General features: G+C 45.2%; 54 protein-coding genes and 2 riboswitches (2 of these 56 cut by a window edge). Of the genes, 42 read left to right on the forward strand and 12 right to left on the reverse strand.

Features of this window, described 5'->3' with window-relative positions:
- The 8 genes from MH144_RS00570 to MH144_RS00605 all read left to right on the forward strand — a co-directional run.
- Positions 1–213: the 3' end of a hypothetical protein gene (locus tag MH144_RS00570; protein WP_239296364.1), read on the forward strand. The gene continues 783 nt to the left of window position 1, outside the view; 213 of the gene's 996 nt are visible here — the last part of the coding sequence; its start codon lies beyond the left edge, outside the window; the stop codon is at positions 211–213.
- 137 nt (positions 214–350) lie between these two features.
- A complete protein-coding gene (locus MH144_RS00575; RefSeq protein WP_095286466.1) occupies positions 351–1,901 on the forward strand; it encodes an ABC-F family ATP-binding cassette domain-containing protein in 1,551 nt (516 codons plus the stop codon).
- A 109-nt stretch (positions 1,902–2,010) separates the two neighbouring features.
- A riboswitch (TPP riboswitch) is annotated at positions 2,011–2,120 on the forward strand.
- A 253-nt stretch (positions 2,121–2,373) separates the two neighbouring features.
- A complete protein-coding gene (locus MH144_RS00580) occupies positions 2,374–3,000 on the forward strand; it encodes a thiamine phosphate synthase (protein WP_239296375.1) in 627 nt (208 codons plus the stop codon).
- Positions 3,001–3,030: 30 nt separating this feature from the next.
- Positions 3,031–4,260, forward strand: coding sequence for a glycine oxidase ThiO (gene thiO / locus MH144_RS00585; protein ID WP_239296394.1), 1,230 nt, complete (start codon positions 3,031–3,033; stop codon positions 4,258–4,260).
- A complete protein-coding gene (thiS, locus tag MH144_RS00590) occupies positions 4,257–4,460 on the forward strand; it encodes a sulfur carrier protein ThiS (protein WP_239296403.1) in 204 nt (67 codons plus the stop codon). Before thiO ends, thiS begins: the two co-directional genes overlap by 4 nt.
- Positions 4,461–4,463: 3 nt before the next feature.
- Positions 4,464–5,231, forward strand: a complete 768-nt coding sequence (locus MH144_RS00595) for a thiazole synthase (RefSeq protein WP_239296405.1) — start codon at positions 4,464–4,466, stop codon at positions 5,229–5,231.
- Positions 5,228–6,277 carry a ThiF family adenylyltransferase gene (locus tag MH144_RS00600; protein ID WP_239296416.1) on the forward strand — a complete coding sequence of 350 codons (1,050 nt, stop codon included), beginning with the start codon at positions 5,228–5,230 and terminating at the stop codon, positions 6,275–6,277. The genes MH144_RS00595 and MH144_RS00600 overlap by 4 nt, the downstream gene beginning before the upstream one ends.
- A 160-nt stretch (positions 6,278–6,437) precedes the next feature.
- Complete coding sequence (locus MH144_RS00605; RefSeq protein WP_239296418.1) at positions 6,438–7,130, forward strand: response regulator transcription factor; 693 nt, start codon at positions 6,438–6,440, stop codon at positions 7,128–7,130.
- Positions 7,131–7,272: 142 nt separating this feature from the next.
- Here the strand turns inward: MH144_RS00605 and MH144_RS00610 are convergent, their stop codons facing one another.
- Complete coding sequence (locus tag MH144_RS00610; RefSeq protein ID WP_095286473.1) at positions 7,273–7,773, reverse strand: C40 family peptidase; 501 nt, start codon at positions 7,771–7,773, stop codon at positions 7,273–7,275.
- Between the two features lie 287 nt (positions 7,774–8,060).
- Positions 8,061–8,702 carry a thiamine diphosphokinase gene (locus tag MH144_RS00615; RefSeq protein ID WP_239296428.1) on the reverse strand — a complete coding sequence of 214 codons (642 nt, stop codon included), beginning with the start codon at positions 8,700–8,702 and terminating at the stop codon, positions 8,061–8,063.
- Positions 8,703–8,870: 168 nt separating this feature from the next.
- Here MH144_RS00615 and MH144_RS00620 point away from each other — a divergent pair, with 168 nt between their 5' ends.
- Together MH144_RS00620 and MH144_RS00625 are read left to right on the forward strand one after the other, a co-directional pair.
- Positions 8,871–9,539, forward strand: a complete 669-nt coding sequence (locus MH144_RS00620) for a trimeric intracellular cation channel family protein (RefSeq protein ID WP_239299199.1) — start codon at positions 8,871–8,873, stop codon at positions 9,537–9,539.
- Between the two features lie 2 nt (positions 9,540–9,541).
- Positions 9,542–10,012: a low molecular weight protein-tyrosine-phosphatase gene (locus MH144_RS00625; protein ID WP_239296431.1), complete on the forward strand. Its 471-nt coding sequence runs from the start codon at positions 9,542–9,544 to the stop codon at positions 10,010–10,012.
- Between the two features lie 145 nt (positions 10,013–10,157).
- Here the strand turns inward: MH144_RS00625 and MH144_RS00630 are convergent, their stop codons facing one another.
- Positions 10,158–10,892 (reverse strand): alpha/beta hydrolase, encoded by a 735-nt coding sequence (locus MH144_RS00630; protein WP_239296433.1) that lies wholly within the window; start codon positions 10,890–10,892, stop codon positions 10,158–10,160.
- Positions 10,893–11,147: 255 nt separating this feature from the next.
- Here MH144_RS00630 and pdhA point away from each other — a divergent pair, with 255 nt between their 5' ends.
- From pdhA to MH144_RS00675, 9 genes are all read left to right on the forward strand, one after another.
- Entirely contained in the window at positions 11,148–12,215 is a 1,068-nt protein-coding gene (pdhA, locus tag MH144_RS00635) for a pyruvate dehydrogenase (acetyl-transferring) E1 component subunit alpha (protein ID WP_239296435.1), read from the forward strand.
- Positions 12,216–12,320: 105 nt separating this feature from the next.
- Complete coding sequence (locus MH144_RS00640) at positions 12,321–13,298, forward strand: alpha-ketoacid dehydrogenase subunit beta (protein WP_095286478.1); 978 nt, start codon at positions 12,321–12,323, stop codon at positions 13,296–13,298.
- A gap of 176 nt (positions 13,299–13,474) precedes the next feature.
- The gene (locus MH144_RS00645) at positions 13,475–14,791 is read left to right on the forward strand and encodes a dihydrolipoamide acetyltransferase family protein (RefSeq protein WP_239296437.1); all 1,317 of its coding nucleotides are present in this window, start codon (positions 13,475–13,477) and stop codon (positions 14,789–14,791) included.
- 3 nt (positions 14,792–14,794) lie between these two features.
- The gene (gene lpdA / locus MH144_RS00650; RefSeq protein WP_153979013.1) at positions 14,795–16,210 is read left to right on the forward strand and encodes a dihydrolipoyl dehydrogenase; all 1,416 of its coding nucleotides are present in this window, start codon (positions 14,795–14,797) and stop codon (positions 16,208–16,210) included.
- 275 nt (positions 16,211–16,485) lie between these two features.
- Positions 16,486–17,280, forward strand: a complete 795-nt coding sequence (gene thyA / locus MH144_RS00655; RefSeq protein WP_239296439.1) for a thymidylate synthase — start codon at positions 16,486–16,488, stop codon at positions 17,278–17,280.
- Between the two features lie 27 nt (positions 17,281–17,307).
- Positions 17,308–17,802, forward strand: coding sequence for a dihydrofolate reductase (locus tag MH144_RS00660; protein WP_239296441.1), 495 nt, complete (start codon positions 17,308–17,310; stop codon positions 17,800–17,802).
- Positions 17,803–18,434: 632 nt separating this feature from the next.
- A complete protein-coding gene (locus tag MH144_RS00665) occupies positions 18,435–19,922 on the forward strand; it encodes a glutamate synthase subunit beta (protein WP_239296443.1) in 1,488 nt (495 codons plus the stop codon).
- A 249-nt stretch (positions 19,923–20,171) separates the two neighbouring features.
- Entirely contained in the window at positions 20,172–20,663 is a 492-nt protein-coding gene (gene fur / locus MH144_RS00670; protein WP_275439924.1) for a ferric iron uptake transcriptional regulator, read from the forward strand.
- A gap of 125 nt (positions 20,664–20,788) precedes the next feature.
- Complete coding sequence (locus tag MH144_RS00675) at positions 20,789–23,122, forward strand: type IA DNA topoisomerase (RefSeq protein ID WP_239296445.1); 2,334 nt, start codon at positions 20,789–20,791, stop codon at positions 23,120–23,122.
- A 53-nt stretch (positions 23,123–23,175) separates the two neighbouring features.
- Here the strand turns inward: MH144_RS00675 and MH144_RS00680 are convergent, their stop codons facing one another.
- The 3 genes from MH144_RS00680 to MH144_RS00690 are packed head-to-tail and all read right to left on the reverse strand — an operon-like array spanning position 23,176 to position 25,125.
- A complete protein-coding gene (locus MH144_RS00680) occupies positions 23,176–23,940 on the reverse strand; it encodes an HAD family hydrolase (protein WP_095286485.1) in 765 nt (254 codons plus the stop codon).
- Between the two features lie 45 nt (positions 23,941–23,985).
- The gene (locus MH144_RS00685) at positions 23,986–24,906 is read right to left on the reverse strand and encodes an ArsR/SmtB family transcription factor (RefSeq protein ID WP_239296447.1); all 921 of its coding nucleotides are present in this window, start codon (positions 24,904–24,906) and stop codon (positions 23,986–23,988) included.
- A 54-nt stretch (positions 24,907–24,960) separates the two neighbouring features.
- Entirely contained in the window at positions 24,961–25,125 is a 165-nt protein-coding gene (locus MH144_RS00690) for a hypothetical protein (protein ID WP_239299318.1), read from the reverse strand.
- On the opposite strand from MH144_RS00690, the gene MH144_RS00695 reads away from it, so the two are divergent.
- The 5 genes from MH144_RS00695 to MH144_RS00715 all read left to right on the forward strand — a co-directional run bounded on the left by MH144_RS00695 (position 25,110) and on the right by MH144_RS00715 (position 30,651).
- Positions 25,110–26,309 carry an MFS transporter gene (locus MH144_RS00695; protein ID WP_239296449.1) on the forward strand — a complete coding sequence of 400 codons (1,200 nt, stop codon included), beginning with the start codon at positions 25,110–25,112 and terminating at the stop codon, positions 26,307–26,309. The genes MH144_RS00690 and MH144_RS00695 overlap by 16 nt on opposite strands.
- 84 nt (positions 26,310–26,393) lie before the next feature.
- A complete protein-coding gene (locus tag MH144_RS00700; RefSeq protein WP_095286488.1) occupies positions 26,394–27,119 on the forward strand; it encodes a phosphonate ABC transporter ATP-binding protein in 726 nt (241 codons plus the stop codon).
- Positions 27,120–27,141: 22 nt separating this feature from the next.
- Positions 27,142–28,458: a hypothetical protein gene (locus tag MH144_RS00705; protein WP_239296451.1), complete on the forward strand. Its 1,317-nt coding sequence runs from the start codon at positions 27,142–27,144 to the stop codon at positions 28,456–28,458.
- Complete coding sequence (locus MH144_RS00710) at positions 28,451–29,149, forward strand: response regulator transcription factor (RefSeq protein WP_095286490.1); 699 nt, start codon at positions 28,451–28,453, stop codon at positions 29,147–29,149. The genes MH144_RS00705 and MH144_RS00710 overlap by 8 nt, the downstream gene beginning before the upstream one ends.
- Positions 29,146–30,651, forward strand: a complete 1,506-nt coding sequence (locus MH144_RS00715) for a sensor histidine kinase (RefSeq protein ID WP_239296461.1) — start codon at positions 29,146–29,148, stop codon at positions 30,649–30,651. Before MH144_RS00710 ends, MH144_RS00715 begins: the two co-directional genes overlap by 4 nt.
- Positions 30,652–30,725: 74 nt before the next feature.
- Here the strand turns inward: MH144_RS00715 and MH144_RS00720 are convergent, their stop codons facing one another.
- The gene (locus MH144_RS00720; protein WP_275439925.1) at positions 30,726–31,952 is read right to left on the reverse strand and encodes a glucose-1-phosphate adenylyltransferase; all 1,227 of its coding nucleotides are present in this window, start codon (positions 31,950–31,952) and stop codon (positions 30,726–30,728) included.
- A gap of 196 nt (positions 31,953–32,148) precedes the next feature.
- Between MH144_RS00720 and glgB the strand changes: the two genes are divergently transcribed.
- The 3 genes from glgB (at position 32,149) to MH144_RS00735 (ending at position 37,431) form a co-directional block, all read left to right on the forward strand.
- Entirely contained in the window at positions 32,149–34,155 is a 2,007-nt protein-coding gene (gene glgB, locus MH144_RS00725) for a 1,4-alpha-glucan branching protein GlgB (protein ID WP_239296463.1), read from the forward strand.
- A complete protein-coding gene (gene glgA / locus MH144_RS00730) occupies positions 34,152–35,594 on the forward strand; it encodes a glycogen synthase GlgA (RefSeq protein ID WP_239296465.1) in 1,443 nt (480 codons plus the stop codon). Before glgB ends, glgA begins: the two co-directional genes overlap by 4 nt.
- 130 nt (positions 35,595–35,724) lie before the next feature.
- Entirely contained in the window at positions 35,725–37,431 is a 1,707-nt protein-coding gene (locus MH144_RS00735) for a right-handed parallel beta-helix repeat-containing protein (RefSeq protein WP_239296467.1), read from the forward strand.
- Between the two features lie 76 nt (positions 37,432–37,507).
- Here MH144_RS00735 and MH144_RS00740 read toward each other — a convergent pair whose 3' ends face one another.
- Positions 37,508–39,259 (reverse strand): alpha-glycosidase, encoded by a 1,752-nt coding sequence (locus tag MH144_RS00740; protein WP_239296469.1) that lies wholly within the window; start codon positions 39,257–39,259, stop codon positions 37,508–37,510.
- Positions 39,260–39,513: 254 nt separating this feature from the next.
- The gene (locus MH144_RS00745) at positions 39,514–40,689 is read right to left on the reverse strand and encodes a M20 family metallopeptidase (protein ID WP_239296471.1); all 1,176 of its coding nucleotides are present in this window, start codon (positions 40,687–40,689) and stop codon (positions 39,514–39,516) included.
- 205 nt (positions 40,690–40,894) lie between these two features.
- Between MH144_RS00745 and MH144_RS00750 the strand changes: the two genes are divergently transcribed.
- From MH144_RS00750 to MH144_RS00760, 3 genes are all read left to right on the forward strand, one after another.
- Positions 40,895–42,334, forward strand: coding sequence for an ABC transporter substrate-binding protein/permease (locus MH144_RS00750; protein WP_481857329.1), 1,440 nt, complete (start codon positions 40,895–40,897; stop codon positions 42,332–42,334).
- Positions 42,321–43,046, forward strand: a complete 726-nt coding sequence (locus MH144_RS00755; protein ID WP_239296475.1) for an amino acid ABC transporter ATP-binding protein — start codon at positions 42,321–42,323, stop codon at positions 43,044–43,046. Before MH144_RS00750 ends, MH144_RS00755 begins: the two co-directional genes overlap by 14 nt.
- A gap of 263 nt (positions 43,047–43,309) precedes the next feature.
- A riboswitch (cyclic di-AMP (ydaO/yuaA leader) is annotated at positions 43,310–43,509 on the forward strand.
- A gap of 2 nt (positions 43,510–43,511) precedes the next feature.
- Positions 43,512–44,186: a 3D domain-containing protein gene (locus MH144_RS00760; RefSeq protein WP_239296486.1), complete on the forward strand. Its 675-nt coding sequence runs from the start codon at positions 43,512–43,514 to the stop codon at positions 44,184–44,186.
- Positions 44,187–44,313: 127 nt separating this feature from the next.
- On the opposite strand, the gene MH144_RS00765 is transcribed toward MH144_RS00760, so the two are convergent.
- Positions 44,314–45,105 (reverse strand): polysaccharide deacetylase family protein, encoded by a 792-nt coding sequence (locus MH144_RS00765; protein ID WP_239296496.1) that lies wholly within the window; start codon positions 45,103–45,105, stop codon positions 44,314–44,316.
- 151 nt (positions 45,106–45,256) lie between these two features.
- Between MH144_RS00765 and lpdD the strand changes: the two genes are divergently transcribed.
- The 5 genes from lpdD (at position 45,257) to MH144_RS00790 (ending at position 48,165) form a co-directional block, all read left to right on the forward strand.
- Positions 45,257–45,598, forward strand: coding sequence for a prenylated flavin chaperone LpdD (gene lpdD, locus MH144_RS00770; protein WP_239296498.1), 342 nt, complete (start codon positions 45,257–45,259; stop codon positions 45,596–45,598).
- 122 nt (positions 45,599–45,720) lie between these two features.
- Positions 45,721–46,392 (forward strand): PspA/IM30 family protein, encoded by a 672-nt coding sequence (locus tag MH144_RS00775; protein WP_095286502.1) that lies wholly within the window; start codon positions 45,721–45,723, stop codon positions 46,390–46,392.
- Between the two features lie 95 nt (positions 46,393–46,487).
- A complete protein-coding gene (locus MH144_RS00780) occupies positions 46,488–46,889 on the forward strand; it encodes a DUF350 domain-containing protein (protein WP_095286503.1) in 402 nt (133 codons plus the stop codon).
- A gap of 23 nt (positions 46,890–46,912) precedes the next feature.
- On the forward strand, positions 46,913–47,419 hold the full coding sequence (locus MH144_RS00785) for a DUF4178 domain-containing protein (RefSeq protein ID WP_239296500.1): 507 nt from the start codon (positions 46,913–46,915) through the stop codon (positions 47,417–47,419).
- An 11-nt stretch (positions 47,420–47,430) separates the two neighbouring features.
- Positions 47,431–48,165 carry a DUF4247 domain-containing protein gene (locus MH144_RS00790; protein WP_095357419.1) on the forward strand — a complete coding sequence of 245 codons (735 nt, stop codon included), beginning with the start codon at positions 47,431–47,433 and terminating at the stop codon, positions 48,163–48,165.
- 127 nt (positions 48,166–48,292) lie between these two features.
- On the opposite strand, the gene MH144_RS00795 is transcribed toward MH144_RS00790, so the two are convergent.
- The gene (locus MH144_RS00795) at positions 48,293–48,583 is read right to left on the reverse strand and encodes an HNH endonuclease (RefSeq protein WP_095357420.1); all 291 of its coding nucleotides are present in this window, start codon (positions 48,581–48,583) and stop codon (positions 48,293–48,295) included.
- 166 nt (positions 48,584–48,749) lie between these two features.
- Between MH144_RS00795 and MH144_RS00800 the strand changes: the two genes are divergently transcribed.
- Together MH144_RS00800 and mobB are read left to right on the forward strand one after the other, a co-directional pair.
- The gene (locus MH144_RS00800; protein ID WP_239299201.1) at positions 48,750–50,018 is read left to right on the forward strand and encodes a molybdopterin molybdotransferase MoeA; all 1,269 of its coding nucleotides are present in this window, start codon (positions 48,750–48,752) and stop codon (positions 50,016–50,018) included.
- Positions 50,019–50,023: 5 nt separating this feature from the next.
- Entirely contained in the window at positions 50,024–50,569 is a 546-nt protein-coding gene (gene mobB / locus MH144_RS00805) for a molybdopterin-guanine dinucleotide biosynthesis protein B (protein ID WP_239296502.1), read from the forward strand.
- 161 nt (positions 50,570–50,730) lie between these two features.
- Here the strand turns inward: mobB and xerS are convergent, their stop codons facing one another.
- Positions 50,731–51,825: a tyrosine recombinase XerS gene (gene xerS, locus MH144_RS00810; protein ID WP_275439926.1), complete on the reverse strand. Its 1,095-nt coding sequence runs from the start codon at positions 51,823–51,825 to the stop codon at positions 50,731–50,733.
- A 171-nt stretch (positions 51,826–51,996) separates the two neighbouring features.
- On the opposite strand from xerS, the gene MH144_RS00815 reads away from it, so the two are divergent.
- From MH144_RS00815 to MH144_RS00835, 5 genes are all read left to right on the forward strand, one after another.
- Complete coding sequence (locus MH144_RS00815; protein ID WP_239296515.1) at positions 51,997–52,485, forward strand: GNAT family N-acetyltransferase; 489 nt, start codon at positions 51,997–51,999, stop codon at positions 52,483–52,485.
- A gap of 239 nt (positions 52,486–52,724) precedes the next feature.
- The gene (locus tag MH144_RS00820; protein WP_239296516.1) at positions 52,725–53,621 is read left to right on the forward strand and encodes an aldo/keto reductase; all 897 of its coding nucleotides are present in this window, start codon (positions 52,725–52,727) and stop codon (positions 53,619–53,621) included.
- Positions 53,621–53,872, forward strand: coding sequence for a hypothetical protein (locus MH144_RS00825; RefSeq protein WP_239296518.1), 252 nt, complete (start codon positions 53,621–53,623; stop codon positions 53,870–53,872). The genes MH144_RS00820 and MH144_RS00825 overlap by 1 nt, the downstream gene beginning before the upstream one ends.
- 119 nt (positions 53,873–53,991) lie before the next feature.
- The gene (locus MH144_RS00830) at positions 53,992–55,215 is read left to right on the forward strand and encodes an MDR family MFS transporter (protein WP_239296520.1); all 1,224 of its coding nucleotides are present in this window, start codon (positions 53,992–53,994) and stop codon (positions 55,213–55,215) included.
- A 461-nt stretch (positions 55,216–55,676) separates the two neighbouring features.
- Positions 55,677–57,671 carry the 5' portion of a serine hydrolase domain-containing protein gene (locus MH144_RS00835; protein WP_239296522.1) on the forward strand. The gene runs 111 nt beyond the window's last position, so the window shows 1,995 of its 2,106 coding nt (coding positions 1–1,995); it begins with the start codon at positions 55,677–55,679; the stop codon falls past the right edge of the window.

Below are 57,671 nucleotides of genomic sequence, written 5' to 3' on the forward strand. Positions count from 1 at the left end.
CATAAGGTGAATACCTATGCCATCGGTGGCGGAAGGTTGGTTAAAAGAACAGCAGTAATCGGAGGGATAGAACCTTCTACAGGCATCAAGTATTATTATCCAGCAACTTGTAAGAATAATTTTCGAGCTGAAGAAGTCTTTACGGATGGGAGGCAGGCCGCGGCGGCGGGGTATTTTGAGTATAATTGTTACATTAACAAAGTTATTTACTGAGTAAGACGGCTGCGCTATTACATTACTTTCAGAAAAGGCAGGTCCTGTGCTAAAATAGGGTTTCAGTTCAGAACTTGACCGGTATCAATAATACCGAATTAAAAGTAATGTTAAATAGATAGGAGCAACCTCATCTTATGAGTTTATTGTCAGTAGAGAACGTCAGTCACAATTTTGGTGACCGCACGTTATTTAAAAATGTATCTTTTCGTTTACTTGCAGGAGAGCGCGTAGGCCTGGTCGGAGCAAATGGTGTAGGAAAGTCCACGTTAATGAATATTTTGACCGGAAAATTGCTGAAAGATAGCGGGAAAGTGGAGTGGACACCAAAAGTCCGGTACGGATATTTGGATCAGCATACCAAGCTGACTCCTGGCAAAACAATCCGTGACGTATTAAAGGATGCCTTCCTGCCACTACTTGAGCTGGAGAAAGAAATGATGGCCATTACAGACCAGATGGCTGATGCAGACCCGGACCAGCTCGAAAAACTGCTGGAAGAAATGGGTGAAATCCAGGAGCAGCTTGAGCAGGGCGATTTTTATTTGATTGATGTGAAAGTGGAAGAAATGGCGAACGGTCTCGGATTATCCGCTATTGGGCTTGATCGTGACGTTGCTGCTCTAAGCGGAGGGCAACGGACCAAAGTATTGCTTGCGAAGTTGTTGCTCGAGAAACCGACGGCCCTTTTGCTGGACGAGCCAACAAACTACCTGGACGTGGAGCACATTGAATGGTTAACGCGATATTTAAAAGATTACCCTTATGCATTTATCCTGATTTCGCATGATACGGAGTTCATGAATGAAGTCGTTAACGTCATTTATCATCTGGAATTTGCTAAATTGACGCGTTATGCTGCCAACTACAATAAGTTTCTTGAAATGGCCGATATGCAAAAAGCGCAACATATTGATGCCTATGAGAAGCAGCAGGAATATATTAAGAAACAGGAAGATTTTATTCAGCGTAACAAGGCAAGAGCCTCCACTTCCGGACGTGCCAAAAGCCGCGAGAAGCAGCTGGGCAAGATTGAACGAATCGATCGCCCGGATGAAGCAGCAAAACCGACATTTAAATTCAAAGACGCCCGTGCCAGCAGCAAAACAGTATTCGAGGGAATTGATTTTGAGATTGGTTATTCCTATCCTTTGCTGCCTAAAATGACCATGACAATCGAACGTGGTGAGAAAATAGCCATTGTTGGATGTAACGGTGTAGGTAAGTCAACACTTCTTAAAACCATATTGGGCAAGATACCTCCGATTAGCGGTAAAACGTTCCTGGGAGATTATCTGGAGACGGCTTATTTTGAACAGGAAGTCCGTGCCGGCAATATTACGCCTATTGAAGATGTGTGGAACGAGTTCTCCCACCTGACGCAGAACGAAGTACGAGGACATCTGGCCCGCTGTGGTTTGAAAAACGAACATATCACCCGTCCGCTAAGTGCACTTAGTGGGGGAGAACAAGCGAAAGTCCGATTGTGCAAGCTTCTGATGCGTGAAAGTAATTGGATCCTGTTTGATGAACCGACAAACCACCTGGATGTAACAGCAAAAGCAGAGCTAAAACGGGCTTTACAAGAGTTTAAAGGTACAGTATTGCTCGTTTCCCATGAACCGGAATTCTATCAGGATTGGGTCACCAAAACCTGGGACGTGGAAGCCTGGTCTGAGAAAAACTAGGTGTTTCGAGCTCATTAAGTACTCTATAATCAAAACTTTCATCAACATTAGTTCGAAAAATCAACGGTGACAAAAAAAGGTGACTATGGTAACATAGGCTACAACTTCATACGATCACTAGGGGGGCCGCTCGTTGCGGCTGAGATGGAATAATGCGATTCCGGACCCTTTGCACCTGATCTGGATTATACCAGCGTAGGGAAGTGGCGCGTTTTAGTTAATGATATGGGCAAATAAATATTCGGTTTTATAGCGAATGTAGATGCTCACAAGTGGAACATGAAGGTATCTCGTATATATCAAGGCTATGGTTTAATAGCTTGTATACCTGACAACTGGCATGTAAAGCTGTAAAGCTCACTTAACTAACTAACATGTTATCGCGGCCACTCCCTACGGGAGTGGCTTTTTTTGTGCATACATATTGTGACGGCAGGGAAGGTGAAACCAAACGGATATCTCTAAGAAACTTGTGAATTCATCATCGTTTGAACTGCATGCTGTTTCGCCAGGGGTAGGGGATGAACAACGTTTTGTGAAGATTGCAGCGGATACATGGCCTTGGCTTGACTATATCCACATCCGGGAGAACCATCTAACGACCGAACAAAAAATTCAATGGGCGTATAGTTTGCTGTACGCAGGAATTCCATCTGACAGGATTGTGATCAATGGTCTATTTGAGCTGAATGAGTTGGAAAAACATGTATTATTTCAGAGGGTTCATTGGGGCCAGTCCAATATGACGACTATTCAAGGCAGCAGCCTAAACAAAAGCGATCGACTTCGTCTCGGCATTTCTGTTCATTCTCTTCACGAAGCTAGAGAAGCTGAAGAACGCGGAGCAGATTACCTCTTTTATGGTCATGTATTTTCCTCGAGCAGTAAACCTGGGATCAAGCCGAGAGGGCTATCCGCCCTGCTTGAAATATGTTCAGCCGTTTCCATTCCCGTAATTGCCATTGGCGGCATTGAACCGGCAAACATAGCTGCTGTACGTGCAGCCGGAGCAAGTGGTGCGGCAGTAATATCATCTATCTGGGCTAGCGATAATCCGGAACGCGCGGCAGCTGCCTTAAGGCAGGCTAGTGAACGATAGAGAATATGAAAGAATTACGGAGGTGAATGAATGAGCGGAGAAGTAAGAGGCCTAAGACGAAGTGGCAGCCTTTACCGGAATGGAACAGCTTTTGCAAGCCAAATACGCGGAGAGATTCGTGGCAAACTTCATGCGGAAACCATTGTAGTGGGTGGCGGCGTTATAGGTTGTGCCATTGCGTATGAGTTAGCTTCACGAGGTAAGGAAGTGATCCTGATTGAGCGTTCACGCATTGCAAGTGAGACTTCTTGCGCCGCAGCGGGCATGTTAGCTGCAGATAGCGAGGCGTTTCATACTACCGTGATGTCAAAGCTTGCATATGAAAGTAGAAATCTACTGCTTCAACAAAAAGAACAGCTTCAACGACTAAGCCGCATTGAAATTGGCCTACAGCAGACTGGATTTGTTACACCATTTCGCAACGAAGACGAGATGAAAAAATATAGCGAGTCCAGAAGTGTTCATCCGCTTACAGAGCAAATCTGGTGGGATCACACCAAACTTCATCGTGAAGCCCCATGGATAAGCAAGGAAACTTACGGAGCATTATATCGAGCTTCAGAAAGTGAGCTTCTTCCTGTCAATTTGGCACGTGCCTATGCGGGGGCAGCTCAAACAATGGGAGCCAAAGTAATCGAAGGTGTTCAGGATGTAAGTTTAACTGTTGATTCGAGTGGAATCCAGGGGGTGGAAACGTCGATAGGAAGATTGATGTGTAAACATGTAGTTGTCGCAGCTGGATTGCAAGGTGGAGAGATGTTAAAACAGGTGGGTCTTAACCTGCCCGTTCTTCCGGTGAAAGGTGAAATTGCAGCAATTCAATATGCGAAACATGATGCAGATTACAGACCTGACAAGACCGTTTATGCAGATAATGTATACATTGTCCCCAAAGCAAACGGCGAAGTCTGGATCGGAGCTACCAGTTTACCGGGGCGCTCAGATCGGGATGTTACTGTTGGCGGTATTCAAAAGCTGTTTGCATCTGCAGCAGGCTGGGTCCCTGGAATTCAGCAAGCCCAGTTTATCCGTGCTTGGGCAGGGGTTCGTCCAGCGACTCCTGATGGTTTGCCTTATCTGGGAGCTTGTAAAAGTATACCTGGGCTATATGCCGCATTTGGACATTACAGAAACGGCATCTTACTGAGCGCAATAACCGGCAGCCTGATGGCTGATTTGATTGCTGGCCATTCTTCGGAGGAACTTGGTATTGATGAATTGAGTCCGGAGCGTTTGAGCAGAAAGGAGATTATGCAGTGAACATCATCGTAAACGGGCAGAGCATGAACATTGAAGACGATTTGAATCATGTGGATCAGCTGCTGCAATCCTTTAATTTGCAGGTGAAGACTGTGGTGGTTGAGTTAAATCGTCAGATATTGATGAGAGAGCAACACGCATCGACTGTATTAAGAGACGGAGACCGAATTGAGATCGTACATTTTGTGGGAGGCGGTTAACACATGTTGAAGATAGGACATCATTCATTTCATTCTAGATTGTTGTTAGGTACGGGCAAATTTGACGATTTGGATGTACAGAGTCAAGCGGTAGAAGCGTCAGGAACCGAAGTGCTGACTTTTGCCGTTCGACGCCTGAACCTGGAAGAACGGGGTAAACGCCACTTCCTTGATACACTCGATTTGAAGCGATTCACTTTACTTCCTAACACCGCGGGTGCTTCCACTGCAGAAGAGGCGGTCCGAACCGCTGAACTTGCCCGTGCCTCAGGACTTTGTGATATGATAAAAGTAGAAGTGATCGGAGATGGAATCACGCTACTGCCAGACCCGATCGAAACGTACAAGGCCTGTGAGATCCTGTTGGAAAAAGGATTTATCGTACTGCCTTATATCTCGGATGATGTGATTTTAGCCAAACGGCTTCAGCAGCTTGGGGTTCATGCAGTCATGCCAGGTGCTTCACCAATCGGAGCAGGAAGAGGCATAATAAACCCGTATAACCTGGAAATCATTTTGGAGCAAGCGGTTGTTCCTGTAATTGTGGATGCGGGATTAAGGTCTCCCAAAGATGCTGCTTATGCCATGGAGCTGGGGGCGGATGGTGTGCTGCTGAATACGGCGGTGTCCGGTTCGGCAGATCCAGTTAAAATGGCAAAAGCGATGCGAATGGGAGTTGAGGCTGGAAGACTTGCTTATGAAGCAGGCATGATACCCGTTAAGCGTTATGCGGCAGCCAGCAGTCCGGCGGAAGGAATGGTTCATACATGATAGAAGAAACAAATTCAACGGAGCAAAGTGATCGATATTCGAGACAGGAACGATATGCTCCGCTTGGCAAAGAAGGGCAGCGCCGACTGAACAACAGCAGGGTTGTTATTGTGGGCGCCGGTGCACTGGGAACCGGTATTGCGGAGACGCTCGCCAGGTCAGGTATTGGACATATTACCATTGCAGACCGGGACTATGTGGAATGGAGCAACTTGCAGCGACAGCAGCTCTATGTGGAACAGGATGCAGTTCAGCGAATGCCAAAAGCGATGGCAGCCGAAAAGCGCCTTCTCGATATCAACTCCTCGGTTGTCATTGAAGGCAAGGTGATGGATGTCCGTGCTGACGAGCTCGAAGATCTCATTCAAAATGCAGATCTCATCATGGATGCCACGGATAATTTTGATACAAGACTGCTGATTAATGATATGTCCCAGAAATATCGCATTCCCTGGATTTATGGGGGATGTGTGGGGAGTTATGGAATTACGTATACGTTCCTACCTGGAGATACTCCTTGTTTAAACTGTTTACTTGGTGAGGTACCGCTCGGTGGAGATACTTGTGATACTTCGGGGATTATACCCCAGGCTGTGCAGATGGTAACGGCGAACCAGACAGCAGAAGCAATGAAGCTCCTTAGTGGTAATGAAGGTGCGCTGCGGCGTAAGCTGTTGTCGTTTGATGTATGGCGGAACGAGTACATATCCATAAATGTCGATGGGGCCAAAAAAGCAGATTGTCCTTCCTGTGGAAATACAGCTTCCTATCCTTACCTTTCCGCTGCCAATCTGGAGAAAACCGATGTGTTATGCGGTAGGGATACGGTACAGATTCGTCCTTCTCGCTCCATGAAGCTGAATCTTCAAGATACGGCTGAGCGCCTGAGGAGGCTTGAGGAAGGAGCAGTCGAAGTCAATCCGTTCCTGATCTCTTTTACAATAGGGGCGCATCGATTGGTTATTTTTCAGGATGGACGTGTTCTGGTTCATGGTACAAAAGATACTGCAGAAGCCCGCACACTCGTTCATCGATACTTTGGTTAAATCATTGAATGTTTCACAAGTCTGTTCCCTGTAGGGGAATGGACTTTTTCGTTTTACGGCATGATAAACAAACAACAGGTTGCTGTCCTTCAGGCAGAGATGAGAAGCAGATTGATCATTTCGACATGACAGCGGTTTGAGACAGGCCGGGTGAAACGAAATGAAAACGTCCATTTTACTTATTGGTACCAAAGACCGAACAAACTCAATTAAAGAAGTGTTATGTACCGAGAGTTACTCCGTTTTTGATATTATATGGGAAGAGCTGTATCAGGGACAGGACTCTGGACTGGAAACCTGCAGCATGATTATTGCCGTGGTGGATGAGATTCATGACAATTCAATAGGGGATGAACTTCAATGGCTTATGGATCACAAGGAAGGCATCGTTCCGATTATCGTGATTACACCACAGGCAACCCCGGAACAGATTGTAGCTTGGCTTGATCAAGGCGCAAATGATGTAATTGTCGAACCGTTTCAATGGAAAGTGATGATGGCGAGAATTCGAAACTTACTCCGTGTCTTCGCGAATGCAGCCCGAATGGACGAGGAGGTCATCGTCGTGCATGATCTTAAAGTGAATCTGCGTTCACGAAGGGTAAGCCGTGCAGGGGAATACCTTATGTTGACACCAAAAGAATACGAACTGCTGGAATTTTTGGCCAGGCACACGAATGAGGCGTGTACGCGGAGTGCAATTCTAAGGGAAGTGTGGGGGTATGATTTTGCGATGGATACCAACGTTGTGGATGTATATATTAAACACTTGCGGGTGAAGGTGGATAAAGGGAGAGATATTAAACTGATTCATACCGTACGCGGCATCGGCTACATGCTTCATACCAGGTAATGAATGACGCTTCCAGTATCCATATTACGTTGAATTGCCAAAATGCTCCTGTTTGTAACACGGAGAAATCCGGGTAAATATAAAAGGACCGGATCGATGATCCGGCCCCAACTGCCTGTCCATAGTAGAAGTTAGATTATAACTACAGTACGCGGCGAGCTTTAATATATGTTCTTTTCCAAGTACCGGAATTCAGATCCGAGATGGTTACACCAGGAGAGCCGTAAGTGTGCAGAATTTTGCCATTGCCAGCGTATACACCTACGTGAGTAATGTTTGAACCTGTGGAACGACTACCACTCGAGAAGAATACCAGGTCTCCTACACGCAGATTAGCCTTCGATACAGCCTTACCTTCTTTGGATTGTTTTACAGACGTACGTGGCAAATCTACACCATACTTCTTAAAGATATATTTCATAAAAGAAGAGCAGTCAAAATATTTCGTAGTGGACGTTGACGCGCCAAATTTATATGGTGTTCCCGTAAATTTTTTGCCGTAGTTTACGATTTGTTGACCAGTAGATACGGATGCAGTTGCTGCTTGTGCAACAGGTGCATTTGTCATTAATACAGCTCCAAAACCTAATGTAGCGCACAACCCGACGGTTACGGCCTTTTGGACTAAGATGTTTGTTTTCATGTTGTTTGTTACCTCCAAAATTCGTTTTCGTTAAGTTGCTAAAGCGAGTATAACAGGTTTGTAACAGCCTAGAAATTGGATACACTGCTATAATCCCTTGTACAGCCTAGGTTTGGGTTTCTTTATTAAAAAATAATTAAAAATGTCAAAAAATTAATCGTTGACTAATGTATTTGGGCAGAAAAATAGAAAAGACCCTTGAGTATCAAGGGTCTTTTCTAAATTAGATCTTAGATTTCGTTTGATTCATAAGTTACAAAAACGTAATAACTCTTTTAAATAGAGGGTTAGTCTTTGCTCTGTATAATAAGTAATATTCCGCTGTCTATGGATACAGTACCTGAAACTCCAAGCAGTTTATTGCTTATTCCCAAGGATTGTCCCATCCGAATCGTAGCTTGATCAAGTGGATACAGGAAGCCATCTAATGTAATACCCGTAACTTCTGGAGTGAGGGGCAGTAAAGAAATGTATTCATAACCCCGGTCCTCTACCTCTAATTGTGATGTTGTTAACATCATATAGTTATGTTCGTCCTGAATGGTACAAAAGATATGATGCTGCATGGCACGAACCATAATATGTACATTCGCTAAGGTGTGATCCAGTCTAGTCCCGGTAGCTCCAAGCATCAGAATATGGGTAGGTTCGTGGTCTAGTGCAGTCTCAAAGGCCATTTCGGTGTCGGTCCAATCTTTTGCAATAGGATCAACCGTAATCATGCGTTCACTGTTTTCACGCACCATTTGCAACTGCTGCTCTGTAATGGAGTCGAAATCTCCAACTGCTATATGAGGCTTTACGCCATGTTCAATTAAATACAGTGCTCCACGATCAGCTGCGATAACCATATCATCGTGTCTAATTTCTTCAAGAAACTGAGGAGAGAGAGCACCGCCTGTGAAAATTACAATGCGTTTCGTAGTCATTCCATTCATCCTTTCTATTAATGTAGAACGTATAACATCATTTCATAGTATTCACGAATGCTCTCAGTATAAAACACAAAATGTGGTTGCACAATTTCAGTCCTCGCGGATACAATGGGTAGAGCGACATGGAGATGACTTGAAAAGTGAGGTTTGAACAGGTTGGACTTGCACATTTTTGAAGTGTTCAGCATCATAGGCACCGTTGCTTTTGCAATGTCTGGTGCTTTCGTGGCAATGGAAGAGGAATATGACATCTTGGGCGTGCTCGTATTAGGGCTAGTGACCGCCTTCGGTGGCGGGGTTGTTCGTAATGTACTGATTGGGGTGCCAGTCACTACTTTATGGAGTCAGGGTGGACTAATCATGCTTGCACTGGTATCTGTTGCTGTAGCGTTCTTGCTGCCTCTGAAGTGGATTGGTCACTGGAAGAGGACAGAAGCGCTGTTTGATGCGATCGGTCTGGCGGCGTTTGCCATCCAAGGTGGACTGTATGCTGCCAATATGGGACATCCCATCAGCGCTGTAATCGTTGCTGCAGTGTTAACGGGGATCGGCGGCGGAATTATTCGTGATTTGCTTGCTGGTCGCAAGCCACTAGTACTCCGTGACGAAATCTATGCGGTATGGGCTATGACTGCCGGATTTGTAATAGGTATGGGATGGTTTACCTCGAATATGGGACTGTTGATATGTTTTGCAGCAGTTGTATTTTTCCGGATGTGTTCTGTACATTATAAATGGAAGCTTCCTCGCCGTTCATTGGTAAGAGCAGAAGCAGTTCCAACACAGCCTTCACAGTCAGCGCTTAAGCGTACGTTAAGCAAGGGGGAGTAATCATGGTTCGTGTTTTATTTGTTTGTCTTGGTAACATATGTCGATCACCTATGGCGGAGGCGGTATTGCGTCACAAGATAGAGGAGAGAGGACTTCAACACCAGATTCAGGTGGATTCGGCTGGCACAGGAGATTGGCATGTTGGCAAGCCTCCACATGAAGGTACTCGCAGGCTGCTGGATTCATACCAAATTTCTTATGACAATATGGCTGCAAGGCAATTTGGAAGTTCTGACTTTGATCAATTTGACTATGTTGTCTGCATGGATGATTCCAATGTTGCTAACGTGCGTAAAATGACCGGCGGAGCCGAAGCGGATATTATGAAATTCATGGATCTTCTGCCAAATGAATCCCTTAGGGAAGTGCCAGATCCATACTTTACAGGTAACTTTGAAGAAGTGTACAAGCTGGTAGAAGCGGGTTGCAATGTACTTTTGGAGCAAATTCAAAAAGATCATTCTCTTGCCTAATCCGAAGAGGTACAGGATTTGTTTCAAAAAATGAGAGTATAGACAAGCAGGAGATTCCTGCTTTTTTTAAGCGGATATTTGTAAGCGTTATCAAATGGTGTGAAAAAAATAGCGGCCAGTACAGCCGCTTGTAATATGAAGCACACTAGTTCTCTTCCAAGAAATATAACAAGGCTTCAGGCAGTTCCTTCTGCCAAAATCCCCATTGATGATGACCATCCTTTTCCCGATAAGAGACGAGAGCACCACGTTTCTCCAGCAAATCACGAGTGTCCCTGTTTAGCTGAACAAAATCATAAGTTCCAGTATCCGCCTCGAAGGCAGTTTCCTGCAAACCGACGATCATCCAGATGGATAGCCAGGACAAGTCTTCTTCAGCTGCATAGATTTCTTGGGAAGCAGAATAGAAGGCTCCGGACAAGCTGATCACTCGTGTGAACAGATCCGGGTAGAGCAGGGCCAGATGCAGTGAAACACTGCCACCAAGGGAATCGCCAGCGAGCACTCGTTCCTGTGGAGAGCGTCTTACAGGATATTTCTCTTCAATATAGGGAATAATCTCTTCAGCAAAGCATGAGGTATATGCTTTGAATCGATTACCAAATGGAGCATATTCCTGAGTTCGAACAGAGACATCAACTTGAACACCTACAATAATGAAAGGTTCGGCACCCTCATCCAGAATAATACGGTTGGCAGTCGTAGCGATACGACCAAAGTTGAAGAATTCTTCGCCGTCCTGACAATAAACGACAGGATAGCTGAGTAATTCGTTATAGCCTGGTGGAAGATAAATTCGAAGTGTGCGCTTCTCTCCAAGATAGCGGCTATCGATTTCTTCCTTTACAATCGTACGTTTCAAATAGCGGGAATCCGTCATAAAACGTCACCTTTCTCGGTTTATTTTTGCATTCGTCCGCGCAATACGGTAAGATTAACCTGGTGCGGGGATGGGTCAAACACGCAATCATGTATTATGCTGTTATACCAATATTAAGCCCCTGTTATACATACAATCCGGAAGGAAACATAAAAAAATTACGGATATCTTTGACGTATGCAGTGAAACAGGTGTATAATAATATTATAACAGCGGAACTTGATATTCAAATTTTTTGTTGAGGTGAAGAAAAAAATGAGCAAGGTTCCTTATGAAGTGTATACGGAGGATGTAGAAGCTCTGTCCGTGCTGTCTCCTGACGGCGAAATTGTAAACAAAGACATGATGCCTAAACTTTCCGACGATCAATTAAAAGAAATTATGTACCGCATGGTATTTACCCGTACTTGGGATGACCGTGCAGTAAACCTGGGCCGTCAAGGTCGTCTTGGTTTCTATGCTCCAGTATCTGGACAAGAAGCAACAATGGTTGGTAGTGAGTTTGCACTTGAAAAAGAAGATTTTGTTGCTCCAGGCTATCGCGATATTCCGCAACTCGTGTGGCACGGACTTCCTCTTTATCAAGCATTCTTGTACTCCCGTGGACACCAACATGGTGGACAAATTCCTGATGGCGTTAACGTATTGATGCCACAAATCATCATTGGTGCACAAATTCTGCACGCAATGGGTATCGCTATGGGTTACAAATTGAAGAAACAAAAGCAAGTTGTTATTACGTACACAGGTGATGGCGGTTCTTCTGAAGGTGACTTCTATGAAGGTCTGAACTACGCTGGTGTATACAAACTGCCAGTTATCTTCTTCGTACAAAACAATGGTTATGCCATCACAACTCCTTTTGCTAAACAAACAGCAGCTCTGTCCATCGCTCACAAAGCGGTAGCAGCAGGGATCAAAGGTGTTAAAGTTGACGGTATGGACATTTTCGCTGTTATCAAAGCTGTTCAGGAAGCTGCTGAACGTGGACGTAACGGAGAAGGCGCTACATTGATCGAAGCGGTTACTTATCGTTTCCGTCCTCACTCCCTTTCTGACGATGCTTCCAAATATCGTACAAAAGAAGAAGAGGCTGAGTGGAGCGTAAAAGATCCAATCGCACGTTTCGCTAAGTATCTGGAGAAAAAAGGTCTTTGGACTGAAGAAGATACAGCTCGTGTGAAAGAAGAAGCAAAAGCTAAAGTAAATGAAGAGATCAAAAAAACGGAAAAAACCGAGAAAATGACGATTTCAGGCTTGATCGACAGCATGTTCGAACAAACGCCTAAGCACTTGGAAGAGCAAAAAGCTGATTTCCAATAAGTTTTTTCCGATAAAGCATAAACATCCGGCGCCAGTTGTGGTGTCTCGGTATACATGTATGAATTCAAATGTGAACTGTCAATGTTTAAGGAGGAAATGAAGCAAATGGCACAATTGAACATGAAAGAAGCAATCCGTGATGCGCTTCGCGTTGAGTTGAAACGTGATCCTAACGTTCTGCTTTTCGGTGAAGACGTAGGTAATGTAGGCGGCGTTTTCCGTGTAACGGAAGGTCTGCAAAAAGAGTTTGGCGAAGAGCGTGTATTTGATACTCCGCTGGCTGAGTCCGCTATTGGTGGTTTGGCTGTAGGTTTGGGTATTCAAGGCTTCCGTCCGGTAGCTGAAATCCAATTCGTAGGTTTCATCTTCGAAGCACTTGACCAAATGGTAGTGCAAGCTGCTCGTATGCGTTTCCGCTCCGGTGGAAAATACAATTCTCCAATCGTATTCCGTACACCATTCGGTGGCGGAGTAAAAGCGGCAGAATTGCATACTGATTCTCTGGAAGGTTTGCTCACGCAAACTCCGGGTATTAAAGTAGTAGTTCCTTCTAACCCTTACGATGCAAAAGGTCTGATGATCGCTTCCATCCGCGACAACGATCCTGTATTCTTCATGGAGCACTTGAACCTGTACCACGCTTTCCGTGCAGAAGTGCCTGAAGAAGACTATGTTGTTGAACTGGGTAAAGCAAACGTTGTTCGTGAAGGTTCCGATGTTACTATCATCACTTACGGTATGATGGTTCATACTTCCGTTAAAGCAGCAGAGGAACTTGAAAAACAAGGAATCAAAGTTGAAGTAATCGACCTTCGTACGATCAGCCCGATCGATATCGACACAGTTGTTGCTTCCATTAAGAAAACAAACCGTGCAATTGTTGTACAAGAAGCTCAAAAGAGCGCAGGTGTTGCAGCTGAAGTCATTGCCCAAATCAATGAAAAAGCAATTCTCCACCTGGAAGCTCCGGTTCTGCGTGTAGCAGGTCCGGACACTGTATATCCATTCGCACAAATTGAAGATACATGGCTGCCTAACCCAGCACGTATCGTTGCTGCGGTTAACAAAGTCGTAAATTTCTAATTTGATCATCTGACATGCCGCAAGGCGCAGTATGGTGATTCACATCGCAGCACAGGCTGCACTGTAAACAGCCATTAGCCCCTTGATTGACAGTTATTTGCATTAGCAGTAACGGTTAGTTCTTGGAGCTAAGGGTTGTTTTCAGGATTGAGCACATAATCAAGGAGGTTTTTCAGTTGGCTAAATTTGAATACAAATTCCCTGAACTAGGCGAAGGCCTTCACGAAGGCGAAATCATCAAGATGCACATCAAAGTCGGGGACAAAGTAACTGACGACGATATCATCATGGAAGTACAAAACGACAAAGCGGTAGTAGAAGTACCTTGTCCGGTTAACGGAACAGTTACTGAAGTATTCGCTAAAGATGGTCAAATCTGTCACGTTGGTGAAGTTGTTGCTGTTATCGATGCAGAAGGCGAACTGCCTGAGCAAGACGACGCTCCTGCTGGTGACCAAGGTGCACAAGAGAAAGATGCAGCTCAAGGTGGAGCTGACACTAGTGGATCTTCTGCAGCAGCTTCCAGCTCGGATGCAGCTCAAGAAGGCGGCAACAACAGCGTTCCGGCAGTACCTGCCAAAGACGTTCTGGCAACACCAAGCGTACGCAAATTTGCTCGTGAGCAAGGCGTAGACATCGCTCAGGTTAACGGTACTGGCAACAACGGTAAAGTAACCAAAGAAGATGTTGAAGCTTTCAAAAACGGTGGCGGCCAATCCGCAGCAGCTTCCGCAGCTCCTGCTCAAGAAGAGAAAAAATCCGCAGCACCAGCAGCGGCAGCTGACCAACGCCTTGAAGAAGAGCGCGTACCATTCAAAGGTATCCGTAAAGCAATCTCCAATGCTATGGTTAAATCGGCTTACACTGCACCTCACGTTACAATCATGGACGAAGTGGACGTAACTGAGTTGGTTGCTTTCCGTACTCGCATGAAACCAATCGCAGAGAAAAAAGGAACGAAAGTTACTTATCTGCCGTTCATCGTTAAAGCATTGGTTGCAGCTTCCCGTCAATTCCCTGCTCTGAATGCAATGATTGATGAAGAAGCTAACGAAATTGTTTACAAAAAATACTACAACATCGGTATCGCAACAGATACAGACAACGGCTTGATCGTTCCTGTTATCAAAGATGCTGATCGTAAATCCATCTGGATGATCGCTGATTCCATTCGTGATCTGGCAGCTCGTGGCCGTGATGGCAAATTGAGCGCTAACGAAATGAAAGGAAGCACAATCTCCATCAGTAACATCGGTTCTGCTGGCGGTATGTTCTTCACTCCGATCATCAACTTCCCTGAAGTTGCAATCCTCGGAACTGGACGTATCAGCGAAAAAGCGGTTATCAAAGACGGGGAAGTTGTTGCAGCTCCTGTAATGGCTCTTTCCTTGAGCTTTGACCACCGTATCATCGATGGCGCAACAGCACAAAACTTTATGAACTACATTAAACAGCTGCTCGCTAACCCTGAGCTGCTTGTTATGGAGGTGTAAGATATGGTAGTAGGCGACGCTTCTCTCAATATCGACACATTAGTAATTGGTGCGGGTCCTGGCGGCTATGTAGCTGCCATCCGCGCTGCTCAACTGGGCCAAAGCGTATTGATTGTAGACAAATCCGAGCTTGGCGGCGTATGTTTGAACCGTGGATGTATCCCATCCAAAGCTCTGATCTCTGCTGCACACCAATATGAAAATGCACTTCACGGTGAAGCATTCGGTATCTCTGCTGAAAACGTGAAAGTGGACTTCAGCAAAACTCAAGAATTCAAAAACGGCGTTGTTAAGAAAATGACTGGCGGCGTAGCTGGTTTGCTTAAAGGCAACAAAGTTGAAGTTTTCAATGGTGAGTGCATGTTCATCAACGAAAATGAAGCGCGTGTATTCAACGATCATGAATCTCCGCGTTACAAATTCAAAAATGCAATCATTGCAACAGGTTCCCGTCCAATCGAACTGAAACCTTTCCCATTTGGCGGACGCATTCTGTCCTCGACTGAAGCATTGAACCTGCCTGAAGTACCGAAAAGCCTGATCGTTATCGGTGGCGGTTATATCGGTGCTGAGCTTGGTCAAATGTACTCCAAATTCGGTGCTAAAGTAACGATCATCGAAGGTTTGGATACTGTACTGCCAGGATTCGATAAAGACATGACTAGCCTTGTGGCTAAAAACATGAAGAAAACAGGCATCGAAATCGTAACGGGTGCAAAAGCTGAAAGTGCTGAGCAAACAGATAAAGATGTAACTGTTAAATATTCCGTAAATGGTGAGTCCAAAGAAGTAACTGCAGACTACCTGCTCGTTACTGTTGGACGTCGTCCAAATACGGACGGTGAGCTTGGTTTGGACCTGATCGGTGTGGACGTTGACGAGCGTGGATTCGTTAAAGTTGACCACCAAGGCCGTACTAGCATTCCTCACATCTTCGCAATCGGTGATATCGTATCCGGTTTGGCACTTGCCCACAAAGCTTCTTATGAAGGTAAAGTGGCTGCTGAAGCGATCGCAGGACAACCGTCTGTAGTTGATTACAAATGTATGCCAGCAGTTGTGTTCACAGATCCTGAATGCTCCAGCGTAGGTTACACAGAAAAAGAAGCTAAAGAAAAAGGCTACAAAGTAAAAGCAGGTAAGTTCCCTTATGCGGGTAACGGCCGTGCTGTATCTTTGAACCACGCTGAAGGCTTCGTGAAAATCGTAGCTGACGAAGAAAGCGGCCTTGTACTTGGTTGCCAAATCGTTGGTCTGGAAGCTTCCAACCTGATTGCTGAGCTTGGTCTTGCAATCGAAATGGGTGCTACTTTGGAAGATCTGGCTCTGACTATTCACGCTCACCCTACTTTGGGCGAAATCGTGATGGAAGCTGCGGAACTGGTTATGGGTCACCCGATCCACATCATTTCCCGCTAATATCGTCTAAGCTTCGGACTCGTCCGGCATCATACGTAAATCAAGAGGTGAATAGCGCTAACGCGTTATTCGCCTCTTTTTTGTGAGTGAAGAAGCCTTCCGTAGAGTTATATCATGTACTTTGTGTTGTAAAACATGGGCCCAATTGAATGTGTTTTCAACTCTTTTTCCATCGTGCACAGTGTGATAAACTGTTAAGATGATCAGACATGATGTAGCTCAGGCCAATCTGGAACTGAGTGGCAACATATATAGAGATGTGAGGGGAAATCAACTTGAAAAACTATCTCGATTTATTACAAGATATATTGGATAATGGCGTTCATAAAGGGGATCGTACCGGAACAGGTACACAATCCGTGTTTGGCAGACAGCTTCGATATAACTTGTCCGAAGGCTTTCCGCTTGTAACGACGAAGCGAATTCACCTCAAATCCGTCATTCATGAACTATTATGGTTCTTGAGTGGGGATACGAATATTGCCTATCTAAAAGAAAACGGAGTGAAGATCTGGGACGATTGGGCAGACGAGAATGGCGATCTAGGCCCGGTTTACGGTTCACAGTGGAGAACATGGGAAGCGCCAAGTGGAGAGAAAATTGATCAAATTGCAGCAGTTATCGATTCAATTAAAAATAACCCGGATTCACGACGTCATCTGGTGAGTGCATGGAACGTGGCAGAGATTAACAACATGAAGCTTCCGCCTTGTCACTTTGCGTTTCAATTTTATGTGGCAGAGGGTAAACTATCCTGTATGCTTACGATGCGCTCCGTGGATACGTTCCTGGGGTTGCCATTTAATATTGCCAGCTACGCGTTGCTGACACATATGATTGCCCAACAGTGTGACCTTGAAGTGGGAGATTTCATCTGGTCGGGTGGCGATGTGCACATCTACTCCAATCATGTGGAGCAAGTGAAAACACAGCTTGAGCGTGAGCCCTTCGCACTGCCTAAGTTGATCATTAAACGTAAGCCGGATTCGATTTTTGATTATAAGTTTGAGGATTTTGAGTTTGAGAACTATCAGCATCATCCGGGTATTAAAGCTCCAATTGCGGTATAAGCAGACTCGAAGAAGGAGTGTAGCATGTTGAGTATTGAACTTGTGTGGGCTATGGGTGAAAATGGTGTTATTGGCTTGAACAATTCGATTCCATGGCGTTTGCCCAAAGATATGGCTTTTTTTAAGCGTCGTACGTTAAACAAAACGATTATTATGGGTCGTAATACGTGGGAATCCTTTGGTGGTAAGCCGCTTCCGCAGCGGCGGAATATTGTGGTTACCAGAGATCTGAACTACAAGGTGGAACAGGCAGAAGTGGTGCATTCCATTGAAGAAGGTTTGGAGGCTACCAAAGGCGAGGAACTATGTGTGATCGGGGGCTCACAGGTATACCGTGAGTTCCTCCCGTTGGCGGATCGGTTGGTGGTTACCAGGATCCATGAAGAATTTGAAGGAGATACATTTTTCCCGGAAGTGGATTGGTCCGAATGGGAGCTGAAGGAGCAGATTGAGGGCGAACAGGATGAGAAAAATGTGTACGCCTATACGTTTGAGTTTTATGAGCGCAAACGCTCAAGCTGAAGCTAACCGATAAGATGATAATTTATTTGAAATTTGATGTGTGATCTGATAAATACGAAAGGCGCTGATTTACGAAATATTCGTGAACAGCGTCTTTTTAATTATTTTGAAAATGTAGGATGTCCTCTGCCATTTTTTGTGCTTTACACGAATATAACATTTGTAGCTGTGAGAAATTGGGGCGCAGAAATACGATTTTCATTATGACTAGTAAAAAAGTATAAAAGTTATGGGGATTCACCGTTGTAAAGCCCTAAATTCGAGTGAATATTCGGAAATGAGAGGTTTACAGTACTGACTTGCTTGGTTTTAATGGCAAATTAGCTCACATTTACATGACGTTCTTTTTATTTTTCGACATAATAAACGCTAGATCAGACTCTTGATAATCATTTTCAGCTCCAGAATAAGGGTATTGACCACAGCTAAACCTGACGATATGATGAATAAAATACAAATAATTATGCGGATAATCCATTTAATATTCAGTTGTCGAAATGCTACTATAATTGAAATATCTTTGAGAAGTTTTTGTGATACAATAGACAAAAAACTCAGCATGAGTAATCCATTTCATATAGAACCATGCCAATGAAAGGATTAAGACGAGAACGGATGGGGGAAAACGTAAGATGTCTACACCTACTGGATTTATGGAATACAAACGGCAGCTGCCTGCGGACAGGGAGCCGGCTGAGCGGATTAAGGATTGGGAAGAGTTTCATAAACATATGGCTGAAGAAGAGCTCAGAACACAAGGTGCACGATGCATGGATTGTGGTACCCCGTATTGCCATACAGGTATAGATATGATTGGCGGAACGTCGGGCTGTCCTGTGCATAACCTGATTCCGGAATGGAATAATCTTGTATATCGTGGATTGTGGAGAGAAGCACTTGATCGTCTGCACAAAACAAATAATTTTCCTGAGTTTACAGGTCGCGTTTGTCCGGCTCCATGTGAAGGATCTTGTACCGTTGGCCTGATCGGTCAGCCGGTTACTATCAAAACGATTGAAGAAGCCATTATCGAAAAAGGATTTGAAGAAGGCTGGGTAGTTCCCCAACCTCCGGAGAAACGCACAGGTAAACGCGTAGCGGTTGTTGGTTCTGGCCCTGCAGGTCTTGCAACTGCAGCTCAGTTGAACAAAGCTGGTCATACGGTAACCGTATATGAGCGTTCGGATCGTGTCGGTGGTTTGCTGATGTACGGCATTCCTACAATGAAACTGGACAAAAAAGTGGTTCAACGTCGTGTGGATCTGCTTGAAGCGGAAGGCGTTCAGTTCGTGACAAACACCGAGATTGGCAAGGACATTCCTGCTCAGCAATTGGTGGACGAGTATGATGCAGTTGTGCTATGTGGTGGTGCTACGAAGCCGCGGGAGTTCAACATTGAAGGAAGCGACTTGAAGGGCGTAAACTACGCTATGGACTTCCTGAATGGCAGTATCAAAAGTTACCTGGATTCGAACCTGGAAGACGGAAACTACATTTCTGCAAAAGATAAAGACGTTATTGTTATTGGTGGCGGTGATACCGGTTCGGACTGTGTGGCTACATCGCTCCGTCACGGTTGTCGTACCGTAACCCAATTTGGTACTCATACACAAGCACCAATGGAACGTGATCGCATTAACAACCCTTGGCCGCAATTCCCTAACGTGTACACATTGGATTATGCACAAGAGGAAGCCAAAGCATTGTTTGGGCAAGATCCGCGTGAATTCTCCATCATGACAACCAAGTTTGTAGGAGATGAAGAGGGCAATCTCAAAGAGCTGCACACCATTCAAATTGAGCGTATTGTCGATGAAACAGGCCGTAAGATCTACCAGCCAATCCCTGGTACAGAGCGTGTTTTCCCTGCACAAATGGCAATGATCGCGATCGGGTTTGATGGTCCGGAGCAAACACTGGTTGAACAGCTGGGGCTTGCAACAGATCGTCGTACCAATGTTAAAGCTCGCTACGGCAAATACAATACCAATGTGGATAAAGTATTCGCTGCAGGCGACATGCGTCGCGGACAAAGTCTGGTTGTATGGGCAATCAATGAGGGACGCGAAGCGGCTCGTGAAGTAGATAAATACCTGATGGGTGCCACCGTTCTTGCTTAACTTGGATTGAGCAATAATTTCATATATTATATTGGAACAAAAGATATGAAACAAAAAACAACTCTCGCTTATAGTGGGGGTTGTTTTTTTGTTTCATAATTTTGTTGCTTAACAAATATTTTGGGCTAGTGTGCGGTATAGCATTGCTTTTTAAGTCGTAAAGATTTATTATTAGATTATAATAATTATAAATAAGATAACAAATGACATCGTTAAATAGAGAATTTAAATCCGGAGGTGCGACAAGCTATGGCAAGAAACCGGGAGAAGTCCATTTCAGAACAGATATTTGACATTAAAAAGCAATTGGTAGACAAAGGATATAAATTGACACAACAACGTGAAGTGACGGTACGTGTGCTGCTTGAACATGAAAAGGATCATTTTAGTGCAGAGGAAGTATTTCTGCTAGTGAAGGAGCAGTTTCCTGAGATCGGTCTGGCGACCGTATATCGGACACTTGAGCTGCTAAGTGATCTGCAGGTTGTAGAGAAAATTAATTTTGGAGATGGTGCTGCACGCTTCGATCTGCGGAGCACAGATGGCTCACATCATCACCACCATTTGATCTGTACGGAGTGCGGAACAGTAGAAGAAATTATGGAAGATGGCTTGCTTCGTCTGGAGCAGCAGATTGAACGTCAATACGGATTTGCCGTGACGGATCATCGCCTTGACTTCCAGGGTGTATGCAGGGAATGTAGGGAAAAGCAGGCCGTAAATGAACAAGCTGCAGGCTAATTGTTCCACGGAGGATGCTCCCGGATTCAAAATCTGATATAATAGGTTTCAGAAGCAAGGGGCTTCCGTGGGCGGAAGGCCCCTTTTTGCCGTCATGCGGACGGTGAAGGAGGAGAGATGGACGGATGAAGACACTGGTTATAGCGGAAAAGCCTGATATGGGTCGAACCATTGCCGCCGTCATAGAACCAAGAGCCAAGAACAATCGCAGTTATCTTGAAGGTAAGCATTACATTATCACTTGGGCGATTGGTCATCTGCTCGGGCTTGCTGAACCGGATGCATATGATACGAAATACAAACGATGGAATATTGCGGATCTGCCCATTATTCCGGATCAGTTCAAAATCGTTCCGAATCCCAGGACAAAAGATCAGCTTAAGATTATTGGAGAACTTGCCAAACGAGCATCATCGATCGTAAATGCATGTGATGCCGGGCGAGAAGGCCAGTATATTTTTGCATTGATTCAACAGCAGCTGAAGCTGCGTCAGCCCGTTAAACGACTATGGATTTCGGACCTGACTGCAGAGAGCATTAAGCGTGGCTTTGACGGGCTTAAGGATGCATCGGAGTTCGAAAATCTGACTCATGCTGCTCGCGCCCGAAGTGAGGCTGATTGGCTGATTGGCATGAATGCATCACGCGCTTTTACGACCAGGCATAACGCGCTGTTATCTGTGGGACGTGTACAGACACCCGTTCTTGCGTTGATCTATGATCGGGAAATGGAGATTGAGGCATTTCAATCACAAACATTTTATGAAGTAGCCGCCTGGTTCCGTCAGGATGGTGTGGAGTACAGAGGGTTACGTCAAGGAGACAAGCTCACGGACGCAGAGGCTGCTGAAGCTATAGCGAGCAGTGTAAAGGGCAAGACCGGACATATTACCAAGTATGAGGCGAAGCAAACAAAGGAATATCCCTATAAATTATATGATCTGACTCTGTTGCAGCGTGAAGCCAATGCCAAGTATGGTTATGGAGCGAAGAAGACACTGGACATTGCACAGGCCTTGTATGAGAAACACAAGGTTATTTCGTATCCGCGGACGAATTCCAACTATGTTACGGAACAGAATATTGAGGGTATGCACAAAACACTAAACCTGCTAAAGAACGGACCTTACAGTGACATTGCAACTGGCGCAAAACCTGAATTGGTTCATAAGAATAACAAGGGAGTCTGCAATCCTTCCAAGGTTGAGGATCACCATGCCATTTTGCCTACGTTGAAACGGCCAGGTACCTTATCAAAGGATGAACAGAACATCTACGACCTGATCGTCCGACGGTTCTTATCTCATTTCTATCCGCCTGCAGAATATAAGCAGCATACCGTTCTTACTGAAGTAGAGCAGCATCAGTTCAAAACTTCTGTGAAGGAACTGCTATCACTCGGATGGAAAGTCGTTCTGCCTTCTACAGATCAAGAGCAAAATGGATCGGGAAAGAAAAAAACGAAGAAGAAAAGTAATGAGGAAGAAGAATCCGAGGAATGGACGGACAAGTCGTTCTCTGTGCAGCCAGAACTTCCAGTGCAGTGTAGCAAGAGTGAGTTCAAGGAGAAAGCAACTCAACCTCCCAAAAGTTATACGGAGGGGACTTTGCTGAAAGCGATGGAAAGTGCGGGGAAGCAGATCGAAAACGAAGAACTGCGAGATGCCATGAAAGACAGCGGCCTGGGCACACCAGCGACACGAGCTGCAACCATTGAGCGGCTTAAAAATGTCGGTTATATAACGATGCAGGGGAAAAAGATGCAGCTGACGCTGAAAGGGCGAACAGCGATTGAATTGATCCGCCGAGCCGGAGTTGATTTGTTAACCTCCCCGGAGATGACTGGACAATGGGAGAGAAGACTGTATCAGATTTCCAAAGGGGAAGCCGGTCAGGACAAGTTTATGGAGAACGTTAAGAAGTTTACGATGTCCATCATTGATAAGGTGCGTGTACAAGCCCCTGCACCTGCAGATGCATTTGGTGAAGATTCACGTGGGGGACGTGGCAAAGGCAAGGGAGCAAAAGCCTCAAAATCAGGAACAAGAACAACTGCGAAAACAGCAGCTTCAGCCCCAAAAACATCACGGCAGCCTTCAGGGTCTGTCTCCAGATCGAGTAACACGGCCACCTCAATGGCAAAGACTGCTTCTGCGAGCTCGGCAAATACCGGTGTTCGTGAGCCCTTGGCATCTTGTCCCGCGCCGGGGTGCACCGGTCAGATTATAGAGGGGAAAAAAGGGTATGGGTGTACGCGATTTAAGGAAGGCTGTGGGTTTGTTATCTGGAAAGAGTATGTTGGTAAGAAAATAACCAGTACGATGTTAAAGTCTTTGGTTGAGAAGGGAAGTACTCAGGTGCTGTCTTTCAAACGTAAGGACGGGAGTACGGTTAAAGCCCGGATCATCCTGCAGGACCAATCTTCGGGTAAGCTGTCAGCCGAGAGGCAGGAGTCGTAGAATAGTTCATAAAAATAGAACATTCACGAATGAGATGTATACAAAAAGGACCCTTAACCCAGGGTCCTTTTTTGCTGCTGTTGCTGAATATTCTCATGAATGACTTGAGGCACCTCTTCAAGAGCCGTGATGGTGTACATCGAAGTCTCCGGATTGGGCTGAAGTTCAACAATGTTATACTGCCATTCATTTGGTTGTTTGATATATATGCTATGGATTCCAGCCGTGACTGCCGGCAAAATATCCGTGCGTAATGAGTTTCCGATCATCCATGTTGTTTTGCGGTCGAAAGGGCCGGAAGATAAAATGCCTTCAAGGGCTTCAACGTTCTTATGCTGCCTTATATAGATTCGGTCATCAAAATAAGCGGATAACTTCATCTGATCAATTTTCCGTTGTTGAATCACCGTTTCGCCTCCGGTATACAGATAGAGGGCATGTCCAGCTGATTGCAGGCTTTCGAGTGTCTCAACCATATGAGGGTAAGGTTCAACCTCACGATCGTATACACTCATGCCAAGCTTAGTGAGGAACGTTTCTTCTTCAGTGGAAGTGGCTCTAGCATACTTCTGAGAGAAATAGCGATACGTATCAATAAGTGACTGCGGAAAATGGTGACTGGCGAATCCAACTTGGTTCACACCAGTCACGTCAATCTCCAGTTGTTTATCACGAATGTCCTGAACGGTTAATGCATGATTGTCGAACCACTCCTGCATGTTCTCGAAGAACTCACCGAGGACCAGGTTGAAATATTTGTTGCAATAGACGAGCGTATCGTCCAGATCGAAAATAATATGCTGTTTAATCGTGTTCATTTCAAAATCACTCCTTGCAGCCGGCAACTCCAGTTACATCCTCATTTATATGCGAATATAGGATTCCAGGAACATGTTCAATTCAGACACGCCATCCGGCCGGATACTGTATTTCTCTTTGCGATTACTGCCGAGCAGATGGGTTCGCAGCAAACCTGCGACACGTAGCGCCATAACCTGATCTTTAACCATGTCTTCATCTTTGTTCAATTCTTCACACATCTCCGCAAGCGACTTCGGTTCATCGGATACGTAACGAAGCAAGCGAAGCCGTTCAGGATCAGCCAAAGCATGTGTAAAACGCAGCAGACAGGTTGGTGGCTGATCTTCATTCTCTTCAGGGGCATCAACCGGATATTGAATAATCATCATGCCTTCGTAAAAGCAGTAGATATTAATTGGACGATTATGTACTGTGGGGAATAGAATCACTTCATCTAATCCGGGCATCGGCTCTACACTGACACCTGCTGTAGCATATTCGATAAGCAGTTCAGGTCCCATTTTCTCCAAAAGAATTCGCTTCTCATGAGCGTCCTCTTCCAGCCAGGTACGATAATCGTCACGTATATTCTGGCAGTAATGCTGATCCCAGAGACGAAGAAGCGGCACGTAACTGTCCCGAATACGACTTGTTTCTTCTATTGTAATACTCGGCAGAAGAGGCGACACACGTGCAAACAATTCCTCTGCTGGCAGACTCGCAAGCATATTAAGAAAATCCTGATTCTCCGAAGAGCTGGTCCGATAGGCAGCCCATGCGAACAAAACATCAAAATCATCAAAAGGCCAAGTCGACGCAGGTGCGAGTGCAGCCCGTACGTTGGAACTTAGTTTGCCTTCCACTTCAAGAATCCATTCGGGTCCAACATCCAGATGTTGAATCCATTTTTTCGTGACATAAACAAGAAAACTGTTCAGCATTTCATATATCGGTGAAACATCAATCTTGACATGATAAGTCATAACGATGCAGAATCCTCCCGTCACATCTAAATGTACGCAGCGACTTATGTACTATTATGGCTTGTTTTGCAGGGCGTTGTCCACTATAATGTTCAAGTCCGGGGCAAATACACCGGTGAAGCAACGCTTAATCATATGAATATGAATAACATGCGGAAAGTCGTCAGCGATGGCGATTTTTCTTTTGGTTGTCCGCAGGAGGAATGAAATTCGTGTCATCTATCAATGTCGCAAAATCATCACATTCTACATCCAACTATCTCATACTTATCATCGTTATAGTTGTAGCAGGGATTAGTCAAGGATTATTGCTTCCTGTGCTATCCATCTTTCTGGAGCAAAAAGGGGTATCCCCAGGATTGAACGGCCTCAATGCAGCAGCCCTGTATGTAGGTTCCTTTGCAATGACTCTGGTCGCTGAACGGCTGCTCGGAGCGGTGGGTTTTAAAAAGCTGATTGTCGGCGGACTGCTATTTGTTATGTTTCCCCTGATTCTTTTTCCGTATTTACCGGATATTAAAATATGGTTTATTCTTCGTCTCGTCGTTGGTATAGGCGATAGTGCATTACATTATGCTGCTCAGCTCTGGGTTCTTCTCGTTACGGCACCGGAAAAGAGAGGTCGTTACATATCCCTATATGGCATGTCCTACGGACTTGGCTTTAGTATCGGGCCTTTGGGCATCAAGCTGCTCGGATTTGGTGAGGCAGTGCCGTTCTGGGTTCTTTTCGTTTGTATGGGGGCCGTACTCCTGCTCGTATTAATGAAGCTTCCTGATACCAAACCGGAAAAAGCAGAGCATGGTCAGCTCCCGGAACGCCGGTTCCGTCGCAGCTGGGCCTGGGCCTGGTATGCGTTAATACCAGCGCTTCTCTATGGTTATATGGAAGCTGGTATGAACAGCAACTTCCCGGTATACGGATTGCGGATCGGTTTAGATGCCAATCAGATTTCATCTTTACTGCCGTTTGTGGGAATTGGAGGATTGTTCCTGCAGCTACCTCTGGGTATCCTAAGTGACCGCTTTGGACGTAAAAAAGTGTTAATGTCTGCTGGTATTGCAGGTGGCGTTATGTTCATGTTGGTACCCGTGGCCGGGACTCACTTCTGGTGGACGCTGGTGTTACTAACGGTAGCAGGTGGGCTGGTAGGTTCCTTTTTCTCGCTCGGACTTGCTTATGCAGCGGATATTTTACCAAAGGCACTTCTTCCTGCAGCGAACGTGGTGGCCTCATTCCATTTTACGATAGGCAGTATTCTGGGGCCGAATCTGGGTGGTCAGATGATCAATTGGATTTCACCGGGAAGCATATTTATCCTGCTTGGTTGTTTTTATCTGATATTTGGTGCCGCAGGTGTCCTGTTCCAGCATAAACCAATCTCTCATTCTGTGTTAAAATAGAAGCTGGTGTTCGCATGGAAATTGATGTCCATTTCCGAGTACACTATATAGTAGGGAAAAACATGGACAAGAGGAGACATCGCGATGATCAGAGTTGAGAATTTGAGTAAATCCGTTGGAGCGGACCGTGTTCCGGTTCTGCGGGATATACGATTTGATATGCAACAAGGTGAAATGATCGCCGTAGTCGGCTCAAGCGGCAGTGGAAAAAGCATGCTGCTCAAGTGCCTGGCCATGATGGAGAAATGGGATGGTGGCCGATTTACGGTTGACGGTGTCGAAATTTTAAAAGAAGGCTGGTCCGGCAAGCGGAAAATTAAGCGTGAATGGGCATACTTGGAACAGAATCCTCAGCTATATCCTAGAAAGTCAGCACTCAAAAACGTATTGATCGGTCGGTCAGGTCAGACGCCTTGGTGGAGAATGGTGACTGGTATGGTCCGTTCGGACGATTACATGGGTGCCATGGATTACCTTGAAGGGCTTGGTCTTCTGGACAAAGCTCATCAAACCGCAGAAAAGCTTAGCGGTGGTGAGAAGCAGCGTGTTGCGATTGCCCGTGCACTCGCCCATGGGGCTAAAGTCATTCTCGCGGATGAACCAGTAATTGGACTTGACCCACATACTGCCGATACGGTTCTCGAGACACTGCGGAAACTGTGCGAAGAAGAACGGGCAACGGTTATTGCCGTTTTACCGATTGAGATGGCGGAGAAACATGCAACTCGCATTTGGGGTCTTGCGGAAGGCAAGATTGCTTTTGATATACGTGGACGCAGACTGACACAGAAAGAAAAAAACATGATTTAGACTATTGAAATGAGTGATGAAATTGTTTAACTCAAGATGGGGGCGCCTGTTAGCGTGTGGAGCAGTGACGATGGTGCTTGGCTCCGTTCTTAGCGGATGTACGGTCATAAGCGACCCCAAAGGCTTGATGAAGAAACCCATGCTGTCCACGGACAAACAAAAATTGTTTTACGTTGTTCAGAAAGAGCAGCCGCCAGAGAGCAATCTGATTCGTCCCAAAGACATGAACAATACCAGCATGATTCGTGTTGAGGATCTCGACGGGGATGGAACGCGTGAAGCTATCGTATTTTACGAAACGCCCAATGAGAATGTACGTATCCATGGCATGCTCCTGGAGGAACAGGGAGATACGTGGGTTAAGAAACTGACGTTTGATGTTCCGGGAAGCGAATTGCAATCCTTCAAAGTGTTGGATATTACGAACGATGGAAATCCGGATATCATTCTTGGTGTGAGTCTGCAAGAGCAAAAAGCACTGACGGCGTATTCATATAATGGCGGCGCACTTGAGCAAGTATTGGGTGGTGTCCCTTATAACCAGTTTATTATTGATGATTTGCAAGGTAATACGCTGGACCTGAATGGGGATGGAAAAAGCGACTTTGCCATTGTAGCCCTAAATAACAGTGGGTTTGCAAGTGTAGCGTTATACCAGTATGACGAAGGCAGCTTTAAGGAAGTTGATCGACTACAGACCGATTATACGGTTAAAGAGATCTACAATGCGCTTGGTGGAGAAATCGCCAAAGATAAGATGGGTATTGTGCTGGACGCAGAGCTGGATGACCGCAGTTCTTTCTCACAAATTATCTATGTGAAGGATAACAAACTGGTGAATGCCTTCAAATCGCCTGATCAAACCTATAGAGATGACAAAATTTTAAGCGGTGATTTCAACAATGATGGTATTATTGAGTTTGGACTAAAGGAAACGCCAAAAGGCTGGGAACATTACGTATTTGACTCCCGCATGTGGTTTTATACCTTCTATCAATGGGATGGCAAGGATGGAAAAGAATTTGTTTCGTTCCAGTACCGCGATGATGCCAACTTGTTTCATTTAAATCTAAAGCCGGAGTGGTACGGCAAGATTACGATTGACACCAAATCGGAAAAGGAAAAATATATTCGATTTAAAATGATTGATACGGATGAAACCGTGGGTGAGATTAAATACTTCACGCTTTCTCAGTGGGAACAGGAGAAAGGGAAGAGATGGAAAGAAATTACCCGTACAAACGACCGGGTGATTGCTTCACGTAATGCGCAGGATAGTAACGAAGGATTACTTGATAATATGTCTCAGCTGAACAGAAAGGGAGAACTAAATGAGTAAAGTGCTTATTCTTGAGGATGAAGAATCCATCCGCAGTTTTATAGTCATCAATTTAAAAAGAAACGGGTTCGAAGTGCTTGAAGCAGGAGATGGGCATGAAGCGCTTCGTATCTTACAAACTGTACCTGATATTGATCTGGCCCTTCTTGACGTTATGGTACCTGGAATTGACGGTTTTGAAGTGTGTCGACGCATCCGTGAAACCAATGAACGTTTGGGCATCATTTTCTTGACGGCCAAGGTTCAGGAGCAGGACAAGGTGTATGCTCTTTCTGTTGGAGCAGATGATCATGTAAGCAAACCATTCAGCCCGACCGAGCTGATCGCACGAATCCAATCCTTGCTGCGCAGAGTGAATGTGCATCGGGAGACTGCAGCTAAGGTCACATTCCAATCAGGGCCGTTTTCCCTTGATTTGATCTCAAAACAATTTAAAAAACAAAATGAATTGATTGAATTAACTCCAACGGAATTTTCACTTATTCAATTCTTCCTGGAAAAAGAGAATACACCACTTAGCCGTGATTTGCTTCTGGATCATGTCTGGGGCAAGGAATATATGGGAGATCCAAAAATTGTGGATGTGAACATTCGCCGCTTACGCCAGAAAATTGAGAATAATCCTTCCGAACCTGAATACCTGCAGACTGTATGGGGTCACGGTTACAAATGGAAGGGCCGGGAGCAATGATTAAAAAAGGTATCACCAGGCAGATCGTACTACATTATTTTTTCGTAGTTCTGCTTGCTCTGTTATTGGTGGAATTTATTTTTATGCTTGCGGTGCAGCGGTATTATTACGAGAGTATCTATAACACCATTAGCTCTCATATTTCCATGTCAAAAGACTTTTTGGAGCCCATCGCCCGCGAGGATAACGCGGATAATGGTAATCTGTCGAAGTTACTTACGAACCTGGAACTATCCAGCACAGAACTCGAGATTCTTGATCTTAACGGACGGGTGCTTGCAAGCTCTGCGGCCTTCGAGTCAGATCGGGCCGTAATGCAGACAAGTGATATTATGCAGGCCATGAATGGCAATACGGGACGGTGGGTAGGTAGACAACCGGGCACCGGTGAACAAGTAATGGCCGTTTCGCACAAACTTGATCTGGGTGGGGAGAATACGTACATTGTAAGATATCTGACTTCACTCGAAAATGTAAACTCAAAGCTGCTTGTCATGGGATTGCTTGCCGTTGCCGTTGGGATCGCCGTTCTGGCCGTTGTCCTGATTATCAGCATTGGTATGGCGAACTCCATCGTTCGTCCCATCAATAATATTACTGCGGTATCCGCCCAGATGGCGAGAGGACGTCTGGATGTCAGAGTCAAAGGGAACTATAAGCACGAACTTGGCGAACTGGCATCCACACTGAATTTTATGGCTCACGAGATTGTCCGCAGTAATCAGATCAAGGATGATTTTATATCATCCATTTCCCATGAACTCAGAACACCTCTGACCAGTATTAAAGGCTGGAGTGAAACGCTGGATTCAGGCGGATATGATCCGGACGAGACACGTATTGGAATGAGCATCATCTCGAAAGAAACAGAACGCTTGATCGGGCTTGTCGAAGAGATGCTGGATTTCTCCAAACTGCAGCAAAATCAGATGAAGCTTGTCAAAGGTACGGTTAGCATTCGTGAGATTGTGCAGGAAACGATGCTAAACGTTTGGGCCAAAGCCGAACAAAAGCAAATCCATTTGAAGCTGGACACAGATGAGACCCGTGCTTTTAACGTGCATGGTGATGGAAATCGTTTGAAACAGGTGTTCCTGAACATCGTGGATAATGCGATCAAATTCTCACACGAAAATTCCTGGATCTACTTGTCGGTAAAAGAAGAGGACGGGAAGATTATAGCGGCTGTGCAGGACACCGGGATCGGGATTAGCGAAGAGCATCTCATCAAAGTACGTGATCGATTCTTCCAGGTGAATCACCAGAATGGTGGAACAGGATTGGGGCTTGCCATTACGCAAGAACTCGTGGAACTGCATGAAGGAACGATTACGATGCAAAGTGAACTGGGATCGGGTACAACAGTAACGATTGAACTGCCCGCTTTGCCCGAAGAAGAGATTGTAACCGAGCTTCAGGCTAATGAAGTCGCTTCAGAAACGGAACAAGAGAGCGGAGCGCAACACATTAAACCGGATTCGGAAATAGGCAAAAGCGAATAGCACACGATTGCAAATGACACATCCTGAATACACCAAAAAAGGCGAGCCATGAATGGCTTGCCTTTTTTGGTGTATTATGAAGAGAGTTCGCCAGCGCGCAAGCGACCGGTTTTCTCATATACTTCTTTCAGAATACGTGCAGGTTGAGTACGGACTGCCGGTTTGGCAGATACGACCTCATTAGGGCCTACAACGACAATTTCATCAGCAGTACCTTTGACAATGGCACCGTCCTTGATAACGGCACCTTCACCAATGATGGCACGTTCGATGTGCACACCTCTGCCCACACGGGCATTTGGCATAATAACACTGTCTTTGACTTCAGAACCTTTTCCTACTTCAGCCCCGCAGAAGATAACAGAGCGCTCTGCACGGCCTTCAATGGCACAAGATTCATGGACCATAGAGGACATGTGCTCAGCACGAGTATGACGAGCTTTGTGAGCACTTAATTTAGTTTTCCAGTCACGAGTGAACATCGGCCAGTGTTCTTTGTGCAGGCTCCAGTTTTCTTCATTATGCAGCAGATCCATGTGTGCATCCCATAAGCTTTTTACAGTACCAACATCTTTCCAGTAACCATCGAAGTTATATACGAAAAGAGAGTTGTTTTCATTTAGCATTTGAGGGATTACATCTTTACCAAAGTCATGACTGGAATTCGGGTTAGCTGCATCCAGCAGAAGATGGCGTTTCAGATACTCCCAGTTAAACATGTAAATACCCATGGAAGCCAGGTTACTTTTTGGTTCTGCCGGCTTTTCAGCAAATTCGGTCACACGCATATTTTCATCCGCAGCCATAATACCGAAGCGATGTGCTTCATCCCAAGGAACTTCCATAACCGAAATGGTCGCAACAGCTTCATTCGCTTTATGGGATTCCAGCATGTCGCGATAATTCATGTGATAAATATGATCTCCCGACAAAATTAGAACATTTTCGGGGTTTTGTTGGTCAATATAGTCGATATTTTTATAAATGGCATCCGCCGTTCCCAAGTATTCGTCATTTCCTGTATGATAAGATGGAAGCAGGGAGATTCCTGCCTCGTCCGAATTCCCATGTCCCCATGGTTCTCCTCCACCAATGTGATCGTGTAAAGATTCAGCTTGGTACTGCGTTAATACTCCAACAGTATCGATTCCTGAGTTCACGCAGTTGCTGAGAGGAAAATCGATAATCCGGTAGTGCCCGCCAAACGGTACAGCGGGTTTAGCAATACTTGAGGTCAATGGGGCTAATCTTTTCCCCTCTCCTCCCGCCAACAGCATAGCGATGCAATCTTTATTAAACATAATCGTTTCCCTCCCAAGATATTTGTCCAGTGTAGTACTTACATAAACGCAAAGTGGAGCTGTTGAAACGATGTATACTGTAAAATTCCTGTAAAATTACAACATTTTTTTAAACACGTCATTTTTCTTTTCAACTTGGCTAGAATGGGGTAATGGTTAACGTTATATCTATTTTCTAGGGGAAGAAGGTGATCTCTTGGCCATTCAACCATTGGCAGATCCGGCCATTTCGCCGGAGGATATCTATTTGTTTCATGAAGGAAACCTTCATCACAGTTATCGAATATTAGGCGCACAGCCTGCGACTGAGGATCATCGTCAGGGGTATCGCTTCACCGTCTGGGCACCGAATGCCAAAGAAGTAGGTTTGGCTCTTGACCGCAATGATTGGAAAGGTGAACAGGAACCTTTATATAAGATACCCGATTCTGGATTTTGGACTCGTTTTTTTCCGGAAATCAGTGAAGGAACATTATACAAATTCCGTATTTTAACGGAAGACGGTACAGAACTGCTGAAAGCAGACCCGTATGCATTTCACGCCGAAGTTAGGCCACGCACAGCTTCCATTACAAGTTCGATCCAAGGCTATAAATGGAACGATGGTGCATGGAGACGCAAACAGAGGGCTGTATATAACAAGCCTTTACATATTTATGAAATGCACATCGGAACATGGAAGCGCAAGGAAGACGGCTCCCTATACAGTTATAGAGAGATCGCGGATCTGCTCGTTCCCTACTTATTAGAAATGAAATACACACATGTGGAGATGATGCCGCTCAGTGAACACCCTTACGACCTTTCTTGGGGATATCAGAGTACGGGTTTCTTCGCCCCAACAAGCCGTTTTGGAGGGCCTCAGGATTTAATGTATTTAGTGGATACACTTCATCAGGCTGGAATAGGTGTGTTGCTTGACTGGGTGCCTGCACACTTTGCCAAAGATGCTCATGGTCTGCGTTTGTTTGATGGCACACCGCTGTTCGAATATGCAGATCCATTGCTTGCTGAGAAACCAGGGTGGGGCACACTAAGTTTTGATTATTCGAAACCGGAAGTTCGTTCATTCCTTATCTCCAATGCGCTGTACTGGATGGAAATGTATCATTTTGATGGTCTGCGTGTAGACGCGGTTACCAGCATGATAAGGCTTGACTTTGAAAAGCATTCTGGCCAATTTCGCCCCAATGTAGACGGCGGGTTGGAAAATAAAGAAGCTGTTGCCTTCTTGCAGCAACTCAATGAAACGATTTTTAAGTATTATCCTTATGCACTAATGATGGCTGAAGAGTCCAGTGCATGGCCGATGGTCACATCTCCTGTGGACGTAGGCGGATTGGGATTCAATTATAAATGGAACATGGGTTGGATGAACGATACGCTGGATTATATGAAAACCGAATTCCACGATCGTCCATCAAAGCATCATTTGCTGACATTTCCTGTGGTCTACTCCTTCTCTGAAAATTATGTGCTGCCTCTTTCGCATGACGAAGTTGTTCATGGCAAAAAGTCCTTGCTGGACAAAATGCCTGGATCGTACGAACAAAAGTTTGATGGCATGCGAGCTTTCTTGGGTTACTTCATGACTTTCCCAGGCAAAAAGCTGCTCTTTATGGGTGGAGAATTTGGTCAGTTTATTGAATGGAAAGATGAGGATGAACTGGATTGGTTCTTGCTTGATTACGACAGTCACCGCAAACTCCACAAGTTTGAACGTGACCTGTCAGAGCTGTACCTGAGCGAAAAAGCTTTGTGGGAGCTTGATCATTCCCTGGACGGATATGAATGGATCACTCCGGATGACCATGCCCAAAGTGTCATTTCATATGTACGCAAAGGAAAAAAACCTGCGGATACACTCCTTGTGCTTGTTAACTTCCAGCCGGTCAAGCGGGAGCGTTACCGGATTGGTGTCATGCGTCCCGGTATGTATACCGAAGTTCTGAACAGTGATCATCCCGATTACGGGGGATCAGGTATATTGAATGATATGCAGATAGCTACCGAAAAGATTCCTTTTCATGACCATCCCCACAGTCTGGAAATTGTTTTGCCTCCGCTAAGCGTGGTTATTCTAAAAAAGAATACACGTCGGAAAACGGATGAGACAGCAAATGAAGTCGCTTCTGTCAGACCTAAAACACTAAAAAATACAAATAAGACCACTGCCAAATCGAAAAGGGGGAAAAAGGAGTGAAACTTTTATTCGCTGCTGCCGAGGGTCATCCATTTATCAAAACGGGTGGACTCGCTGATGTTATTGGAGCTTTGCCTCAAGCCTTGAAAAAGGCTGGGGCAGATGTTCGAGTCATTTTACCCAAATATAAAGGGATCCCTGATGAATATAAGGAAGCAATGAAGCCGGTGATCGTGACCGATGTTCCACTCGGCTGGCGTAGACAATACTGCGGCATTGAAATGCTCGTCCATGACGGAATTCCGATTTATTTTGTCGATAACGAGTACTATTTTGGCCGTGACGGTGTCTACGGGTATATGGACGATGGGGAGAGATTTGCTTTCTTCAATCGCGCAGTGCTCGAGGTATTGCCGCTACTGGACTTCAAGCCCGATGTGCTTCATAGCCACGACTGGCACGCGGGAATGATTCCACTGCTCCTGAAGGCACATTACGCACATGAGCCATTCTATAGTGAGATACGTACCGTATTCACCATACATAATCTGTTGTATCAAGGTGTATTTCCACATTCGTTATTCAGCGATCTGCTTGAACTGGACGACCGATATTTCACCATGGACGGCGCAGAATATTATGGTAATGTCAATTTTCTGAAATCAGGTATTGTCTATTCAGACCATGTAACAACAGTAAGCCCGACCTACGCACAGGAAGTGAAAACTTCCTATTACGGTTATGGCCTAGACGGATTGCTTAGCTCGCTTGGCGAACGTTTTACCGGAATTGTGAATGGTATTGATACCAAGAGTTATAACCCGGCGACTGACAATAAAATCGCAGTTAAGTACAGAACAAGCTTATCCAAGAAAACGGAGAACAAGATTGAGCTGCAGAAGGAGCTTGGGCTGCCTGTTCGTCCAGACGCACCATTAATGGTAATGGTTACCCGTCTTGTCGACTCTAAAGGGCTTGATCTGGTATGTCGCATAGTGGATGAGCTGTTGTATTATGACGATATACAGTTTGCCGTATTGGGAACTGGGGATCCTGCCTATGAGCATTGGTTCCGGGAAGCGTCTTATCGTTACCCACTGAAAATGTCAGCCCAAATCAAGTTCAACGATGGATTATCCCGTCGTTTCTATGCAGGAAGTGATATATTTCTCATGCCTTCCAAGTTTGAACCATGTGGCATAAGTCAGCTGTTAGCACTCCGATATGGCAGTGTGCCGCTTGTCCGTGAAACGGGTGGTCTTAACGATACCGTGCAGGCATACAATGAGTTCAACGGTGAAGGGAACGGCTTCTCGTTTACCAGCTTTAACGCACATGACATGATGAACACGATCCGTCGTGCAGAGAAGTTGTATCGCGAACCCGACCACTGGAAGAAGATCGTGAAAAATGGCATGAACGGGGATTACAGCTGGGATGTTTCGGCTGACGAATACATGGACATTTATCGTAACATTACTATTGAGAATACAAACTAATGATTAAACCACGGAGCCGCAGTATATCGTACTGTGGCTTTTTTTGCAGATCCGGAGCCATGTTGGAATGCCCTGTAGAGAAAGGATGACATGAATGTGGTTGAAAACTGGATGAAAGTGAGTTGGTAAAATGGCCAATCATATTAATTTCACCTCCGCTTATAATCCGAATTTGGAGGCATGGGGTGGAAACGAAACATTTGATCCTCTGAAGATGAATGCAATGTTTGGTCAAATTTTGGGGAATATTGCTGCGGTTGAATCTTCTATACCTGGAAATATCATTGACGTTAGAAATTTTGCTCCGGGTGATGGAACGGATCAATCCGCACAGATCAAAGCTTTTTTTGACTCGGCGCAAGAAGGTGACATATTACTATTCACGCCAGGACACTACAAAGTCATAAAATCGGGATGGTTTTATACGTTTAATGGAAAAGCAGTAACCATCAGAGCTCATCCTGGAGCCATATTGGAAGTTTCAGACCAGGGTTTACGCTTCGAGAACAGCAACCATATCGAAGTAAGTGGTCTAACTTTAATGCGTACAACTCAGGCTGGCTGGGCGAAAGGAAGAACAGGCATTTACGTAGAGAACTCCAGCAACGTCATATTGCAGAATAATGATATCAGTAAATTTACGGACGGCATTGGCGTGAATGGTTCAACCAGCCAGGAGAATCCTTCAAGAAATGTTATCATTAGAAACAACAAGCTTCACCACTTGGGTGAAGAGCCAATTGCAGTGAGGACCAATCTGGCCTTTGTCATGATTAGCCAAAATGATTGCTACCGATATTTGGGTGATGGGATTCTCATTAAAGCAACCTGGAACGTATTTATTACGAACAACTATCTTCATACACCCGTACTGTCCACCGATGCAGACTATACTACGTTCACAGCAGGCCAACAAGGTTCTAATGTGCCCAAAGTAGGTGGAGGTATTACATGTAACAATGAAGGCGGCGAGACAGGGGCCAGGAGTCTGCATATCCATGATAACAGTGTAATCGGGACGGCTTTTGGTGTAGGGCTTATCGGGTTTACAGGTGCATTCGTCACTTCAAACTTCTTCCGTAATATTCGAAACAGTTCTGTAGTTTCTGTCTCCTTTCTCCCTTCCCAATTCAACCCCAATGATGTGAGCAACCATATTTTTGTGATTCAGGGCAATTATATTGATACGATTTTGAGGTCGAGTTCAACAGCAGCGATTGAGGCAAGGACCAATAATGGGATTGAAGGCATGGATATTGGCATCATCTCCGATAATATTGTGATTCCTAATGGCAATCATTGGGGGATCATCGCAGACGGTAACATCATCATCAAGGGCAATTATATTGCCAAAGCAGGCATCGCAATGGACTTAAGCAATGGTGTAGTCGCCGCTAACAATATCATTCAGCCTGGTTTTGTCACGAGCAATCCTGACCGGATGGTCAGTATTAATGATCATGTGACATTTACAAGCAATTCAATTTCGGGTAAAGGAACATCATTGAAAATCCGTGGATCAAACAGTGTTATAACGGGTAATCGCATGAACTATGATGGTAATTGGTGGGCAGTTCATTTTGATAATGCCAATCGGGTTGTGGAAAATAACATCATCAAAGATAATGTGTTACTGGTATCACCCAGTGCTACTGGTCGATATTTGTACGGGTCCAGCGCTTTTTCGAATGGAAAGAACGTCGTTATTGATATCGTTAAGGATAATAATGGTTTCGTATATCAACTGGTGAACGACCTTGTACTGACGGGTCCCAATTCCACCCGCTGGAGAGTCACTGTCGATGCCAACGGTAATATTAAGGGGACAAAAGTTTAGAAAGTTAACATAAAAAAACCTCCTAAACACCAGATTGAAGAACTGGAGCATTGATCTGATGAATTAGGAGATTCCTTTATGAAGGATCCAGTTGTCTGTATAAAATTCGATAACCGTAAGGATCAAGCTTAATATTCATGATGCCATCTGTGGGAATAACGGGATCTTCGGTTAGAGCATCTCTCCAGTCCCTGGTTTCCATGGGGTGGGATAAAGTGCGTGCATCTGGTGTGTTATTCATCCAGACGGTAAAGTGAAGCTGGTCATCCATTCGCTCGTATACGATACAAGGATCGCTCTGATCCGCTTTCAGGAAGCGGAAGCGGCCTTTGCGAAGTGCCTCATTGCTTTTGCGCAGATCAATCATCAGCCGGTAGAAGTCATAGAGTTCCCGATCTTGCTTGGCAGGGTCCCATTCCATACATTTACGGCAATCGGGATCTCCTTCACCGCTGATGCCCACTTCATCTCCGTAGAAGATACACGGCGTACCGATGTAGGTAAACAGGAACACAACGGACAGTTTTAATCTCCGTTTGTCTTCACCGCATCGGGAGAGCAGGCGAGGTGTATCATGACTGCATAACATATTGAAGATCACTTCGTTGGTTTGTTGGGGATACCGCATAATGAGTGACCCCATCTCATTTGCAAAATTGTAACCATCCATGGAACCGCAGAAGAACTCCAGGACTTTGTCGGCAAAAGGGTAGTTCATAACGGAATCGAACTGGTCACCCATCAGCCAGGTCAGGGAATCACTCCAAACCTCGCCCACAATATAGGCTTCCGGGTTCGCAGTCTTAACTACTTTGCGGAAATCTCGCCAGAAGTGGTTATCCACTTCGTTGGCAACATCCAGTCTCCATCCGTCGAGCTTGATTTCCTTAATCCAGTATTCGGCGACATCGAGTAGATACTCTTTCACTTCCGGATTGGCTGTGTTAAATTTCGGCATATTGCCATAGAAACCGAAGGTATCATAGGTGGGTATGCCATCCTTAAAGCGGACAGGGAATTCATTGATATGAAACCAGTCCACATATTTGGATTGTTTTCCATTTCTCAGCACATCCTGAAAAGGCGGGAAATCTTCGCTGCAGTGATTAAAAACGGCGTCAAGCATGACGCGGATACCACGCAAGTGGCATTCCTCTGCGACTTTTTTGAGCAGATCATTATCTCCAAAATGCGGATCAACTTTTTTATAATCAATGGTGTCATATTTATGGTAGGAGTTGGCTTGAAATAGAGGGGTAAAATATATGGCATTGACGCCGAGTTTGGTTAGATCATCTAGATGATCGAGGACGCCTTGCAGATCTCCGCCAAAGTAATTATCCAGCTCGGGCGTTCCACCCCAGTGGTGAATTCCTTCCGGATTAAGAGCAGGATTACCGTTGGCAAATCGTTCGGTCATAATTTGGTAAAACACAGCTTCTTTGGCCCATTCGGGAACCTTGAACACATCAATTTCATGAATGTACGAAAATTCGTAATATCCTCCCGTAGGGAAGGGAGGTTCACGGTGAATCCCATTGTCGGCCAGGAATACACTTTCATGACCTGCCGTGACACGAAAAATATAGGTAAGTCGCTTGAATTTAGGTTTAACCGCAGCCTCCCAGTAGTCGAACATGCTGTCAGAAGCAGCTTTTTCCAGTTGGATTTCCCTGTAGGTTCCGTCCCAATCATATTTATCACCGGTCAGTGCAGTCACATAGTCTACATCATCTCTCTTCGTACGTACACGCAGATGAATCGTAGACGTGTTGTAGGCGTAGGCCCACTTATCACGGGGAACGTGATACATCGCTTCGAGCAGCATGACAGCACCTCCTGTATCAAGATGAGTTATAGCATTACATAACCAAGCTAGACAGCAAATGAATCAAGAAAGGTTTACATAATTAGTAAATTTTTCATTGTTTTCATCGTTTTCATTTCACAAGCATCTCCAGGTTAGGCCTGAATATACGTATGCAAAATAAAGAAAAGAGGTGTTTTCTGCAGACCGGGTGATATCCATCCAATCTGTAGAGAACACCTCTTTGGTTGTCCCTATATAACTCTAAACTTATATTATCGTCGGGCCTGTTCAAACTCTGTTCGAATCGTTTGCAGCAGCTCAGGCTTCGATAGCACATCATAAGCTGTTGTGGCAAGTGCTTTTGCACCCAAGATCATGCCATCCAGTGCCCGTTCCTGTAATGCCAGATCGCGGAATTCGATGGAATGAAGGGTGTGAACCTCATCAACGACCCGAATGTAAGGATGAATTGCGGGACAGCGTAAGGATACGTTACCGATATCCATGGAGCCATGATCATCCCCGCTAACAATTTCCTCTTGTGGAATACCGAGTTCCATGAGGTTTTCACTGAACGCTGCAGATAAGGATTCATTGGTTACCATCTCATCATATGACGTTTCATAATTGGAAGTCACAAGACGACAGCCTGTTTGGAGCGCAGAACCCTCGGCAATCTGTATGACACGCTGCGTTAGTGTATTAAGCTCTTTTCTGGTTGCGGCGCGTACGTAAAATTGGGCTGAAGCATAGTCTGGAATGATGTTGGCAGCTTGACCACCGCTATTAATAACACCATGGATCCGGACAGTACTTCTCACTTGCTGGCGGAATGCATTAATACCGTTAAATGTTTGGATGACGGCATCAAGAGCGTTGATTCCTTCATGCGGACTGGCCGCGGCGTGAGAGGATTTTCCGTGGAATTCAAATTGCACAGCATCAATGGCCAGAGAACTGCCTGATTTCTCATAAGCATAGTAAGGGTGGGCCATCAGTGCGATATCACAATCATCAAATAGACCTGCTTCAGCCATTGGAACTTTGGCGCCACGAGTTTCCTCCGCAGGTGTGCCGAAGACTTTTAGCGTTCCTCCAACTTCATCCAGAATGGACTTTAGACCGACAGCAGCACCCAAGCTCATCATACAGATCAGATGATGGCCACAAGCGTGACCAATCTCGGGAAGTGCGTCGTATTCACACAACAGCGCTATGGTTGGTCCGGTTTTGGCAGCAGCGTAGGTGCCGATAAAAGCCGTATCCAGTCCAAGTACGGGAGCTTCAACTTCGAAACCGTGAAATACCAGTTCTTCCTTTAAGCGGGCAGAAGCGAGATATTCCTCGTTCCCGAGTTCGGGATTGGCACCAATGTATGATGAAATCTCCTTAAAACGGGAAGCATATTGATCAATAACCGACAAAATTTGTGATTTGGTATGTGTCATCGTGAACTCCTTATTGCAAAATGAAAATAATTTAGTCATTATATCATGTTTGCTTGATTTTTTCAGAAACAAGTCAGGATTTGTAAGTTGAAAACTCATTGCATAATCATGCATTGTACTTTATAATGACTCAGGCATCAACATGAGAAAGCACATAATGTATTGTAAGGGGAGAACAGGGTTGAAATTGATTAGTCGTTACACCATGATGCTGTTGACCTTTGTCGTTTTATTGACGGCGGCCGTTCCTTCGGCGCTGGCAAGTGGAACTACGGGCACTTCAGACAGTAAAAAATTGGTGCTCGGCACGAGTGCCGACTTTGCACCATATGAATTCCATAAAGTCATCGATGGCAAGGATGAGATTGTTGGATTTGATATTGCCATTGCCAAAGAGATCGCTGCTGATTTGGGCGTAGAACTTGTAATAGAAGATATGGGTTTTGACGGCCTTCTGCCCGCATTGCAGAGTGGACGCGTGGATATTGTTATTTCGGGCATGACACCGACAGAGGACCGCAAGAAAAGTATCGACTTCTCGGATACCTATTATAAATCGAAACAAGTCATCATGGTTCGCAATGAGGATAAAGACAAATACCCAACCATGGCTGAACTGGAAAATGAAAAGATTGGAGCACAAAAAGGTTCGATTCAGGAAACAATCGGACAGAAGATTCCTGGAGCCAAGCTGACGTCTCTTGATAAAATCTCGGACATTGTGCTTCAACTGCAAACTAAACGAATCAACGCTGCTATCGTTGAAGATACAGTTGCCGCAGGATACCTGGATGATATGATCGGACTTGCTCCTGCAGTTCCGGACGAAGAGCAGGTAGCAGCAGCGATCGGTATTCGCAAAGGGAATACGGAATTGCTGAATGCCGTTAATGGTACGCTTGAACGACTGAAGAGCGAAAATAAAATTGACCAGATGGTAACGGAAGCCAGTCAATTAATGGCAGACCGTGAGGTCAAATCACCGAATATTTTTGAAGTATTCTGGCAATACAAAAGCTTCTATGCTACGGGGGTTGGTTATACCCTCCTATTGTCCGCACTTGGCGTAATCTTCGGGGTAATTATCGGTTTGATCATTTGCATGTTCCGGATGCATGATACTGTTATTTTGCGGTGGATTGGTACGGCATATGTGGAAGTCATTCGCGGTACGCCGATGCTTGTTCAATTGATGATTATTTATTATGGTCTTGCCTTGACATTTGGTATTACGTTCTCGCCTCTTCAGGCGGGTATCCTAACACTTTCCATTAACAGTGGTGCTTACCTTGCAGAGATCTTCCGTGCTGGGATTCAAGGGGTTGACCGGGGGCAACTGGAAGCAGCACGTTCGCTTGGGATGGGTAGAGGCGCGGCAATGAGATTTATTATTTTGCCACAGGCTTTCAAAGCTGTACTGCCTGCCATCGGTAATGAATTTGTAACCATTATCAAGGAATCATCCATTATCTCGGTCATTGGTATGGTTGATATCATGTACCAGGCAAGTGTAGTCAAAAACATTACGTACCAAGGAATGAATCCGTTCCTTATTGCAGCAGCCATATACTTTGTATTGACATTCATTTTGTCCAAGCTGCTGGGTCGACTGGAAAGGAAGTTGAGTGCAAGTGATAGACGTTAGACAATTATACAAATCCTACGATAAAAACGAAGTACTTAAAGGCATAGATGTGACGATTGGCAAGGGCGAGGTCGTTGTTGTGATTGGTCCTTCAGGATCAGGCAAGAGTACCTTCCTGCGCTGTCTTAACTTGTTGGAGCAGCCTACTTCAGGTGAGATTAATTTCGAAGGTGACTCCATTACGGATCACAAACACAACATTAATGCAACCCGGGAAAAAATGGGGATGGTGTTCCAGCACTTTAATCTGTTTCCGCATAAAACCGTGGAGCAAAACATTACGATTGCCCCGATTAAAGTCAAAAAGCAGTCTGCACAGGAAGCTAAGCAGATTGCCGAAGACTTGCTCAAAACCGTTGGGTTATTGGATAAAAAGGATGCTTATCCGAGTCAGCTGTCGGGAGGACAGAAGCAGCGGATTGCCATTGCCAGAGCGCTTGCGATGCAACCGCATGTGATGCTGTTTGACGAGCCGACGTCTGCACTTGACCCTGAAATGGTCGGTGAAGTGCTTGACGTTATGAAACGTCTGGCAGAAGGCGGCATGACCATGGTGATCGTTACCCACGAAATGGGCTTTGCTCGTGAAGTGGGTGATCGCATCATCTTTATGGATGGCGGTGTAATTGTGGAAGAGGGCACACCGGATGAAGTATTTGGTCAACCCAAGCATCCGCGTACACGTGACTTCCTCGGTAAAGTCTTGTCATAACCTTAAATCATGATCGAGTCAGCTGACCGTATTCAATTGAACTAACAGAATTCGAAATCAAACAGCCTTGTTAACATTACGTTAGCAGGGCTGTTTATTTTGCATACATAAGTATCCAATTTCGTAAAAGTAACGTTTCTGTCATCGTTCCAGAGCTGCCTGGTCGCTCTTTATTATGAAAAATCCTTATTTTAAAGCAGTATAATGAGTTGTTTAGGACAGTTGGTAACATTTACTACGGACCCTGGTTACAAAATTGTGATATATTGTTCCTGCCGAAACTTCCCGAGGAGGAAGTGTGGAGGATGTAATGATGCAGACCGTGGAGGGGAAGATTGAAACGCACGCTGCTTGGGGTGAATTAGGGGTACATAACGCAAGACGAATGTAACAGAGTCCTATAGGGTGGTTTCCTCCATCCGAATCCGACAACTAACTTCGCAGGCACAATGAGGGAGGAAGACCATGATTAAGAAGAGAACTATAGCCAAAACAGCAACAGCCCTATTGACAGCAGCAATGCTCATTCAGGCCGTTCCAGCTCACGCTGATTCTGTTCACGTGGCCAAAGAGGGGGATACCTTCTATACCTTATCGAAAAAATATGGAGTTGGACTGGACACACTTGTTAAAGCAAACAGTGATATTTCACCTTACAACATTTATGGTGGTTTGAAAATTACGATTCCTGGAAAAACAAACACGGCTTCGGCTGCTCCAGCAGCGAAGAGCTCTACGGATGCAAAAACAATTACGACTGCTAGCCTTGATGTAAATGCTGACGATAAAGTCGTTCAAGCATGGGGCAAAACGTTTGATTACAGTAAGTCTGTTGAAGTGAAAGCAACAGCATACTCTGCGGCCGCTTCTGAAAATGGTGGATGGGGTGCAGTTGATTACTTCGGTAATCCACTTGAACTCGGCACGATTGCAGTAGACCCTAGTGTGATCCCACTGGGTACAAAGGTTCTCGTTACAGGTCACTCCCATCCGGGGCTGCCTAAGCAGGCTTTTGTGGCTACTGCCCGGGATATCGGCGGGGCGATCAAAGGGAAACGAATTGATATTTTCATTCCTGGAAGCCAGAAGTCTGTGAGCACATTCGGTTTTCAGGATGTTGAACTTTATATCCTGAAATAAATATCAGCGCCAGTAAAAGGGTGCCTTTATGACACGACTAACGTGAAATAAGGGTACCCTTTGTCTTTTTTAAAACGTAAGTTTGTTTGCTTAATAACAATATGTGTTTCGCCTACTAAGCTGCGTATTATTTGCTTTTTGGCATTTGCAGCATTTCGTCCAAAGTCACCAGATTGAAGCCCCTGCACCGCAATTCATCTATAATCTCCGGAAGTGCTCCAATGGTACCCGACAGATTGGAGCCCACGCCTCCGCCCGCATGTTGAAGAATGATGGAGCCTGGCTTGACTGCTGATAAAACATTCTGCTTCACTTGCTCTTTGCTGAGGCCTTTCCAATCCAGCGAATCGACATTCCAGTTGACGATACTGTATTGTTGTCTTGCGGCCCATTGCAATTGTTTCTCATTAATGTCCCCATATGGAGGGCGAATCATTTTCGGTGTATACCCGGCCAGTTTACGAATAATGTCACCGGTATGTAGAATTTGTTTGCGAAAAGCATTCAAAGACAGCTTACTGAATTCAGGGTGGTTGTAACTATGGTTTCCAACAATGTGACCTTCCCCAACGATCCGTTTGACGAGGTCGGGATGTTTCTCTGCCCGGTTGCCGACAATAAAAAAAGTCGCTTTGACATTATATTTCTTCAAAATATCCAGTACCTGCGGAGTGAAGCGCGGATCAGGCACATCATCAAAAGTCAGTGCTACCTGTCTGGTCGAAGGACCATTGGTCTTGAACGTATCGGCATATTTCTGCCTTAGCTGACCGAGGGTCAGCTGTTCATCTTCAGATAAGTCTGGCTTTGCAGCAGGGATACTATCTGGAACGGGTTTTGCCAGCAGTTGTCCAGGTGCATAACTTCCACTCATAAATATAAGGATCAGCATGGAGAATGCGATGAGGCGAATACGCATGATATAGCCTCCTTTGTCAAATTGCGTTCTCTTTGGTATGCCCGCGGAGATGGTCCATTATGCATAATGTGAGAAGTTTCATTGTCCGATCCGGTTGATAAGGCTCATAATTCCACCATTACATATACACACAAAGGATGGGTGGATTAGGATGAGTACGTATGATTTGAAATCAGTTCATTTGCAGGTCATCGAAGCTGGAGAAGATAAGATATTTTTGGTCACGGGTGGGAAAGCTCATATAGGAGCTGTGGCGACCTTTTACCCGGAAAGAGAACGTGTGGTGGGAACAGCAGTCCATATTCCCGGGCATAAGGAACAGGAATTATGCGAGCGGCTTGCACGTAAGGCAGCAAATTCTCTCAAGGTGACCGTCACCGTTATTATGGGCATACATTTTGACCCCATTACACGCATGCAGATCGATGAGATCGTACAGACGGCGGAAAAGCTGCTCGATGATCATTTAACCCTGGTGAATGATACAAAATAGTAGATTTTAGGTGAATCTGAATCGTGTTTTATGATTTTTTTTGGTAAAATTGAAACGGAATGAAGGTTACCACGTATGTATGATTATATACAAGATGTAAATCGACTAGGAGGAATACCATAATGTCCATTTTCAAACGTTTGCGTGATTTAACGATGTCTAACATTAATGCCATTATTGACAAGGCAGAAGATCCAATCAAAATGACGGATCAATATATCCGTGATATGCAGGAAGATCTGGAAGATGCCGAGAAGGCTGTTGCTCAACAAATCGCGATTGAGAAAAAATTCAAGCAGCTGTTCGAAGAACAGGAAGCATTGGTGAAAAAACGTGAGGAGCAAGCTCATACCGCTGCACGTGCACAGAACATGGATCTGGCACGCCGGGCTCTGGAAGAGAAAAAAGCTGCCGAAGTAAAAATGGCGGAATACAAAACAAGCTATGATCAGAACAAGGCGTCGGCAGACAATCTGCGCGGCAAGCTGGATGAGATGCGTAAGCAATTGACACAAATGAAAAACAAGCGTGAAACGCTGGTAGCGCGTTACAACGCAGCAAAAGCACAAACCGAAATCAACAAAGCGCTGAACGGATTCAGCTCCGACACAGCAAGTGCTGGCATGAAACGTATGGAAGAGAAAATGATGCAAATGGAAGCACAGGCTGAAGCGAGCAACGAGATGTCTTCCAAAGGAAAATCACTTGATGAAGAGTTCGAGAAACTCGGCAAGGATCAGGCCGTTGAAGATGAACTGGCGGCACTCATGAAGCAGTACGAAAATAAGAACTAAACCTTGCATCTTAAGCAGGGTTCCTAGCGGAGGAGAGACAGTGTTTCTCCTTCGCTTTTAAATGCGGTTCATGTTGATAAGTGGGGGCTGTGTAAATGGATTTGAACATTTTGGCGATGCTGGTCTGGACATTATCTGGTTCGGTTTTGCTTTTTGTTTTGATGTATGTGGATTCATTGTTTACGAAGTATAAGGATTTTGCGGAAGTTAAGGCAGGGAACATGGCAGTTACAACACGGATGGTCATGAAGCTGTTTGCTCAAGGATATGTGCTTGCAACTTCGATTTCGACAGCGGGTCATCTTGGTGAAGCGTTACTTGTATCCGTTGTTTCATTTGTTATCCTGCTTATTCTGGAAAGCGTTGTGCATTTTATGATTCGCACGTGGGCCAATCTCGATTTGGACACCGGAATTCAGCAAGGGAAGACAGGATATGGCTTGTTCTCTGGTGCTTTGCACATCGTGGGCGCATTAATTATTGCAGCTTGTTTATAAGATAACGAACGGGAGTAATGGGTATGAGTGTATGGAAACGGATTAAAGGAATACTAGCCAAACCCGAACCACCACGAGCAGAGAAAACCATGCTGGACCTTGAGCCTGGAGATATCTGTGAGGTCTCGCTCGTAACGTATGAAGTCGTGGGGCGGGTGCAGCATCGTGCTCGAAAAGCGGTGGTACTAACACTGCAGGACGGTACAACGTTTAGACATTTGCATGTAGAAGAAAGAGAATTGACACGTTATGCCCTCTATACGCCAATTGATGGCCGTCTTGATGCCCCGGACGAAGTACCAACCTTACTTGATCTGGACGGACGCGCATATCATCTCGAGGAAGAATATGGAGGAATGGTTACCACTGCGGGCAGGACACCTTATGGTCAGGCTGGAGAGCAATTGGTTTGGCAGTACCAGTCCGATGATAACATGCTTCTGCGTGTGGAATGGCAAGACAGAAGATTTACTCTGTATGAAGGTGAGTCCATTCTTCCTGCGGATATCAAAGTGATTCGTTCGAGCTAGGAGAGGTTCCAATGAAAAAGCGCATGGCACTTGGATTAAAATTAATGCTGGTCCTCAGCCTTGTCATGTCCCTGTTGTCCGCGTGCGGGATGCCTTCCGTTCAGGACACTTATCCGCTTGAGTCTGTAAGTGGCAGTGGCAATACGACATCCTATGTGTATCGGGCGGCCGATCGTTCTGTTCCGGAAGTCGCTCAGGAGTTATCCGAACAGCGCAAACCTGATCAAATCTCGGCGGAAAACGAAGAGCGGATGTTCCTGGTGTATCAGGACCAGTATTATCATTTGCAGCAAGACCCGAACAAGAAGGAAGATACCTTAATTGAAGTGGATTCCAAAGAATACGTACGCCAGAATTATGATTCTTCCTTTTTACAGGGGTATTTGACCGCAACGCTCATTGGCAATTTGTTTGATTCCTTTGGCGGTAGCGGATACGGAAAGTACAGAGGGTACACCGATCGTGATACGTACAAACCGAATCAAGGTACTTATCGTGCACCAACAAACAATGACAAAAAGGCAGCTCCGCCCATCACGGTTGACCGAAAAGGATCCATTACCCGGCGGGGAGGAGACACCGATACGAGTGTAGGTTCAGGCGGTGGTTTGTTTAGCCGTAAAAAGGAACCGAGCACCGGTACCGTCGAACGTAACAAGAGTGGTGGATTGTTTAATTCACCAAAGAGCTCCTATAAGAAACCCAAAACAAGGGTAGGCGGCGGACGAATTATGAGGCGAAGGTAAAGATGAGATTTGCCAGCCTGAAGAGTTTAGAGAGAACAGCCACAAGGTAAGGCAGAATGAACCCTGCCATGCGAAAGCTCACCTTGTGGCTGTTCTTTTTGTTTTATATTAGGAAGTATAGATGTATTTAAGATCTGCGAACATGATTGGATTTACGCGTCCGGGGAATGGTGGAAGGTGGTTGTTTGCGTATCCAGCGAACAAAAGGGGCCATTCGTTCATTCTCTCGCAGTGCCTGAAGTTCTGTTAATTGGAGACGGATGATATCCTGGTTGGTAAACAGCGAATGGATTTGTTTATGACATGGGATACATAGATCAGCTGTAGGCATGAAAGTCCCGCCCATTTCCTTGGGCGTGAGATGATGAACTGTTGTTTCCACAGGCTCTCTACCGCATAATTCGCATCGGTTGCTCATATCTACTCCTCCGTTCTCATCCCTATTATGGGCATAAGCTCACAGTTTCATGTTACCCGCGAGGCGAGTACTTGTCACACCCCAGCTTTCACGCTACACTTTCTTAAACAAGTTCTGTCCCAAGGAGGTTCTTTCCATTTTGAAAATCAATACACATTCAGATGATATGACAAGTCCCAAATTTAACCGTACAGCCGTGCAGGTTGAAGCTGCTCAGGCCAGAATATCACCTCATGTTGCTACAGCTTCAGTCGAAAAAGTAACCTTGGAATCTGCGCATGGACGAACGCTGGCTGAAACGATTCATGCTCCGCATCCATATCCTTTCTTCAGACGGTCAGGTATGGATGGTTATGCGATTGTCAGCAGTGATACAACTCATGCGTCCAGCGATCAACAGATCTGGCTGCGAGTCGTTGATGAAATTCCATGTGGATATACATCGAGTGTACCCATCACTCCAGGTACCACTGCGCGAATCATGACAGGTGCACAAGTGCCTGAAGGGGCGGATGCCGTTGTAATGCTGGAGATGACAGAGAGCAGGGAACAGGATGGAGAACAATGGATTGCATTGAAGCGCCATATCCAGCCCAATGCCAATATAACGCCAATTGGACTGGAAGTTCAGGAAGGTGAGCTGCTGCTTGAATCCGGAACAATTATCCAGGCAGGAGAACAATCCGTATTGGCTACTTTTGGCGTAGCCAAAGTACCGGTGTTTCGGCGTCCGAAAGTCGCCATTTTTGCAACGGGAACGGAATTGCTGGAGGTGGATGAGCCTTTGCAGCCGGGTCGTATTCGTAACAGTAACAGTCATATGCTTCGGTCCTTGGTCGTGGAGGCAGGTGGCGAACCTGTCATGTATGGGTCCATAGCCGATGATATGGATACGGCTCGTGCTAAACTGGCAGAAGCAGTTGAGGATAACGATATTGTTGTCACAACTGGGGGCGTATCGGTTGGCGATTATGATATTATGGGCGATCTGGTACGGGAAGGCAACATGGAGATGCTGTTTAATAAAGTGACGATGCGTCCAGGAAGTGTTACGACAGCAGCAGTTGTGAGTGAGAAGTTACTATTTGCTCTATCCGGTAATCCTGGGGCTTGTTTTGTAGGATTTGGTCTGTTCGTACGGCCTACCATTCGCATGATGCAAAATGATGCCCGCCCTTATTTGGAAGAGTGGACAGCGACCCTTGATCAAGAATATACAAAAGTGAACAATTTTACTCGATTCGTACGGGGCCGCACAGAGATCCGGAATGGCAGGGTATATGCGATGCCAGCTGCGTCACGGGTGGATGAGTCCAGTGTCATGATTACCATCAAGGACAGTGATTGCCTGATCATCATCCCGCCTGACAAGAAAGGGATTGCTGCAGGAGAACAGGTAACCATTCTTAAGCTGCCGAGTGGACAAGTGAGGTAGGGCTCATGGCCAATAGAAGTACATTACCACCTATTGTGCAGATCGTGGGATACAAAAATACGGGGAAAAGCACCTTAACAGCAGAACTCACGAGATTTCTTTCTTCGGAAGGGCTGCGGGTTGCCGTCATTAAGCATGATGGACATGATCATTTCCAGATGGATCATGAAGGAACAGATTCATATCGTTTCAATCAGGCGGGAGCTTCAGCAGTTGTTGTAATGTCAGAGAAGCGAACGGCAATTATTGAGCAGCAGCCAACCAGTCTGGAGACCATGCTGACTCGTCTATCGGATTACGATTGGATTCTGATTGAGGGTTACAAAGCGGCAGCCTATCCGAAACTGGTGATGATTCGTGAAGAGAATCATGTGGCTATACTTCAGGAGCTAAGGGGAGTGATGGCAGTCGTTTCCTGGTTTCCGAGAGAATCCTTACCTTCAGCAGGGAGTGAACCTGATCCACTCAGCGATGTGGTTTGGCACTCTGTGCAGGAGCCAGAAGTTATTGCCCGTTGGTTGCTGGAACATGTGAATAAAGAGCAATCATGAACGGGGAAGAATTTGGTGTGATCGATAGAATAATGCAGTTTCGTTTCAGCAAACTCCACCGTATTCGTTATGATAGGTATATTGAATAAGCGAAAAAACAGCGGATATTCTTACTGGTTATCAGTAAAAAGTATCCGCTGTTTATTTGGCTTGGGAGCCTCCTATGAACCCGTACCTTCTGAACGACGCTCAATGGCTTCAGACATCGTTTTGTCAGTAAGATGTGCATAGATTTCGGTAGTTTCTGTCGAGGCATGTCCAAGCTGTTCCTTTGTTTTATAGATATCATTTTGCAGGTAATAGTCTGTCGCAAAGGAATGCCGCAGCTTATGCACTGTCAGATACGGTTTGCCAAAACATTTGGCATATTTCATAATCATGGCCTGAATCGCACGTTTGGTCATTCGACTGCCTTCAGACTCACCGTTACGAAGCGCAATGAATAATCCTTTTTCCCGTTTGGGTGTGCGATACCTTGATTGCCGAAGCTGCATGTAGTTGGCCAGTTCATCCTTGGCCTGCTCCCTGAAATATACGGGTGTCTTGAACGTTTCATCATTGTTACCTTTGCGGTAAACATATAACAGTTTGTTGTTCAAATCCAGATCATCGACATTGAGGTTAACCACTTCAGATACTCGTAGTCCAGAATTCAGAATAAGACTGGCAATGCATGCATCCCGTTCTTTGTTGAGTTCATGGGAGTAGAGAGCTTGTTTGTTTTTTTGCATGTCGATTGCATATCCTTCGAGGATATATCCGATAAACTCAAGCAGCTCCTCATCCTCTAATAGTTTCCCTTTCAGCTTCGCGGCGGTGTCCTTTGGCTTATGTGCGCGCTTGATCTCAATCTTGGCCATAATATTTCGTTTCAGGAGCGGATAGAAGTCTTCATCTTCGGCAATTTGGCTCAAATAATGAAAGAGTGAGCGCAGAGAGGACAATTTGCGGGATACTGTAATTCTCGAGTTGGCTCCTTCGCGTTTAGTAGCGAGGAACAAACGGAACGAGGTCACCGAATCCATCCGTAACACTTCAAGTTCAATTAACGTCACTTCCCGGTTAGAATCAGCCTGGGACAACCCTTCTGCACGCAGCCAACTGAAAAAAGTATCGTAATCCCTTAAGTACTCCAGCAGGGTAGAGGGTGATAAATCGGGCAGCTTATAATCAATGAATTGCTGAACGAACCAAGGCATGGAAGGCAGTTTATCATCCAGCTTGCGTCGATCAATCTCTTTTTGCACATTGGTCAAGTCCGGCACCTCCTGGTTAATTCTTCTTCAAATAGTCTATGTCTTAGTGTACCATAATTTGCTTGGTCACAGCCTGTTCACGGATTAGTGCAGAGGAGGGCTATATTCTTGCCCTTCGCCTTACAAACCTTTAAAGTAACTAGTATAAGTTAAGCAGAGGAGGTGAACCGGATGAATATGCAAATCGAGCTGGTTCCCCGGGAACGGAAGCAGGTAATCCGGCATTTAATGCAATTTTATCTGTATGATTTTACGAAATATTTAAATATTGATGTGGACAGCGATGGTATTTTTCCGGAGTATCCCGGTTTGGAGGCATTTTGGGAGGAGGAAGGCCTTAAATTTGCTTTTCTCATCACGTGTGATGGAGCACCGGCCGGTTTTGCACTGGTGGAGCGCTTCGAGCCTGGCAGCAAGGATAACGATTATTATTTGACCGAATTCTTTGTTATGCAAAAATATCGGCGGAGCGGAATAGGGACTCAAGCGGCACACGAGCTGTTCCATCGTTTTCCGGGAAGATGGAAAGTAACACAGGTGCGCAACAATGTGATCGCTCAAGCATTTTGGAGGAAAGTAATCGGAGCCTACACAGGAGGAAGATTTCGTGAAAAATTTCATCCGGAACTCGGTAACCCGAGCCAGTTTTTTGTAACGTGACTGCAACGTGGTGAACTAATTGACTGACATTCATACATATTGGATTGATAAGGAGCGTGTGACACGATCGAATCCTATATGACTTTTGGAAGGGTAGACGGCACTCTTCATATATGGAATTAAATGTAGGAAAAATAGATCTAAAATGGGTGCAATGTTCGTCTAACGGGTAATAACCCATAGAGTTGTCATTCTTTCATAAGTTGTACCTATATTAACGAAGCTCGGAGGAATCAATCATGGAACTGCGCCAATATGGAAACACAGGCATGAAAGTAAGCACGCTCGGATTTGGCGGATCCGAAATCGGAAGCAGCGTATCCAAACAAGACGTGGAAACACTCCTGAATACCGCTTTGGATGCCGGATTGAATGTCATTGATACCGCCGAATGTTATGGGAACAGTGAGGAATTGATTGGAGAAGTACTTTCGCATCGGCGTGATGACTATTATTTGTTTACCAAATGTGGACATGCTGCCGGGGTAGATGGACCTGATTGGGATCCCAAGGTGCTGGAGCAAACGATCGACCGCAGTCTGAGAAGACTCAAAACGGAGTATGTGGATGTCATTCATTTGCATAGCTGCTCTGAAGAAGTTCTTCGTCAAGGGGCAGTGATCGAAGTGCTGCAGCGAGCCAAAGAAGCCGGAAAGACTAGGTTTATCGGTTATAGCGGGGACACAACGGACGCGCTCTATGCCATTGGCACCGGGGTGTTCGACAGTTTGGAAACTTCACTAAACATTGCAGACCAAGAAGCCATTGATTTGACATTGCCTGAGGCGAGAAAAAGAAACATGGGTGTTATCGCCAAACGACCGATTGCCAATGCCGCATGGACGTTTGACACACTCTCCGAAGATGCTTATCCATTCGTTTATTGGAGACGGTTGCAGGAGCTGGGCTACGGTTTTCTGACAGGTAATGACGTGCAAAGTGCGGTCGAAACGGCCCTTCGTTTCACGTTAAGTACGGCGGGAGTCGATACGGCTATTGTTGGAACAACGAAACCGAACCGTTGGCAGCAAAATGCTGATCTGGTCGCAAAAGGTGCACTTCCGCATGAACTGTACGATGAAATCAGGACAAGATGGAAGGAAATCGCCGGATCGGATTGGACCGGACGAACGTAATGGAAGTATGGAGCGAGCGGTTCGATAAGGAACCGTCGATTTTTGAAAGCCGCCCTTGGGCGGCTTTTTTTAGTGGAATCCAAGCTAAAGAAGATGCAGAAAAATGGGAGAATATTCGCAAAATGAAATGGTTTATAATTTCAATATATGAAAAATTCACAATAATAAACACTCTTCATGTATTTGTACCGGATATAGATAAAATGTATGCCTGTGACGAGGAAAAGAGTGAGAATCGAACCAGAACGTAAAAAAGTCAAGTCTGTTTCCTAAATAAAATGTCCCTCTAAGAAGTTCACGGGCCTTATAATAGAACTCATATGTTTATAAGAACATGTAAAATCCGGAGTGGTCAACAAGGGGGAACAGCATGGCTTCACAGTTAAAACAAATTCATCCACTGGCATGGACGATTATCGTCGGTACCATCTTTGGACGTATGGCGACCTCCATGAGCATTCCGTTTCTGTCCATCTATTTGACACAGCAGATGGGGGCTTCACCAACCCAGACAGGAATAATCGTTGCCGTGAGTGCGCTCGTTGGTGTTTTTGCCAGCTTCTATGGAGGCTACATTTCTGACCGGATTGGACGCAAAAAAGTGTTGTTCATGTCGGTATTTGGCTGGGCGCTCGTATTTATTGGGTTTGCCCTATCGGACCAGATCTGGATGTTCTTCATCATGAACGCACTCAATGGCATTTGCCGGGCGTTGTTTGAACCGACATCCAGAGCATTATTATCGGATATCACACCACCGTCAAGCAAGCTGCTTGTATTCAATCTGAGGTATGCAGCGATAAATCTGGGAGTTGTGTTCGGACCTTTATTGGGACTGTATTTGGGGTTATCAGATTCCAATTTGTCCTTTCTGGTCGCTGGAGGAGTATACATAGCTTACGGCATTTTATTAATTGTTCAGTTTATTCTTCATCCTCTGAAGCGGGATGAGCAGGGTTTGGGGACGGCGGAGCCGATTCGCTTGAAACAAGCATTCCGCATTACAAGCGGGGATCCTGTCTTTATGTTTGTTTTGATTGGGACTATCTTTTGTGTGCTCGGGTATGGACACTTTAGCTCGACTCTTCCACAGTTCATGGCGATTAACCCGAATATGACAGATGGCGCAAAATGGTTTGGATATATGCTTTCCTTAAACGCAGTGGTTGTTCTCGCCGTTCAATTTCCGGTGGTTCGTATCGCGAGTCGCTTTCCACCTGTAGTGCCGCTCATTACAGGCAATATTATGGTATCTGTCAGTCTGCTGCTGTTTGGGTTGGCGCAAAGCCCATGGATGCTGGTGACGGCAGTTGTCATTTTTACGGTAGGAGAGGTACTCATGTTTACGCTGATGGATGTTCTGGTGGATCGGATTGCGAAGCCTGAACTGAAAGGGACATATTTCGGCATGATCGGATTCAACAATCTGGGCAACGTCAGTGCACCGATTCTGGGAGGCTTTTTGCTGGACAGCTTCGGGGCTAACCAACCAATGCTAGTCTTTGCACCTATTGCGATAAGTGCTGTATGCGGTGTTCCATTTTTATGTATAGCTCATCAACGACTACGGGCAAGGGAACACCAACCAACGTAGGAAAGAGCAATGGGAAACCCAGGTTAGAATCGTATATTATCTAATTCAAACGCCTTCAAATCACGTTATTGTGAATCTGGAGGTTCTTTTTTTATTCCAATATTATAATATTTCAATATATGAAAAATTCACAATAATAAAACCATATTCCGTACTTTGTTTCTACCAGCAGACAAAGCTTCAATCGAGCTCCCAATCGTTCAAAAAACTGCATTATCCATAAACAAAAGTCAACAAAAATATTCGAAAATAGAATCAGCGTAGAATGAATCAATACCTTTGGAAGAATGAACCAATAATCTGGAACATCAATAACGTCGTTGATCGTGTCTTGATCAAGCCGCATTGACGGTTTTTTTGCAGTTCATGTTCAGTTCATATGGATTACACGGGCAGTACATTTTCCTTAAGTACACTAATCTTGACGCCACCTGATGGTAGCCAACATAGAAAAACAGGAGATGATAATTTTGTCCATCAAGAAACGAACTTCAATTACAGCTGTAACATTGGTGTTTACCATACTTGCTCCAATGTCTGCAATGGCTGCGCCAGTAAGTAACGTCAACGATGTTACGTATGAGATGACTAAAAAAGCAGTGATCGAGAAAGCACAAATTCTTACCGAAACCTATGGCACAACAAGCGTTCAGTATGCACTCATAGATGATGGTGAAATCGTAATTTCCGGGCAAGCCGGCAAGAATGACATAAACAACGCTATTCCTCTCACAGCAGATACGATCTATGGTATAGGTTCAACCAGTAAAATGGTGATAACTACTGCTGTGATGAAGTTGGTGGATGAAGGGAAAATCGATCTGGATGTACCAGTCGTACATTATATCCCTGATTTCAAAATGAAGGACGAACGTTACAAAGAAATCACGACGCGAATGCTGTTGAATCATTCCTCCGGACTTCCTGGAACTTCAAGCAGCAGCGCAATCCTGTTCGGGGATAACGATACCTACGCACATGATACATTGTTGGATCAACTCGCAACGCAGAAGCTAAAGGCAGACCCCGGAGCATATTCCGTTTACAGTAACGACGGTTTTTCGTTAGCCGAGATTCTGGTTGAAAGAATTAGTGGAATGAGTTTTACTGCATTTATGCACCGCTATATCACTGAGCCTTTGGGTATGAACAACACCAAAACGCCACAGGATCTGATAAGTGAGAACAAAATGGCCGTGACGTATTCAGCCCTGCATAATGGACAACTTCCACAAGAAAACACAAACATGATTGGTTCGGGAGGCATTTATTCCACGGCTGAAGACTTGGTTCAATTTTCGCAAATTTTCACGGGTGAGGTCGAAGGAATTCTTTCGCATGAATCGGCAGAAGCGATGGCAAAAGAAGAATACAAAAATGGCATGTGGCCGGAAGATGCAGATTCGTCTATTTCTTATGGCTTGGGCTGGGATAGTGTAAACCTCTTTCCTTTCAATGAATACGGCATCCAGGCTGTTGCCAAAGGGGGAAATACGATTTCGTACCATTCCTCTCTGATTGTGCTTCCCGAATATAACATGGCTGCAGCCGTCACCTCATCTGGAGGAACAAGCACAACAGATCAATTGATTGCAACGGAATTGCTGCTTGGTGCACTTGAGGAGAAGGAAATCATTACGGAACGAAAGTCGGACAAGTCATTTGGGGCGCCAGTAAGTGCAATTATGCCTAAGGGATTAACAGCGTATTCGGGCATCTATGGAGGCGGAGCCAGCACGCTACTGAATATTGATGTACAGGCTGATGGACAACTAATTTTGTCCTCGCCTTTAACACCGAATAGTCCTGAACAAAAGTACATGTATACCTCGGATGGAACTTTTGCCAACGAGAAAGGTACGGAAAAATTAGCATTCGTTGAAGAGGATAACGGAAAAATCTATTTATGGTCACGCTCGTATCAGTCCATGTCTGGGCTTGGGCAGATCGCTTCTTCCGAATACAAGGCTGAGAAGCTGCAAACGAGTGAATTGTCCCCGGATGTTGCGGCAGCCTGGCAAAAACGTGATGGCAAAAATTACTTTCTTGTGAATGAGAAATACACTTCAACGGTATATGACAGTGCTACACCGATCATCCCGATTCACCTGTTTGATGAGGTGCCAGGCTTGGTATACACCAATACAATCATAGACGCGAACCTCGCTGTGAACCAGCTGCAAATCCCCGGCTTGGCCGGTCGTGATACGATGGAATACGAATTCTTCAAGGAAAACGGAGTGGAATATGTCACAGCAGGGGGTAAGGTCTATGCAAGCCAGGATGCGGTGAAGCTGCTCTATTCCGGAAATCAGTCGAAGACAACGATTCAGGCGAATGGTTATGCCACATGGTACTCGATCCCTGCAACAGCCGCAGGTAAAGTTATGACGGTCCAACTGCCTTCAAAAGGTTCTTTTACCGTGTATAATCAAGCGGGTATTTCCATGAATCAC

The organism is Paenibacillus sp. ACRRY, assembly GCF_022346995.1.
Lineage (GTDB): Bacteria > Bacillota > Bacilli > Paenibacillales > Paenibacillaceae > Paenibacillus.

Coding starts and splice junctions, on each gene's coding strand:
- MH144_RS00720 (WP_275439925.1), bottom strand. CDS start 31,952: ATGTTTAATAAAGATTGCATCGCTATGCTGTTGGCGGGAGGAGAGGGG.
- MH144_RS00775 (WP_095286502.1), top strand. CDS start 45,721: ATGTCCATTTTCAAACGTTTGCGTGATTTAACGATGTCTAACATTAAT.
- MH144_RS00575 (WP_095286466.1), top strand. CDS start 351: ATGAGTTTATTGTCAGTAGAGAACGTCAGTCACAATTTTGGTGACCGC.
- MH144_RS00750 (WP_481857329.1), top strand. CDS start 40,895: ATGATGCTGTTGACCTTTGTCGTTTTATTGACGGCGGCCGTTCCTTCG.
- MH144_RS00610 (WP_095286473.1), bottom strand. CDS start 7,773: ATGAAAACAAACATCTTAGTCCAAAAGGCCGTAACCGTCGGGTTGTGC.
- MH144_RS00760 (WP_239296486.1), top strand. CDS start 43,512: ATGATTAAGAAGAGAACTATAGCCAAAACAGCAACAGCCCTATTGACA.
- MH144_RS00735 (WP_239296467.1), top strand. CDS start 35,725: ATGGCCAATCATATTAATTTCACCTCCGCTTATAATCCGAATTTGGAG.
- MH144_RS00625 (WP_239296431.1), top strand. CDS start 9,542: ATGGTTCGTGTTTTATTTGTTTGTCTTGGTAACATATGTCGATCACCT.
- MH144_RS00685 (WP_239296447.1), bottom strand. CDS start 24,906: ATGACTTATCATGTCAAGATTGATGTTTCACCGATATATGAAATGCTG.
- MH144_RS00690 (WP_239299318.1), bottom strand. CDS start 25,125: ATGACACGAATTTCATTCCTCCTGCGGACAACCAAAAGAAAAATCGCC.
- MH144_RS00820 (WP_239296516.1), top strand. CDS start 52,725: ATGGAACTGCGCCAATATGGAAACACAGGCATGAAAGTAAGCACGCTC.
- thiO (WP_239296394.1), top strand. CDS start 3,031: ATGAGCGGAGAAGTAAGAGGCCTAAGACGAAGTGGCAGCCTTTACCGG.
- MH144_RS00785 (WP_239296500.1), top strand. CDS start 46,913: ATGAGTGTATGGAAACGGATTAAAGGAATACTAGCCAAACCCGAACCA.
- MH144_RS00675 (WP_239296445.1), top strand. CDS start 20,789: ATGAAGACACTGGTTATAGCGGAAAAGCCTGATATGGGTCGAACCATT.
- MH144_RS00795 (WP_095357420.1), bottom strand. CDS start 48,583: ATGAGCAACCGATGCGAATTATGCGGTAGAGAGCCTGTGGAAACAACA.
- lpdA (WP_153979013.1), top strand. CDS start 14,795: ATGGTAGTAGGCGACGCTTCTCTCAATATCGACACATTAGTAATTGGT.
- MH144_RS00630 (WP_239296433.1), bottom strand. CDS start 10,892: ATGACGGATTCCCGCTATTTGAAACGTACGATTGTAAAGGAAGAAATC.
- MH144_RS00790 (WP_095357419.1), top strand. CDS start 47,431: ATGAAAAAGCGCATGGCACTTGGATTAAAATTAATGCTGGTCCTCAGC.
- MH144_RS00745 (WP_239296471.1), bottom strand. CDS start 40,689: ATGACACATACCAAATCACAAATTTTGTCGGTTATTGATCAATATGCT.
- MH144_RS00665 (WP_239296443.1), top strand. CDS start 18,435: ATGTCTACACCTACTGGATTTATGGAATACAAACGGCAGCTGCCTGCG.
- MH144_RS00800 (WP_239299201.1), top strand. CDS start 48,750: ATGACAAGTCCCAAATTTAACCGTACAGCCGTGCAGGTTGAAGCTGCT.
- MH144_RS00600 (WP_239296416.1), top strand. CDS start 5,228: ATGATAGAAGAAACAAATTCAACGGAGCAAAGTGATCGATATTCGAGA.
- lpdD (WP_239296498.1), top strand. CDS start 45,257: ATGAGTACGTATGATTTGAAATCAGTTCATTTGCAGGTCATCGAAGCT.
- MH144_RS00765 (WP_239296496.1), bottom strand. CDS start 45,105: ATGCGTATTCGCCTCATCGCATTCTCCATGCTGATCCTTATATTTATG.
- MH144_RS00830 (WP_239296520.1), top strand. CDS start 53,992: ATGGCTTCACAGTTAAAACAAATTCATCCACTGGCATGGACGATTATC.
- MH144_RS00825 (WP_239296518.1), top strand. CDS start 53,621: ATGGAAGTATGGAGCGAGCGGTTCGATAAGGAACCGTCGATTTTTGAA.
- MH144_RS00700 (WP_095286488.1), top strand. CDS start 26,394: ATGATCAGAGTTGAGAATTTGAGTAAATCCGTTGGAGCGGACCGTGTT.
- MH144_RS00640 (WP_095286478.1), top strand. CDS start 12,321: ATGGCACAATTGAACATGAAAGAAGCAATCCGTGATGCGCTTCGCGTT.
- MH144_RS00815 (WP_239296515.1), top strand. CDS start 51,997: ATGAATATGCAAATCGAGCTGGTTCCCCGGGAACGGAAGCAGGTAATC.
- MH144_RS00740 (WP_239296469.1), bottom strand. CDS start 39,259: ATGCTGCTCGAAGCGATGTATCACGTTCCCCGTGATAAGTGGGCCTAC.
- MH144_RS00595 (WP_239296405.1), top strand. CDS start 4,464: ATGTTGAAGATAGGACATCATTCATTTCATTCTAGATTGTTGTTAGGT.
- MH144_RS00710 (WP_095286490.1), top strand. CDS start 28,451: ATGAGTAAAGTGCTTATTCTTGAGGATGAAGAATCCATCCGCAGTTTT.
- MH144_RS00695 (WP_239296449.1), top strand. CDS start 25,110: ATGAAATTCGTGTCATCTATCAATGTCGCAAAATCATCACATTCTACA.
- MH144_RS00605 (WP_239296418.1), top strand. CDS start 6,438: ATGAAAACGTCCATTTTACTTATTGGTACCAAAGACCGAACAAACTCA.
- MH144_RS00615 (WP_239296428.1), bottom strand. CDS start 8,702: ATGACTACGAAACGCATTGTAATTTTCACAGGCGGTGCTCTCTCTCCT.
- fur (WP_275439924.1), top strand. CDS start 20,172: ATGGCAAGAAACCGGGAGAAGTCCATTTCAGAACAGATATTTGACATT.
- MH144_RS00715 (WP_239296461.1), top strand. CDS start 29,146: ATGATTAAAAAAGGTATCACCAGGCAGATCGTACTACATTATTTTTTC.
- MH144_RS00680 (WP_095286485.1), bottom strand. CDS start 23,940: ATGAACACGATTAAACAGCATATTATTTTCGATCTGGACGATACGCTC.
- mobB (WP_239296502.1), top strand. CDS start 50,024: ATGGCCAATAGAAGTACATTACCACCTATTGTGCAGATCGTGGGATAC.
- MH144_RS00780 (WP_095286503.1), top strand. CDS start 46,488: ATGGATTTGAACATTTTGGCGATGCTGGTCTGGACATTATCTGGTTCG.
- pdhA (WP_239296435.1), top strand. CDS start 11,148: ATGAGCAAGGTTCCTTATGAAGTGTATACGGAGGATGTAGAAGCTCTG.